Origin of the sequence: Paenibacillus cucumis (ex Kampfer et al. 2016), from assembly GCF_019748695.1 — a bacterium.
Taxonomy (GTDB): domain Bacteria; phylum Bacillota; class Bacilli; order Paenibacillales; family Paenibacillaceae; genus Paenibacillus; species Paenibacillus polysaccharolyticus.
On record NZ_JACLIC010000031.1, the window covers coordinates 1 to 52,875 of the forward strand.

Below are 52,875 nucleotides of genomic sequence, written 5' to 3' on the forward strand. Positions count from 1 at the left end.
TTTTTCAGGGATCTGAGATGCATTAAGATTTCTATCTCAATAACAATAGTGGCGTTAAAAAGGAATAATCTGTATCTCATCTTCACCCACTAATATTTCTTTCGCCACCATTCTAATGATGTTTTGCTTATCCTCGAACGTCAATTCATCTGGGTTCAGGTCCAGGTAATACTCCAGCGTTTCGGACATCAGGTTTCTGCTACTTTCGAAACGTTGTTCGTCCTCCTGTTTGTCCTGTAGTTCCGTTAAACGTTTGGACAAGGTCTCTTCCCGTTCAGACAACTCCCGAAGTTCCTCTCTGATTTCTTCTTCTCCAATACCCAAATCAGATGAGAATAACTTAATGACTCTTTTGCGTGCCGCTTTTGTTTTCTCGATGTCCTGTTCAACGCGTTCAATCTCATTGTCCATGTATGACACTTGTGTTTCTTCCATCGTTGATGCTATCTCTTCTGGGTTGTTGAGCCAATTCAAGATCGTGTCCCAAACCATATCGTCTATTTTAGCGCAGGCAATTTTCCGGCCACATCCCTTTTCTTTGGCACCGACAGAGTTCTTTTTGTCTGTGTATTCATAGATATATTTGCTCCAGTATTTTGACTTGCGCCCAGTCATGGTATTTCCGCATTTGGTACACCGCAGGAGGCCGGACAATAGATACTGGTGCATAGACTCCTTGGTGTGTCGTCTTCGTGTTTCTCCAAGCAGTTTCTGGACATGTTCAAACTTTTCAGGTGATATGATCTGCGGTACATCTACATAGATCCATTCTTCTTTGGGTCGCATAGTCATAGACACTTTAAATTCAGGAGCGCGGTATTTATTGCCAATCATACCTTCGGTATTCCACTTATTCTGCGGCATTCTGCCTGTGTATGATTCATTCATAAGGATTTGTCTTACAACATTCCTGTGCCAAACCTCAGCTCCGCGTTTAGTGGGTATGAGATTGTCCGTTAGGTATCTGGCGATACCGTTCATACCATTAGCGACATGATTCGGCTTCGTAAATAGTTCGAATATCAGCTGGACTACACGGGCTTCATCCTCATTTATCACATATTCACTGTTCTCTTTATCATAGTCGTAACCATAGGTAAACGTATTTTTGACAACCTTGCCTTTTCGAGCTTTTTCGCGGCGACCACTACTCATACGTTCATTAATTTTAGCTTTTTCAAACTCGGATATAGCACCGCGCATACTATAGAACAACTGACCTTCAGGGGTCTTTGCGAATTCAGTGCTTACAAATACAAGTTCTGCTCCGTTCTTTTCTAATTCATCTGTGATGATGAGTTGTAACATGAGCTTACGCGCGAGTCGGTCCGGGTCCAAGCAAATAACTTTGGTAATTAACCCCTCCTTGACATCTTTTCTAAGCTGAGTAAGGCCTGGTCGCTCCAGAAACTCTCCCGAGTACCCATCATCAACATACTTCTTGACATCACTTGTCCCAGCCTTCTTGATACCTTCCCGGATTTGGTTGTCGATGGAGTACCCTGTCCGTGCTTGTTCCTCTGTTGATACCCTCGCCAGTATTCCGATCATGCTGTATCCTCCCGTATTTTTGATAGAGATAATGATAACAGTCTGACCGGAGTCTGTCATTAGAATCTGAGACGTTAAACCTAACATGCATTGCGCATCACCTCAGCACATCATATGAGCCAAGGGATTGTCCTTATAACGCAAAAAAAGACCCTGCCGCGATAGCAGGGCCTCTCCGTTTAGCTGGCAATTCTGCCACCAGCCTTTTTCGCGTTGTAATCCACAACGGCTTTTTCGATGGATGCTCGAATCTCATCCCCGGATACATCAATCCCTACCGACTTCAATCGATCACTTGCGTATTCGTATGCTTTGTTCAGTTTGACGTCACCCTCAAGATCCTTATACAATGCCTCAGCCCACGCGAATGCTTCCTTACCGATCTTATGCAACAGTTCCCGATCCTTCTCATTGGTGTGTGCATTGTAGTAGATTTCTGCTTTCTTCTGCGCCTTCTTGATCGCCCCGGTAATGACTGTGGTTGCCCATGCGATTAGAGCAAGTACAATCGTTGCTAGATATGGCTGTGCTTGTTCCACAATATCTTTCATCATGTTAATCGCTCCTTATTAATGATATATTTCAACCTTGCTAGGCTCAGCTTTGTCCCAAAAGATACGTGCTCCAAGTAGTTTGGTCAGGTCTCGAGCTGTCACATACCCCACACCGTTAATGTTCTGCGTCTCCACCGGTTCGCCGTTGATGGTTACCTTAGACTTCACGTATCCGATCCGGCCGCCAAGCAGTTCACCAATCGGTCTGGATGGTATCCATGTAATCCCCTTGATGTTGTATCCTGTGTACGTTGATCCGGCATCTGTATGCACGGTTACGGTCATTTCAGGATATGGCGCTGGTACTGCCGACTTCTCAGTTTCAAACGGCACGCCCAAGTATTCGCAGATCCCCTTCGCTACCGCCAGTGCGACACGGTCCTGAAAGTCGTTGTCGAATAGTTTTTGTTCCTCTTCCGGATTAGAGATGAATCCAACCTCTAATAACACCGCGTCCATCTTGGTATCACGGATTACCGCAAAGTTACCATAGCGTGCACCGCGATCCTTAAATCCTGTAGCATCTTGCATATGGCGCTGAATCACTCCAGCCAGAGGTGCGCTGGTTGTGCGGTTGTAGAACGTCTCTGTGCCGTTTGCTGTGGTTGCTGTAGCAGAGTTAGCGTGGATGGAGATAAACAAGTCAGCCGGCTGCTCATTAGCAATCTTCACGCGCTGCCGCAGTTCCAAGAATACGTCTGTGCTGCGGGTTAAACTGAAGTCAATCATCGGATGATTCTTAAACAGTGCTTCCAGTTTTAGCGCCATTGTCAGGTTAAACTCCTTTTCCCGCTTACCTGTTGGTCCAATGGCTCCCGGATCTGTGGCGCCATGACCTGCATCGCCCTTAACCTTGATTTTTTTCGCCATCTTGTAGTACCTCCGTATGGTGTATTTGTTTGCAAGCTGGGCATAGGTAGTAATCGCCCATGATGATAAGTAATATCTTCTTGACAGCATCGCTGTAGCTTGCGGTTTTTCGTTTAAAATAGTCGCACTCCATGGCTCCAGTCCCATTCCTCTCATGATAATTTCCTGATTCCGCATAATGACGATCTGGTTCGCCATGTACGCCTTGATTTCGTTGTCATCCTGGAACATCCAGGGCAGGAACTTCCGCAGTTGCGCCTTCATTTTCCGCTGTTTGAGGATCAAAAAAACGACCGCACCCAATGAGCTGAGGGTCAGGCCGTTCTTGAATAACGTGTGCATGAGGTCTATCACAAAATCGTATAGCATCGTCCACTCTCCGATAGAGCAGTTTATCTCTTATTTCTGGTCCGCAAAATAAAGAAACGAGATGCAGGGTGTCGTCGGATACTGCCGACTCCTGATACTCGTCCTCGTCCATTTCAATCATATCGTCACCTCAATGACAAAAGGACCCGGGATGCTTTCCCAGAGTCCTTTTTAGGGTGTATGCGGTGCTACCGCTATACTCTATCATTTTACCATTTACCTGAGTGGTACGCCAGCCTCTTCCATCATTTGATTGACTGTCATATAGATGTCGTTCATTTGATATTGTATCTCGCGTAGCCGTTCTGTTTTTAGCTTTGGAGTAATAGTTTTGTCAGCCTGTATTTCACGTTTTTGTTGACTCAAATCTGAAAGGCGCTTGTTGAACGATCCCTTTTTAGTCGTTGAGATTGTCTCTTTCAACGTGTCGCTGAACCAACTTGGCAGATTCGCTTTCCCATCTTTGAAATCCTTCGCAGTCTGTTCCATGCGCTCTTTGTACAAATAGTAGTCAGTTGACAGCGTGTTGGTATACTGCGGATCGACAATAAAGTTCTTCAGTAACGTTCCTTTTACGTCGCCCTGTCCAACTTCTGAGGTCAGAGGTAACAACAACCTAGCCGGGTCACCACCATATGAGCGGATCAAGTAATCGATTTTCTTCGGTGACATATTGGTATATTTAGCAATTTCAATCGCCACTTTAGATGTACGTTCGTCATACCGATTAACTGGCGAATTACCTTCGAGTGCTCGTGATTCAATTGGACGCCCAGCGTAGTCAATGTTTGCAGCAGTTGCTACGAATGGTGCGGCTACCGTTGAGTTAAGGCCACCAACAATCATCTGTTCCAATCCTTCTCCCCTTGCAAGTGGTGCTAGTGGGCCTGAAAGTTGTGGTGGTAGGAATGCATTCACTAGCGCTTCTGCAGAACCTTTAAATGCTTGAGGATCATCCAGGTAAACAGATTCCAAGATGTCGGCAAACAGGCCGCCCATCGCTCCGTATTCCATTGGGATAGGAACCTTGTTGAACTTACCATCCTCTGTTTTTCCCAAGATCAAATTACGGTATTTTTCTCGAGCCGGTATGTTTTGGTAATCTGGATCATCATAGTGTGACATCAATTCGAGTGCTTTTGGTAGCAGAATTGTACCTCCGACCAAAGCCATTGTCTTCACAGGGTTTTGTTTCCACTGTACTACAAAACGGCGCAACCCCTGCATGGCTGCATTGGAGTATGGAACGAATTTTTCTACCTGTGTGGCAAGGCTACCGCGACGACTAAAATTTGTTGTGATTTCACGAGATTCATTTAGTGCGGCTGTAATGTTTTCAGGCGTTCGTTCAAACCCTCTACGACGTAGCTCCCCCTGATAAGCCGCAATTCGATTTAGGTTTTCTCCTATATCTCCGAATTTGGCTAATCCTTTGAATGGAGCGGCGATGGCTTTACCTGTTGTTTTGGCAACATTCTGTGGCGATAATATCGGATCTCGGTTTAGTTGCGATATTCCTTTTTTAAGCCCTCTATCACCACGAAGAATTGCCGAGTATCCCCCGCCAACACGACGATAATCCTGAGCTAGTGAGCGAATTTTTTCAACACCAGGAGTTCCTTTTGGTAGAGTATCTGCAATCGAACTAATCAATGCATGTCCTAAATCAACCATATGCATCGCAGGGTTTTTCGATTGGATCAATGCTTGCGGTGTATCCATGAAGAAACCCTTTATTGCAAACATTGGGGCAAACGGACCTGTTGCTGAATATTTAGTTGCAGTACTTAATTTTCCAATTGTATCTAGAACGACGCTAGTCATTTCGTTTCCCATACCGGCCAAAGCTTTGACTGCTTCTGGATCATGAATTTTTAGGTATACGGGCTCCCCTTTGTACATCGCCCTTACAATGTTATCTTGATCCAATCTAGTGCGGCTGAACAACTTATTAAAGTCATCGTTAATCATGTTGACGAAGTCCATTTGATCTCCATCAGATAATACCTGTTTAAGGTTAGGTTGCCCTTTTGGAGACTGTACAATTTCAGCAACACCTCTTAAAGCTCCTGGATTTTTACGCACTTCATCAATCAAAGACTGCATAGAACGATTTCTGAACGATGCATTCACCCATGCTCCAGTAGATTCAATAATTGTTCTCCGAGGATCAACTATATTTCTTACTGAACCAGTAGGGCTAACCTCTTTTATTGGAGCTTTTTGTCCGCTGAATGCATTATTTTGTTTCATTGTAAATGGTTGCGAAAATTTTTCTGACAAATTAAATTGACGTTGCATTGGAGCGTAATTCGGGTTATTTTCACGCAAAGTGTTAAATAATTGCGGTGAAATAAGTCCTTCATCTACACCATAAACTTTGAGTAAGTTTTCATTGTACCGATTCCAGTCATCTGCTATGTTTTTGAATTCTGGATTTCGGATTTCCGTTTCTCTAAGTTGTCTCTCGAGTTTTTCTGTAGTCATATTTAGGTTTTTAGCATACACTCGCTCGCTTCTACTCATACGTGTAACTGCATGACGTTGAATAAGGTAATCTACGAAGCGTTTAGATTGTCCGCGCGGCACCTTATCGAATATTTCTTTCAAACTTTCACCAATGATACGTCCCTGTGGATCAACAAATTTATCATTGATTATAGTATTTGCCACGTTATTTGCTCTGTTGGCATCCATAGATTGATTATATGCCTTCATACTTATTTTTTTAATTGGGTTTAAGAAGTCAACTGAACTGTGATAAGCAGCCCGAGCCGCCGCCTTACCTTCTGCAATTGTACCTTCTGTATCACGTCTAATTCGATTACCAACAATTTGATCCTCTGTGCTGATTGGATTTACACCTTGTCTGCGATTGCTACCAAATGGCGAGATCCCTACGCCCTGATTACCAAACAGGTTGGTGAACCAGTTTTGTTTTGCCGCGTTGGCTGCAGGTTGATAATCCTCCTGATAATTAAGCGGTGCTTCCGGTTCTGGTGCAGGTGTCGTTTCAGGCGCACGTTGAGTGGCCGATGGTGATTCGAATTCACGTCCAGGTCGGCTATTCAAGAAACCTTCTGATGGAGTAGTATTCTCGGGCACTGGTGTAGATTGTTCCGTCTGATACCTACGTACCGCCTCAGTTCTTGGATTTACCGAACCGCTGCCACCGGGATTAATAACCTCTGCTTCGCTACTGCGCGTTGGACGGTCGAATGTAAGTCTCTCTTGTGTAACCTTCGCATCATCAGCAATAGTCGGACGTGCCATACGATCTTCAAGACTCTTGACTGGCAGGGGTACGCCATATACATCACGTTGAGCTTGGTTAGACCGTGCACGTTGCATCAAGTCAGGTGTGATCTCACGCCGAGTACTTGCGTATGCTCGATCAATCAACTCCGATAAGCCCGGATCAGTGCGATCTGCCATTGAGGCCCAAAGCCCCTCAAGTTCCTCTGCCTCTCTACCTGGGGTAAATGGTGTCTCGTTGGCTACACGCATCAAGTTCTCAAACTTCTGGCGGTATACATTTGGCGTTCGTGCGATACGCCCCATTGTAGGGCCACTCATTTGTCCAGCAGGAAGCCCCAAAGGTTCAGGCGTCCAATCTGTAGGTTTGATAATCGGATCACGTCCAGCGGCTGTCTGGCCACGTCTGGATGCGGCGTTTAATCGTTCGTCCCCTCGTCCAAGTGGTAATGCCAGTATTTCCTCGGCCTGACGCACACCATTGTTACCCTTAAGTTTGGTCAGTGCATTACGTAGACCAGCGCCTATCCCGGCAATGAGCAAGTCACCACCAGCACCCAAGCCAGCACCTAAAGCGGCGTTTCTCACGATATCGCTATTGCTGTTCTGGCCTTGGATCAATCCCATAGCTGTATTGCTCAGTGCGCCTGTTCCTGCGCCGCGTAAGGCCGTTTCTGCTACTCTGGTTGCTGTTGTAGGGCTTAACCGTGGCAATACCTTGTTAATACCTCCACCGACCATATTCGCCACAGCATTACCGCTACGAGTTGCCAGCATACCATTTGCCGCTCTCCATGGGGCTGTGATCAAGTTACCTCCACCAGATGGGTTAAACCCTGCGCCCAGAACACCACCAGCAATACCTGTTATATCTGCTACTCTATCAGCTGTTGCGTTGCCCGTAGATCCTGGAGCCATGGACGGTGTGCCAAGCAACATACCACCACCTGTACCAACTGCACGAGTGACAAACCCACCCACGGGGTTGCCGTAGGTGAGGTCATTCATGAAGTTGGAGAATGGAGCAACGAAATTGGCTACGAATTTATTTTTCGCCGCACTGTCAGCAATTTTTTGTTTATTTATCTCGTATTGAGATGGCGGTTCAGGATCTGGAAACTTGATCTCAGTTCCAGATGCCCTCTGATAGGTATCCAGGTCATACGGATCTCCAGCAAGAGCACGTCCCAAGGTAGAATTCATGTATCTGTCTGGCCCTTGTTGTGTGAGGGCTGGTGGCAAAGATGACTTTAGCCTGTTCATGTCTGTCTTGTATCCCTTAGCCATCCGATATTGATCGTATATACTGGTCTTTTCCGTTTCTTTTTCCCCGGTTGATGCCGGGAACTTGCTGCTCAGATTCCTGTTCTTTCGATATTCATCGTAGAGAGACATGCCCACACCTCCGTCATCTTAATACCACTTGTTTTTATCCCAGAATTGCAACGCCTTGACCGGATCTCCATATCGATCCTTCACGTATTTCAGGCCTTTTACAGCTTGCTGGTATGGATCGTTCCAGTTTACTGAGCTACCGCCATAGTTCTTGCGCGTGCTGTCCAGAAACTGAAATAACCCGGCTGCAGAAGATTTAGCATTCTTCGCATTCGGGTTAAAGCTTGATTCGCGCGCCACCAGTTCAAGCGCGGGCTGTAGCCAACTTTCAGGATACCCAGCTTCCTTAATCGCTTTGGATACCGCATTGCTGGCAACCGAGTAATTCTGAGGATTTGATTTCGCATCCTTCTGAGCTTTGTAATAGTTGTTGTAAGCCCCACCGTTCCCGTTACTGAAGGATGTGGGGCTTAGAGGTTTCCCGGACCACTCATGTATTCCTGGATCATCGCATCGGTAATACCGTATTTTTTCAATAAGGCTTTCGTGTCTTCGTCAGAAAGGTTCTGAGATAAAATCATATCTGCAAGCTCACTTTTATATGCTGATTCCATATCCTTCTTGGATTGCTTGTTCGTTTCTTTCTCATAATCAAATTGTTCTTTGCGAAGATTCTGAGCTTGTTCATCAATGGCATGATTAAGTCCATATTGGCGTTTATCTTCTTCAAACCTAGCTGAATCAAACGAGTTTTGCCAAGCTTGCTGACCTTCTGCGAAATCTTGTTTCCTTGTATTGAAACTATTTTCCCAAGATGTTTGTCCCTCATTGAAGGTTTGTTGACGATCACGGAATTGATTATCAAGACCTGTTTGTTTCTCGTTGAAGTTCTGTTGGCGTGTCTGCATTCCCTGATTGAATTGCTGACCTTGACGATCCATATCAACCTGCTGGCCTTGGAGTGTGCGTCCAATTCCTGCCTTGCTTGCGTTGGAATATGAAGTATTCGCGCCCAGTTGGGATGTATCTACACCCAACACACTCAATTGATCACGGATGCCGTCAGCCTGTTTGCTGAGTCCAGCGCGAGCATCCTTCGTGATTCCCTTCGCTTCTGCTTGCTGTTTCAGACCAAGCAAGTTGTTGAGTAGATCTCGTGCCTCTGGTGTGAGGTAGTTCCCCGTCAATCCAGCATCTGCCCGAGCGTTGTCCAGTCCACGTTGATTCTGGTCAGCCAGATAGCCGAGTACATTAAATGAGTTGTTAAACTGGTTCTGGTCACGGGCATCATAGAGTCCTTGCTGATTGGACATTAAGCCCATCAGGTTAGCGAGGTTGCCTATCTTCTGCTGTTCCGCTGCTTGATTTGCTGCAATTAGCTGAGGTATAACCTGTAATTGCATGTACTCGTTGGCATCGTTCTGGATACCTTGTGCGCGATCTGACAAAATAGATGAACGTCCAAGACCAGACGCGCCAAGCGCCTCCTGTGCAGTCCGTATGCCCTGCTGTGTGTTACGTTGCGCCTGTGCTTGATAAGCGGCATATTCTGGAGAGGCATACGGGTCATATGCCGCAGGGTTGTTTATACCTTGTGTCAGCTGTGCCAATACATCGTTGATCTGTGTGTCATATGGATTTACCGTTGCTTGTGGATTCGTCACCCGATTCATGATGGTGTTGGCTTGATTGAGCTGGTTCACCTGTCCTTGGATGGAGTTCAGGTTACCTTGTGAGGTGTATGAAGTACCACCAGCGTTTACTTGTGGTCTGATCACATTTTGTCCATCAATAGTGACGTATCCGTTGTTGTATCCGATACGTTTGTTATCTACGCCCATACCGTTGAGTGCTTGGCGTACACCGATGTTGTACAAACTGGACGGACTGGCCGGAACCGGGTTCTGCACTTGCTGTGACTGCTGAACGATATTCTGCGTAGATGTTGGAGTAGTGGTCTTCGGTGTCGTAACAGCACCAGCACCCACCGCGCCGGGTTGTACCACTGTTCCTGTTGTTTCGTATACCGCCATGTTATCACTCCTTTGCAATAGAAAAAGGACCCCGTATGGAGTCCCTATCTGTATGGATTATTTATTTCAGTGATGCCAGTTGTGCTTCAAGATCAGCAAGTTCTTTTTTTTGCTGTTCTTTGAACGATTTAGCTGACTCTATATCTTCTTCATGCGCTTTGATGATCGGGTCCATACCAATTGCACCTGCGGCTTTTCCGGACTTAGCGTATTCTAACAATGTTGAAGAATTAGCAATGCTGTTATCAGCATTAGTTATTTTCCGTTTCGCTGTTTCGATAGCATCTTCAACTTTCTTTTTTTCTTCATTTCTTTTATTTTCAATCTCTGCTGCTTTTTCGGCTTCTTCCTGTTGCTGTTTGGCGATTGCGGCCATTTCCTCGTTAGACAATACGTCTTCTGGAGAACTCAACTTTATCTCATTACCTTCCACAGTTACCCCCAGTCCCAGCGAATTTGCCGCGGTTCTAACAGGCACATAACTTGTGCCGCCAATCACTGGAGCCTCGCCGATACTTTTATTATTAAATGTCACTGCCATGACCTTACCTACTTTATTGCCTAGCAGTTTTGATGTTGCTGCACTGATATCTCCTGAGAATGAGATTGCTATGCCAAGCACCACGCCGCTCGTTACTAGACTTAAATTCTTAATCCACTTTTTCATCACGCACACACCCCTGTGTTAGATTTTGCCAACATCATAGCACAATCTACTAGATTTGGGTATGTGTATGTGTCGGAGCCACTTGCCATGTTACCGTACCGCCTCCAGAAACCATCAGTTGTGTGCCAGCTGCAATACCGTGGTTGTGACTTCCGCTTGATCCTGTAGACACCCCAGCAGAAGCTTTTCCGAGAAGCATAGAATACAGAGTCTGATTGGTTGAAGAATCTTTGAACTGGTCAAATGGTGTGATCACATCATAAACATTTGCTCCTGGAGAGAGATAAACGTTTCTATTAGAACTGATTCTAATATCCGCGCTTGTTGCTCCTAAAATTGCGGATGATCCAGATACGAACATAAACATGTTTGAACTTGGAGCAGAAAATAAAAGTTGTGGCGACATCGAAGAACCTAATGCTAGCACAGCCAGATAATTCGTAGCCGATGCATATGCACCGAATAAATTTTCATCAGGATTCATCTCTACCCTTGGGTATCCATTCGAACTTTGAATCACTGCACCCGTGGTATACATCTTTCCGCCCTTCGTTACTCGCCAAGGCGCTGTGTTAGGATCAGTTGATCCAGCCCACAATCGGATATCCGTTGCTGCACTTCCGGATGTGGTCATGCCCACGTCTCCGTCTTTGGATGCCAGCGTGTCGTTTTGTACACGCCAGCCGCCAACCTCGAACATATTCTCGCTATCCAGTCCGTTCTCCAACAGGAAGTTCAACGTTCGTTCCAGACGAATCACATACGTCTTCACTTGCTCCAGATCAGCGTCCTGATTAAGCGGTGGTATCTGTGGTATCGGCACGTTGGATCATCCCCTCGACGGCTCTGTATGCCTTTTTGAGACCTTCTGCAGATTGTTGCAGTTCATGATGTGCATCATGATCATCAGCCGCCTCAGCCGCCACCATGTCCATTTCAATGTTAAAGAGGCGGCCTCGGTATTCCAGCAGGCGCGCCTCGATCATTATATTTTTTTGTTCCTGGGTGAGTTCCATGTTTATCCTCCTTAGTGTTGAACCCGGCAGACTCGGAAATAACGTTGCCAATTGTAAATCGTGATACGACCCGTACCGGATATTCTGAACCGCATCCAGTGTGTCAGTGGAGTCGTGTCTAGTGGGATGATGGCATTTTTGTTCAATGCGACCAGATCCGCATTTAATGGATTGTAGGAGACGGGTACAAATGTTTCACCGCGATCATCCACCGAAAAAGAGATTGTATATTGTGTCGCTGGGTAAAACACTCCCTGCAAGTGGATTTCTTTGTACTCCTTTTCCGCTTCCGGCATACCCTCGTCAAATGGTTTCGTTGTGATACTCCACGCTCCAGCAGATGTATTCGCATTGATCTGGTAGGTTTGTCCAGCATCGTTCCCTGCGTACGTTTCGTTGTTGAACCTCACACCATATCTAAAGTTTTCGTTTTGGCCAGGCACTCTCCAAATCTTATACCTCAGATCATAAACGAGCCTTATATTGGGCTGAGATGCACTATCAATCACAAGGTTTAGATAATATCTATTTCCATCGTGAAATGCGCTGCAACGATCCAAATAACTTGGATTAATGCGGTCTATATACTTTCGAACGGGCTCACCGATAGGCACGGGAAAACCGCCCTGGAATAGATATACATCGGATTCTCCAAGCCACATCAATGTATCGCCAACCTCTTGAACCGTTTTGAACGATACACAACCCACATCATTGGATATCTCCTTGACCTTGTAGTTGAAGTAATTTGTTCCCTGCACGACTGCCATGGAGTCACGTTTCCATACATACTTATCACCATAGAAGTTTTTCAGTGCTGTAATATTGCCGCCGCGCTCTGTGTAGTACTGCAAGAACCCACTGTTCTCGGTGGACGTCCAATCGGCGGCATTTTGGAACCCTGAAAAGAATAAAGTGTCATCTACCGCCATCCAAACACGCACCGTGTCGTTTGTAATATATTTTCCTTTTGGTGGAGTCCCGCCCAAAGTTCCGAGTGCTGAACCTGTCCAGTACTGTGGATTGTCTATTCCATTCGTCAATATCAGAGCCGGTGAACCAGCTACTTCAAAGTTCGTCGCATCCCAGTCAGTTGCACTAAAAGTCCCTGATATAGAAAACCACGATGTACCTCCAGCGTTGTACTGTAGTGCAGTACCTACAGCCCTAATTATCTGGCTCGTGCCGAAATTGGTTAACAGATACGTAGTTGATCCACCGCTTGAACCTAACACTGAATGACTGCGTGATGTGGAGAGGTAAGGATAATCATCCGTGTCAAATCCAACCTCGTCGACACTCTGTGTGTCTGGCAAACCAAAAGGTTCGATACCTTGATTAATCCCTCCACTAAAATTACTCTCTGCCCTCTTTTTGGATTGTCGTCCTCGCGTGATTGTCATCTACTCACCCCACGGATACACTGCATTACGCCGACCATATCCATACTTGGTAGCCACATGTCCACGTCTGCGAGGCATCTTGTCCTGCGGCTTGGTGTATTCAGGGTAAGGTGTGCGGTATAGGCTCTTGTAGTCCCTAAGAAGGGCCAGGTAATCGGCTGCGAACGCGTTCTTGTCGTCGTACTCCCCACGAGCCCGAGCGATACGCTCAAGGCAACCAAGCACCAGCAGTTCTTGAAAGTCCTCTTCGAGATCCGGAATGCGGTCCAGTTGAGACGCGGTTAGTTCGGCCGGACGACGGTTGTAGTATACGAATACCTTGCGGCCCTCATCTTCTAGCTTCGGTAATGGATTGATGAAGATGTTTTGGTTCGCTCCGATGCTGTAGAACCTTGAAGAATCTCCTACATCTTCATTCGATTCTATGGATACAAACCGCAGATCATCGTATCGGTCACGACCTGCCTTGGTTTCTATCACCACCTGTTTGATTCCCATTGGGTCACAATCAGGCGGCAAAGGATAAAATGCAAAGTTTGCACTCAGAGAAATCGAATACGGCAACGCCTCATGTCTTACCGTTTGGAATATTTGTTTTTGTGTTGTATCCATCCATTCTACTTTTTGGGTAATAGAATACGAATTTCGGTAAGATGTATCAATTGTGGTCAATAATTCTTGTACTGTAGGCATTCCCCTACACCTCACTCATTTGTTTGGCTATCTTCCTTGTGGAGATTAAGTAACTTTCTTTCTTCTTCGTCCAGCCTGTTAAATTCCAATTGACATAGTTTAGAATGTTCTACCAAATATGCCTTTCTTGATCTGATCAGCTCCAGTTTCAATGATTCAATAGATTCCACAAGCGAACCTCCTATACATTGTAAAATGGTATTCTTCGTTCTGCCCCACCAATAAAGCATTTAATATAACCAGCCACCTGAGAAGGCGTTGCGCCGCTTGTTCCGGCTGTGGCTGTTGTAGCCGCAGTATGGTTAAGAAGCGATAGCTTTCCGCTTGATATCGTTACGGCCCCTGCTACAGAATCATAAAATATACCTTCCGCGCCACCTGCGTTGTTTAGCTTTATGAATTTATCAGGAGGAACCGACATCGCGATGGAATAGTTAGGATTGATGTTGATTCCGACTGATCCAGGCTGTAATGAAGAACTTTCAAGGTCAATACCGTAGACTTGAGATTTACCTGTAATTCTTATTCCAACAGAATGATCAGATTGAATCAAAATACCCGTCCCTTGGGTGTTGTCTATACTTCCAGTGCGCATAATTAGTCCATACAGCCAGTCTCCAGACTGATAAGAGCCATCCCCGTTTTTGTATCCTGCAGAATATATACCAATAGCCTCGTGGTTCGTAGCCCCACCCCAAGCTACTACAGACATTCCTGTCTTTCTGGTTAATGGGTCGTCAGTACCGTCATATTCATATTTGTTTACTAAGTCGATTTCCAGACCCACCAGTGCTTGGTTGCTTGTGGTACCACTACCGTCTGGCTGAGTGTTTTTTATTTCGATGCATTGTCCATACAAGAAACTGGTATCTGCCCCGAAACCATTGACTTGACTGTACATCCCAACATGATGTTGTGAATTCCCAAACACATTCAGGACGCTGAAAATACCAACCTCTTCGTTTTTTACCGACGCAGATATGCTGTTTCTGACCAAGAGTGCTGACTTTTGAGTTCCGCCAGCTGCTGAAAAGTTGTCCTTAGTTATCGAGAAACTGTTATGTTGTGTCGACGCTAATGGTCTGTAATCAAGGATTTCAACGCTTTGAGGAACTGGTTCTGAGTCGAACAAAATTTCTCTTAGTTCACTATCTGTCCCTGCGTCACCAATCTGAGATATGGCCTTCGTATACCCACCAACAAAAGTAGCATTGTCACCAAATAAATAAATATTTTCATCATTATTGATGTACGTAACAAAATACTCACCAGCCGGGAAAAATATTGCCGTTCTCCCCTGGATGTTTGCCAGATTAACAAGAGCCTGGAGTTTGTTTGTTACGTCAGTACCATCTGGAAAAATGTCGTACGCTGTAACCACATATACCAGTTCTCCCCATAGACGATAGTTCATCATGGCATTTGTATTATTCTGACTCATTAACTCTGATACAGTTGGCATTGTTTCACCTCCATACATAAAAAGGGGAGGGCTAACCCTCCCGCCTTACTTCTGCTGCATTTCTCCCAACTCTAGCAACCGCTCTCGCATTTGGTTAAACGTCTCTGAGAATCGCTTCTGAGAGTCCGTATAGTCCTGCTGAATCTTTGCCTCCGGCACATATGGGAGTGGCTTACGGCGCGATTTGGACGGTTTAGAAGCGCTATCTGCAACAGACCGCGATCTGACTTCTCTCATCCTGATCAGCCCCTAACCACTTTGATATTGTACTGAGCACTGGCAAGGTCAACATCAGCTCCCGTGTTGTTCACGACCCGAATCTTCACCTTGTCTGCTTCAGTGACCCAGCCGAATAGTTGCAGTCCTTGCGTATCAATCAACGGTGCCACAAATACAAAATCCCCAAGAATTGCGCCGGGGACTGTAATGTTATTGGAGGTAGCACCTGCACCTGTAACAACACTCGAAAAATCCACTGTAGCCCGGATGTCATCAACCATCTTCGAGAATAGCGTTTTTCCGTCACTCAGAATTAACTTAGGCATATGAACCCTCCTTATGCTCCTGTACTGCCGACCAGACCGCGCCAGTCTACGTGTGTGCAGTCCCAACGTGCGAAGCCAAACATGAAGAAGTCTACGGTCTTCGGAAGCTTCATAGAGTCGTAGAACGTGCGGTCACGCCAGCCGAATACGAGGTTGTCAATCGATGGATCTCGCAGAATCCATGTCGGACCATCGATGTAGTCCATTACGATAGCAGATATACCCTCAATGGAGTTGATGGTATTTGACATCTCGAACGCTTGGTTTGTTGATCTGAGAATATCGCGTGACGTGTATTCGTTATCCGGACCAACAATAATTTGTTTTGCACGGGACTGAATTTTCACACCAGCTTCATTGACTTGGTTACGTACTTTGGTAAGGCCAAGTTTGACGTTTTCTGGTGTCAGTTCACCAGTAATGAGGTTGTCACCCAACAGTGATGAGTCAGCCAACGGGTGGCTGCTGGAGAACAGTGATACGCCATCGTAACCCACCTGAGTAAATCCGTTGTTAATGACGTTTGCCGCATCAGTTTCGATCGTTGTACGTAATCCACGTGCCAGCATACGAGCCGATCCGTCTTTACCACGTCCGTCCAATACACCGTACAGATCGTCTCGCGTCAGTTCCCACGTTACAGAGTAACCTTTGTCAAACCGACGAGCTTCCAGACGAGCTGTCTCACCTTGATTGATCTCGTCTTCGTTGATCGTGTTACCCTCAGTGTTCTCAGCCCATAGGCCAAATGCACCGATATGCGGGTACGACTCATCTTTCTTCTTCATGTCGTGTACTTTGAATACTTTCTCATACTGCGGTTCAAGTTTCCCGTATTCATCCGCGATGATCTTTTTATGGATTGGCGTCAGTAGTTCTTGAAAGTTATCTCTTGTTAGTTTCATTGTCTATTTCCCCCTTATACCACTTGGATGCGGTTCTTGATTAAAAAGTCGCCGCGAGACGGCTTGTTTGTTACGGTGTTCACCAGTTCGAAGTAACCACCTGTGGTGTCGTCCAGGTTGACTGTGTAGGCGTTAGCGCCCAAGTCAAACACCTTGCCGACATCTGCTTTATCCAGGCTCGTTTTTGTGCCCGTGGTGTTGTGCGGAAATTCGTAGACGCTCATTGGGTTAACATCAATCTTGATCAGGTCGGCAGCAGTTACGCTTGACCCTGTTGTCAGATCCTGAGCTGCTACGCCCCACACTGTTCCTGCGGAGGCCGCGGCGGCGGCTACAGAGGCTTTTCCTGTCGCTTTAACAACCACAGAACCTTTCACAATTGTTTGGCTTGCATTTACGGGTACTTCCTTGTAAATCGGTGCGCTACCATCGAGCGAACCTTTGTATACTCCATGTTGTGCCATGGGTTATCCCTCACTTTTTGGTGTATTTGTAGTACTCTTCTGGCCTAATACCAGCTACCTTGGCGATTGCCAATTGATCTGGAGTAAGTTTCGGACCGGTTGGTTTCTTCGGCGTTCCTCCACCAGATGTGGTATCCACCTTGGCTTTGTTCTTCTTAGTGCGATTGGCAATCATGCGCTGTTCGACCTCACGCTCAACCTCTTTCATGCGCTCACGACCGCGTTGGATCATGTACACATCTTTAAGTGATTGACCTGTGCTTATTGCAATTGGCTCAAACTCATCACGCCAGTCGTCGATGTCCGCGTAAAACGGGTCAGATTTGAGCGTCATCACCTCGGCGTCGAAACTCTTTTGCCTCATGTCACGCTCCATCTGGTCCATACGCCGTTGTTGCGCCGCCAACATGGTGGCTGTCTGTTCGTCGTATCCACGATCCATGTAGTTTTGAGCAACAATGTTGTCCATCTGGCGCTCTAAATCTTCTATCGAGGCGACACCAGATGTCTTCATGATCTTGTCAGCCAGTCCAGCCTTCTTCTCCAGTGCCTTCATGCGTTCTTGCCACTTACGGCGCTCAGCGATTACGGCGTTTGCTGTGGATGATGATTTACCTTTAGCGACAGGATCATCTTGCTCCTGACCGTCTAGGTCATCGTCTGATTCTTCATGACCTTCGTCCGAATCGGCATCATCTACTTCGGGCTGTTCTTCCTCTTCATCCGGGATGGTTATCCCTTCACTGTCTGCTTCAAACTCGCCTTCCAGCGATGCGTAGTCAGACTCTCTATCGTCTTCGATGGTCCATTCTTGTCCATCTACCGTAGCGGACTGCTCAGCAAACAATTGCAAGTCCAGTGTGTAACGCTTTTTCATGTTCGTTCCTCCTACGTTTTAAGCGTGTCGCCCACGAGTATGCGGTTTTTCGTGTGAACCGATAACACAAGTTTTTTGGGCGGTGTGCTCTCACCGAATCCTGTAGCTATCCTACAGATGGGCATAAGAAAAGCCCTACCTATTTGGCAGAGCTTCGTTTTGATTTGGTTGATAAATCCAATTCCATTTGTGATTTACTGATCGTCAGCACCTTGTAATTCGGTGACTGCGGCTTCATCCAGAGGATGTATGGTTCATTGCACTCTGGACACTCAGCTGTAGCAAACGTTTTGGCATTGCCGCCGTATAAATGCGGGTCGTTTGTACCTAACGCCTGTTGTTGCTTCATGAGTGGTGGTTTGATGTCTTTAGCAGTAAATATATGATTACAGCACTTTGTTGTTCCCATGTGTTCCATGTTGTCACCCCCTGTACATTTGGCCTTCAATGTATTCGTTCAGTAGCATTGTTGCCTGTCCAGTCCAACCACAAGCTGGGCAACGCGCCTTGCGATTTTGTTGCCATCCTCTATCCCTTAGCGCAATCTTCTCGCACCTTGGGCACACCGGATGCTGTATGTGCGACTTGGCACCGCCGTGATTGCCAATCATCGGGTGAGATGCGGCATGTCGCTTAAACTGGTCTACTCCTACACTACGTATGATCATACTGCCATCCCTCCTGTTGGTATGCTGTTACCCGGTTGCATCGGTGATCCGCCCGGGCTGAGTCCTTGGATTAACGGATTGCCCATGGGTTGTCCTCCATCTGCCATTCCTGGTGGTTGTGGCGGTGGCTGGAGCGCTTGAATGTCCTCATCTGAGATTGGCAAACCTGCATACTCACGAAGCAACTTCGCATATGATGCATTGGACAGTACACCAGCACGGTGTGCTTCATTGATCAGCGTGTACACGAATCCTTTGTTGCTCGGCAATCCAGCTCCTACTGTGATGGACACATCAAAAGCGGCCTTCTTCGTTTGTGGATTCTGTCCAGTCTCATCCATTAATGGCATGTATCTCGGAGCAGACTCAGTCGGTAACCCTATACCTTCCAACTTTTTCATGAAATTCGTTTGATACTCTGTCGTTGCTGGCATCATGACTGGTACTTCTCGCAGTTCGGATGGACGGAAGAACTCAAAATCATCCTCGCGCTCGGTCACCCGAAAAGCCTGTTCTTCGTCCCAATACTCCATGCATAGATCCAAGATGTACTCGAACATGTCACTCAGTGTCTCTTCGAGTAGCATCTTTTTGTGTGTGACTCCGGCATTCGCTCCCTGCTGGATGGCAAGGGCTTCGGTAGCCGTGTCTACCCCTTGTTGCTTAACACCCGTCTGCTGGTCACCAAAGCGTGTCACAAGCTGTCGTTCGGTGGTGAGTGACAGGTTACGACGATCAATGATGTAGTTAGGCATCGTTGGTGGCTGGAAGAATCCCATTGCCTCGTTACCTGGATTGTCTGTCGGTATGACCAAACCACCCTCATTCGTCACCTTGTCCGGATCTACTCCGCTTGATGTATTAACCCAGCGTTGCGGGTTGCCTGTCAGACGTGCGTTGATACGGATCTGGTCGTCGATGTCGTTCACCAAGTCCTGTGTGTCAATCAGCATCTCGGCTGTTCCCTTGGCCCATACAGTTCCTTCACGGTACATGTCCGGGGTAAAGAAGTACGGGTAACGATTGCCTGGGATAATAAAGTCGTCGTCTTCTTTCGTATCACGCAAAATGACGCCGCAACCGGACATCTCTACCAGTCGCATGCGCCATTCATATTCCTTGCTATCCTCTTCCTCATCTTCTGTATCCTCAGACTTCACCTTGACCTTGTCACGGAACCACACCAACATGTGCAGGTAATGGTCGTGACTCACATTGTCTGTGTCGCCCTCATCCTCGCCAAAGATCATGCCTGTTTCCATCGGCTCGTACCCCGGGTCAATGGCATCTACACGTTTCTCATCGTACATACCAGACTCTCGCGCCCAACTGATGGACTTGTTCATGACCTCAATCATAAACCTGCCCTCATTGGTCTTGTAGATGTCCGTGATGTTCGGGTCAGGGAACACATAGGCAGGGTTACAAGGCTCCACGCACGGTAGTCCCATCCCGTCTAACTTGTCAGGATCGAACAGCACCCGGAAGATACCTGTACCAAACTTCTGTCGTCTACGCTCGTGCACGTCCAGCTTGCGGCGCATCTTGTTCTGATCCTTCACGAACTCCAACACAATTCGTGCCATGTCTGCAAACGGTACATCACTCGGCCCACGTCCCTTGGTCTGTACAGATATGTTCTGCTCGATCAGGTAGGCAACCTGCCCCTCAACGTTTGGGTTGATGATGTTCGTATTGCTCGCTGGGTCTGTGTCACTCTCAGGCTCGTTAGCGTCACCTTCCCAGTAGAGATCAATCGTTTCCCACTTATCGAACAGCCCGCGGTTGTCCTTGTCGTTCCAGGCACTACGGTACCATCTAAGTAGCTTGTCAGCCAACTTACACTCGTCGTCGGTCATTACATCACTTCGACGATCTTCCTTGTCCTCGTTGAGCTTAAACGCTCCATCCTTTAATTCTGCCAATGGTGTCACCCCCCAACCTCGAATTCATCCTTGCGACTTACCTTCGGCTTAACCGGTGCATATAGTCCGGTGTCACGCGTCTTGTACTTGTCATACTTGACCTGCGTCGTGCGTAGCGGGCTCCTCAGGCTCGGTTTGTTACGCTTGACCATAATCTCTTTATCCTCGTGTTGTGATCGTTCCGGAGGACGTGGACGCTGTGCCATATAACACATCAGGTATCCGCACACCATGCCGACCAGTAATACAGCTGCATACATCATTTCACTTCCTCCTTCGCATAGGATGCTATGAACCCACATGTGTCACAGCGATAATCGTACATGCGTACCGGCTTCATACCAGATGTCTTGAAGAATCCACTGTCGTTACGCGCACGCTTAATGGATGTTCCCTTGCACATTGGACATTTTTCCATCGTCCTCACCCTTTCTGCCTATCATGAATGTCATAATCGCAGCACCAATAAGCGTCCCGAGTAGCACGCCTGATATGAACATGATCATCACTTCACCTTCCGTATCCCGGTAGATTTGTATCCCATGTCTTCCAGCTCCGAGCCATAGTAGTGACCCTGCGGTTTCTCGTTCTTGCCGTGTACCGTCCGCAGTACCCATCTGTTCAGCGCTTGGCTCATGGCATCAACCATGTCGTCATTCGCCCCTTTCGGGAATGATGCACACTCTTCGACGAAGTCTTGCACCCACGGCTTGTTGGCTGGCAGATACACGTTACCTGCTTCAATGTCTGGAGCGATCGTAGATACACGCGCTGGCTTGCTATCCTTCGGGCTGATCGGCACCATTCCACCTATCTTCTTGTTCAGCATCTGTATGATTGCGGGGCCATTCGCCTTGTCCTCGATCAGTTTCAGCCGCGCTTTAGGCCACTTGTTCGTCATATTGCGTATGGAATCCATCGTTTGTTTAATGTCCATCCGGTCACGGATCTGATCCAGCAGGTACTTGTCTGCTCCTCTACGACCCCACACCTGACCAACCACATAGTCACTACCGTCAGAGTCCTTGAATGTGCAGTCCCAAGACTGGATGGTCTCATCGAACTGCATGTACTCTGGATCGGTTTCGTAGTACTGCCACCAAGCACGTTGTATCATGTTTCCCTGCTGGCTTGTTGGCCTGCCTTGGAATAATGCGTTGAATGACGAAGGATATTTCTTTCTATCCTCGATAAACTTAGTCCCGTAACGCTCAGGCCACAATGGCTCACCGGGATCGCGCCCCAATACATCTCCTTCCTCTGCTTCCAAAGGTAAGTTGATCATGTCCATCGGCAGTGGTTGTCCGTGCTCAGGATTTCTCAGGCGACCAATCAGGTCATCTTCGTGCCATCGGGTCATGATGAAAATACAAATAGCACCCGGATGTAAACGTGTAGAGAATGAATCAATCCACTCACTCCACATCTTATCCCGGTACACTTGTGAATCTGCTTCCTCACGGTTCTTGATCGGGTCGTCAATGATCATAAGATCCGCACCCTCACCTGTCACCCCGGCAAGAATACCACGTGAGATCATACCACCTCGCGTTCCGTCTATATCCCAGTCAGAAGATGATTTAGCTGTCGGGCTCACTCGCAACCCAAACAGTTCTTCGCCATACCTGTTCATCTTCTGCAAGTTCTTCTTACCAAACTTAGACGCGAACGTGGTGTTGTATGATCCCTCGATGACTCTGTCATTAGGGAAATGTCCCAAGTAAAAGCTGGGTAACGTTTCGGTAATTGTCATCGACTTGCCGTGTCGCGGTGGAATAGACAGCCCTATGTACTGGTTTTCCATCGGGATCAGTCCATCCAACATGTCTTTCTTACGTTCAATTGCTTCCTGAATGATCTCAGCAATAAACATGCCGTGACGACTGTCCTTGTACAACCCATCATGAACGTACTTGATGTAGTCATAGTAGTTATTCTTCGCCTGCTCTTTGTTCTCTACCTCAAGCAGTGCTATGAGTTCCATTTCCTCGGCGGCGGTTAAGCTCATCTATCCTCGCCCTCCGTTCTTCTGCCGATAGGTCAGTCAGGTTCTGTGTTGTGTTGTGCATGTTTCCCGTTACCTCAACCTTATCCTTGAACATGCCCAAATGTTTAGCCACACTATCTAACGCGCTACGAGCCACAGCAGGGTCTTCAACCTTCGTGTTGAGGATTATATCCTTGTACTGTTGTAGAACCCATTCAGCGGTCATTTCAGACTTCTCAGCGTGTTTCTGCTGTCTTTTCTTGATCTCCTTCTCTATTTCAGGTTTCTTCAGGTTCTCCTGCCCAATGCTATACGACGTTTTCTCACTGTAACCAGCACGAATCGCCGCTTGCGTGGCATTGCCGTCGATCATGAACTCATCACAAAACTTTTGTTGTTTTGGCGTCAATGCCATGGGTATCACCTTCCTCTCTACTCTTGAATAATCAACACTGTTGCCTTGCCTTTTCTATCGTGTCTGAGCGATCCAGATATCAACGAGAACTCTACTTCTTTGCCCATACCATGTACTTCTACACCTGTGCGCCCCTTAAGCGCACTCACTAAGTCTTTGGTGAGGTACGCTCTCAAGTTTGCTACTGGTTGTCCTTGCTTGATCTCACCAATCTCTTTGTACACGCCTTCTATTGCAGATTGTTCTTTCAAAGACTCCATCCTGTTTCGCAACTCATCTGCCTCGCGTATAATCGCATCACGCTGTTGTTTACTTGGCGCTTCGATCGCGCGTCGGTTCAGTGCATTCAACGCACCCACTAGTGTGCAATCAAGACTCTTTAAGGTCGCATCACCTAATTGGCTATACTCCGCTATCTCCTGTGGTGTACCTTCTACTGTTCCGTCTTTGTGTAGTTTCAACTCTATTCCTCCTCTCTACTCCTCGATAGTTACTTTTCTCTCAGTCATCTGAGCTAATATATATTTCCACTTCAGGATAACTGCTGATAGCGACAGTGCATTTCCTGCTATTACAAGCACGCCGCTTGGTAGATACATCTCATTGAGTCCACACACTATTGCTCCAACCGTGCTTGAGACACCCAGTACAAACAACAACTTGTGATACCGACTCTTCACTCTGTGTTATCCCTCCTCTTAATAACCCAACCCTATACGGCCCCCGCTGTCGCTGGGTGATTCGGTCGGACTCGATGGCCTTCGGCAAAAACAAAAAGAGCAACGGCGCTTAACCGTCACTCTCTTTTTTTTATTTTCTTTCCAGCACCATCGTAGGCAGTGGGCCGCTTAATACTTTCTTGACCTTCATGTCCATGAGTTGATTGTATTCTTGTTGAAGCAGTACTTTATTTTTCTCCGGGATGCTTCGGTCTTGCATTATTGGATATATTTGATCCATCCTATCATCCAATGCATCTCGTTCAATTTCTGGTTGTATAACCTCTTTGACTTGGTATTGACTTAAATCAATGTTTTCCATCGCATTCCCTCCTTTGGGGTTATTATACACGATGTTATTGTTGATGTGGGCAAAGGACTCGCACCCTTGCACGACCCAGACCCTTAATGATACACACTATCGACGGGTCATTTCGCTTGTATCACGGGCTCACGTCTATCTTCCGCCACCACATCACAGTTTTGAATGCAGGAAGGAACGTTGTAAACGACGACTGCGCATACAGCTATCGGCGCTTATCATCCGTTCCCTATGTTAGTATCATAGCAACTTCTGCGTTGCATTTGGATGAGAATTTCTGCGACTTTTATTGCATAAACATTGCATTTGCTATGCTGGCTGTTGGAACATGAAGTCCAAGTTGTGTATTTCCATCTCTTCCTCACTCAGTGGTTGTAATGCAATCGCCAACTGCTCTAGCGCTTCGGCATGCCACCTACTCACTGTCGACTTGTCCTTATGCAGTGCGTTTGCTATCTCGTAGAGAGCCATTGGATTACGATCCAGGTACTTACGCTTGATCACAATCTGCTGGTCATCACTTAATACCTCGTTCACCGCACCTGTTATGAGTGTGACTATACGGTTGTATCGTGCTCGATCCCATATATTTTTGTCTCCAACCATTCGCTCAGAGTAAATTTTAGGCAGCCTTATGTTGTCTTCTACTGGCCCGCAGTTCTTCACAGCGTACTGGTATGACCTATACTTCTTCAGCAACTCCGTCACCTGATTGTTGTCCATGTTCTCCCTCCTCTTCCCAGTTAATGTACCCCTTCCCCCAAGGCGGAATTCTGAACATATCTCCTGCATCTATCCAGTATAGGTTTGCTTGCGGAACGTCCTCGGGAATAACCTCAACCTTGAATATTCTGTATCCATGCTTAGGTTCTTCCCAAATTTTGCTCATACCACATATCTTAAGCAACGCTTCTGCCACAGCAAGAGAATGTTCTTTATGCTTCTCTTCCAATCGCGAGAAGTCAAGGCGAACGAAAATGTCATCCATGCGCACCCTCCTCATACCTTTGTTTAAACTCATAATCCCTATATTTACACCAACCTGTTAACTCCGATCGTACAAGCCAGTCACCACGATACAAATTAATGTGTCCACATACACCTCGTATCTTCACCTGAATTGCATCTTGCCCAGCCATGATATGTCTTCGATGCTCCACACGCTCACTGCCCGTAAACGACTCTACTGCGGAAACAGTAGCCGGAGAGTAATCCTTGATCTGGATCGCTCTCACGGTTTCTGCTTTGCGGTGGTAGATCACGCTACATCGGTTTGAGGCTGTTCCAACTGGGCTACGCGTTGTTTGAGCGCTTCAAATTCTGCTCTCGTAACTTCTCCCGTTCTCTCCTCAGCCACACTTCCTGCCAGCTGTTCTTGAGCCAACTCGTGTCCTGCGCTTTCCTCTGCGGCTTCTTCTGGATAACCCCAGGGAGGCGGCGCTAGTTGGTCGCCCTCTTCCACGTTGTTATGTTGTGCCAGATCCGCATCAACACGTTCGGGTTCTTGGGTGATTCGAAATTGCGGCGCCTCTTCGGCGCTCACCTCCCGGTATGAACCTTTGGTGAGGTAAGGGATTTTAATTTCTTCGTCTGTTGCAGCCAGTTTCGCAATGTAGAATGACTTTTTATTGTCTCCCCATTGCACATCATAGATTGCTGGCTTCGCAACTTCCTCACGTTCTTTCTGCGCTCTCCAAGTCGCCATTGCATCCCCGGTATCAATCACCTTCACTGCATTTGCAGCACCTACCGCTAATTGCTGACGCAGGTCGTCTACATGACTGTTCAGGCGTGCAATCTCTGCTTTAGCCTCTTCCAGCTGAGTAACAGCAGAGTCCCGTTTTTTCGCCGTGTCCTCTAACTCAAAACGCACATCATTGATTTCCGCCACCAGTTTAGCATTTGCTTCTCCGGCTTCGTCCGCTGCTGCCTGAGCCGCGTCTTTGGATGCCGTTTCCGCTGCCAGACGTTCACGTAGATCCTTAACCTCAGTCATCCAGTGCTCATCACGTTGCAGTAATGCATTCTGCACAGCAATCCGCACGACCTGATACGCCGCTTCCGCTGACTCTTTTGATTCGTTGTGGAACATCTCACGCATCGTTACGCCTTCCAGGTCGAGGTTGTCCATGATGTAGGCTACCTCTTGTTGAGCCTCTTCCACATTTTGTTGCTCCAAGAAGTCGATTTCTGCCTGTAGATCAGCCAACTTACCCGCATCTGCCATTGCTCCACGTTGCTTTTCGACATTCAATTCATACCGCAATTGTTCAATACGTTGTTGCTTTTCCACCTACATACACCCCGTTTTCCGATAGTAATAGTTATATATTCTATTATAGCACATTTAGTGGTTATAAAGTATATTTTTCTGCGTTTTACACAATATTTTGTGGTTTATCTGTATCATGTCACATTTGACATTTTGGATCATGCAATATCTCGTCTTCCTACTTTCCAACCATCCATTTTAAACCACCCTGTTGGCTCATAGAGACGTTTTTGAGTTGATCCTATCAATCTACCGTCAAACTCTATCAAACGCCCTCTACACGCCCCAGAATCGTCCAGAAGCACCCATCCGTCTCCTACGTGTACATACCGTCCAATCATTTCACTTTCCACCCTCCACCGGTCATAGTTACTAATCGCAAAATGATATCTGGGTTTCTCACATCGAATAACGTCTTTCTCAGCGAAAAGTCCCGTGCCGCAAATCCCTTTACATCCTCCACGATGACTTGTCCATTCTCCTTGTACATGAAATCTGCAGTGTATTTGATTCCACGCTTCTTTTTTCCCATCTTGGTGAATGGTTCTACCAACACGAATGCTGGCTGTAAGGTCAGCTCACTTATCTCCCCAGCACGTTCAAGCAACATCAGCATCCGATATCTCTCAGCCTCCATCTTGCTTGCAAATTCTATTCCATCCTTAACCGTCTTCTTGGCTCCATACTTGTTGCCCCTCAAGCTGCACCACCTCCCTTCCGTTTCACCAGTTCATGATTCACCCGCGTTTTTGGTATGCCCAGTTCCTTTGCTATGTCCGACCGCAGCCAACCATACTCTGCCAGCTCGAAGATCCGATTTGACTGTTCTGTGGTAAGTGGCACATCCAAGCTTTGTATGATCAAGTCCGGCCCCGGTTCCACCTTTGTCTTCACGTACATCTTGTATTGCTCTCCCTTCTGCCGCCCCTTACGTGTGGATTTACGCTCCTTGATCTGTCCTCCGGCTGCCCAGTGCTTTTTTCTCATGTCGTCGTCCTTCTTTCGTCTGTAGTGGCTTTCCCGTTCTTCTGCGATCTCGTCAATCAACTGAACTACCTTGTTGGCAATGAACTGTTTACGTTGTGCTGCCGGTATCCCAAACATCGCAGCTTCGGAATCAACTCGCGATACGATCCGGTCGGCATCCTCCAACTTCTCGCGCAGCAGATACTCCCATGGTGCGTATATGTCGTGCATCTCTTTGTGATTCATCCCCAGTCCCTCCTTCCATGCCAAAGGCCTCTCGGCCTCGGCGCAGGAATTCGTCGTAGTCTTGGTCTATCAGGTCGTAATCGTCTATTGGTTGTTTCATGCAAACCCTCTCCCGTTCGCTATTAATATCCATTCATTCTTTTCCTGATCCCATTCATAAAGCGAATCCCAAAGTGGTGCATTGAAAAACAAGGTCACTCTTTTTGCTTTCCTGAACTTATTGCTGAACACGTCTTCCAAATCCTTAACTTTTGTACACTCATCATCATGGTCAGATAATCCGTTGGTGTAAGTTCGTTTCAGCGACAGACCTCGGTGGTAGTGTATCGTCATTACAACCTCACCGAATCCCACATCCAACCAAGTCTCTTTGTTCAAAAATTTATCGTCTACCGAGAGCATTCATATCCTCTCCCTATCTAAATCTTTGGTTTAACTCCATGCCGCCTTCAATGATCACCATATAGTCCTTGCACATCTCATGTATCCGGCCGCCTAGAGCTTCGTCTATGTCGCACAGAGCAGCGATATCCCGTTCCGAACTGATCAGCGTTGGTTTTTGCTCCAGATACCTGTGGTTGATGACCTCGATCATTTTCTCCACTTCCCAGTCACTCGGCATTTTGATGCCCGTTTGCTTGTCCTTCTTGCCGCCCTTGAACAAGTCGTCGATGAACAATACCTCGGCCGTTTTTAGTTTTTGGAGCCTTGTACCTGCTGTGTCCAAGTTGTCTTTTAATTCGCTGAATCCCTCGATGTACGGAAAATAGAATACCGCTACACCCTTTTTTAACAGGTGGTTACTCACTCCCATAAGCAAATGTGTCTTACCAGCTCCCGATTGTCCGAGCAGTGCCGCGCTGTTCTGAGGCAAATCCTTGATCTTTTCAAACGACTCTGCATATTCAACCGCTGCTTGGTATGCCTCTTTGACAATAGCGGCCGCCCCATCCGTTACAAAGTTGCTCAGCGTCTTCTTCCGGAACCGGTCTGAAATCTGGCTAGACTTCATGAGTCGTTCAATCGCTCGCTCTTTCGTACAAGGGCAGTCCTCCCATTGGTCTCTGTAGTCAAATGGCTTGTCGCTGAGTTGCACACGTTTGAGCCATCCCAGTTCATCCTTACATTGGTTGCATCGGTAGCGCTTAGGTTCCGCTGCGGCGGCGACTTCGTTGGTTGAGGAAAGCAAATTTGCTCTCTGGCGGATTTTGTCCAGGTCTAACTTCTTCAGTTCGCCCTTTATGCTCTGCATGTTTAGCCCTCCTGTCCTTTGATTCTTGTCTGCTGCTTATACCAGCTTCGACCCACCTGTCGCTGATCGATTGCAAATACCTCAGGTTAACGCTCCCGTTCTCTGCTGACTCATAAGCCTCTTGGAGCAGTTCCTTACAAAATGATTCGTCATAACCGTTCTCTCTCAATCTTCCAAAGAATCCGAGTAGGTTTGATGGCATTACGATTTTGTTTGTCAGTCTTAACCAAACATCTTGGAGCGGTTCGCTAGTAGTAGATGTAGTAGATATATTTATTAAGTTCTTTACATTCTTGTTTGTGTTCACTGGTTGTTCATCCGTTGTTCGCTGGTTGTTCAATGGTTGTTCGTTTTGTTGTTCGCCTGATTGGTAATCAGACCATGAAAGTATTGATATCAAGCGTTTATTATTGCTTGTTCGTTGTTCAAGTTGTTGTTCGTTTTCGAATCTTTTTAAGATGCGTTGCACTTTACTTTCGTGAATACTAAATTTCTCTCCAATCGACTTTCTACCCGTGATTAATTGACCTGGCTGGAGGATGATCTTTTCCCCGGCGAACACTGCCGGATGTTCTTTATGTGTCGCGTTCATAAGTAAATATATCCACACCGCCAGATGGTCAGCATCCTTGCACACCACAGGGTTGTCCAATGTCTTCCGGTGGAGTTTGATCCATCCGTCCATAAGTCCACCACCTAAGCTCCTTTTTGATTAGCGAAGTACTCCTCGATCTCCGCTATCCTGATCTTTGACCACCTGATAAGTTCCTCGTTGAACTCCATTGCGCCGCGATCATCGAACCTCTCTGCATGTTCAAAATCAATACCAGCACGTTCCAATGTGTCTTCCCACACCACTAATTCAAGTCGCATCAATTCGTTGTTATCCGTCACTTGATGTATCCTCCTTGGGTATAGACTCCCTACCCTGACCTCCGTAATCCTCCCACGCTGTCTGTATCACGGCTTGCAATACCTGTCTGCATAATGAGCTGTCCAAGGTGTTGACCCACTCTCTCAACTCACGTGATGTAAAACTTCCGTCACTCTTGATGAATGACCACGCCTCGCCGATGGCTTTAATGAACTGCCTGTCACGTTCATTCATGCTTCATCCCTACCCTCTCCCTTTGCCCATTTAGCAAATCCGACGAGTGTCATCGTAAGCCAGTAGTCTTTATTGTCTGGCTGGTAATACAGGTCTGCATCGTCTTTGTGTCGATTGCCGATCAGTACAACCTTGCGAAACTTACCTTTGCCGTTGTGATAGGTTCGGCCTTCTTGGATATCTTGGGGTTTCATGCTTCTTCCTCCCCAGGTAGGATAAGGCTGTACCAGCCTCCGTATATTTGTTTGCGTGCCCATGCGATGTGTTTGTCTAGCAACATGTCCTCGATTTCTTTTTCCGTCTTGCCTTCAAACTCTTCATCTGGGATATCGATTACCTCATTCTTTTTATCCAACCTTGCCCAAAATTCGTATTGTGCCATTTATGTGTCCTCCCCAGGTAGGTTGATAGGCACCCAATGAGTTATATCTTTTACCAAGTAACCACCGCGTCTGTGCCAACTATATCCATCGCCTTCTAATCGTTTTGCATGTACAGCAACCATTACTCGCTCTCCGTCCGTTACTAGATGAGGTACATGGCTTTCGATGCTGCGGTCTGTTGGATCGTATTTACGCCACTCTATCATTCTGTATCCGCTCCTTCCCCACCCAATTTCACCATGCGGCCTGTGGAATCTATTACCGTATCAGGTGTTCCATAACCGCGTTCTGCCGCTATTAAGGCACGTTTTTGCAAGTCCTCCTTGGACAATGGTTCGTACCACTCCGAGAACCACACCCGCTGTTCACCGACATAGAAATAGTGCGTAACTCTTTTACTCATTCTTATCCGCTCCTTCCTTGGGAGCCAACACAACTCTTTCAAGCGGGATCGTGTACAATTCGTCTTCATATCTCAAGTGAGCGTAGGTACCAAATCTAAAGTGCTCAATGCTGTATAACAACACTCCTTTGAGGAATGGGTATTGAGTTTCATTTATCGCGTCCACGATGTCACCTGGTTTAAGTGCTGTTTGTTGATCATCCATCTTGTATATCCTCCTATTTGGGGAGACCGACCAAAATATCTTGATACGGCCCCCGTTTCACTGGGTTTATTCGTTCGACTCGATGGCCTATCGGCCGTTAACCAACATTTTCCGGCACTGAAATTGGCGTCCAATGCGTGTGATAATCCGGCCAATCTGTATCTAAAGGCGATCCGCAATACGGAGATTCTTCAACCGGGAACTTCCACCAGAGCACATCTCCAAAATCTTCATGCCATTCGTCCAAAGTGCGCGCTTCTTTCAGTTTCTTGACTTGTTCCTCCGCTGCTGTTAATCGTTCGATGAGTGGGTCAAGCCATGCATCTACCATCCACGCTGGTCCGGGCATTGCTGATTTTAATAACTTCTTAGTCTCCTGAAATGCTTCATTCATCCGTCTATCCCTCCTATATGTCCAGTACAGCCAATAGAGCTGCCTTACAGATTGCTTCAGGTGCAGTTTCCGCTTGTTCGCACCAGTTTGTCCCACGGTAGTCCAACGCACAATCCCATTTCTCATAGAATCCAACGTTTACCTCCATTCCGAAATAAATCATTTTATTCAATACATCCCATGCTGCGGATATATCCGTTGAATAGTTTGGTAAAGGAGTATCAAGTGAATCTATGAAATGATACTTGCCGACAATAGTGACCTCTTTAACCCCCATGACAATCAAAGCCACATGTGAATCAAGTTCCCGTCCCTTTTTGAGTTCCGGCACTTGCTCCCGGGTCAACGCTGTTTGTGTCATCTATATATCCTCCCTAACCTATTTTCGTTTGAATCCAAAGCTTGCTATTGAAATGCACATTGCCATCCACATCAACAACGTATATCCCGGGTGTGCGTTCATCCAATCAACCAGTGTCATGTGTTATATCCTCCTTGGTAGGGAGAGTCCTCAAAGGACCTCGCTCCCAAATATTTGTATTTTGCAGGAATTTACGTCCACTCCGCCGAAACAGGATGTTCAGAGGAGGGGTGTAAATGTTTGATAATTTATCTCGCGAGGATGCAGTGAAACTCTTAGAGCGCATTCAACATTGGATCAATAGCAGCGAAGAAGATGAGTTCAGCAAGGCCATATCATTTAATCTAATAAAAATCGAATTTGATAAAGTCTTACATAAGCCGCAAGAAGAAAGAATGCTTGCATTTGAAGTAATAACCGATTTGGGAAAAAGTGAAATTGTTTTTGCTGCATCAAAATCTAGAGCTAAAAATGAATCTGATGCACATAGTGCTGGCAATACTTTCTTTTCGCTGAGAGTTAAACGTCGTCCCGATTTGGATCAATATGTTGAATCAGGTCTACCAGATAATTTTGATATCACTAAGCGTCCTGAGTAGGCGCTTTTTTTATATCTTGGTTCCCCTCTCCTTCCTGACCCAAATAGGCCCTAGCAAGCTCTGCACAGCTTGCACCGCGTATATTGACTCCGCCATGTTCGGCTATTTCTTTTAGTACTTTTCGCGCCTCTTCAAGTTCCTTGTACTGCTTTTTTTCTGACTGTAGCAAACGTGCAATTTGTTCCCCCTGCCGAATGCCCACTGTTGCTATTTCTTCGTTTTGTTCTTTTAGTCGATTTATGGTGTACTTCCTACCTGTGAGAATTATTTCTTTCTCTTCAAGCTCCTTTCCCTGTTTGTTTACCAACTGCTGCAGCCGGTTCATTTCTGCGGACTGCTGTTCAATGAGTGTTCGGTATTCTTCAAGCTCCTTGCGGAGCCGATCAACAGTTTCATCGGCTTCAATTCGCTCTTGTCTGGTAAATGCGTGTATAGCAGACAAATCTTCCAGCATCGTGAGCAGATAAGCGATATATTCAGGAGCCTTGGCGATCAAGTCAGCGTCCGCTTCACGAATGTAGGTATATTCAACACCAACTCCAAAAGCATGCCCTACAATGCTGTCTGGTGCTTTGAGTTGAGGGTGGTCATACTCCGTTCCGATCAGAGTTTCTTCATGTTTCCCTAGTTTGGAGCGATACACTTTCCACGGACCCGGTGTAGCTGCCGCCAACGCTTGTTTGATTTCTTCCTGCTTACTCATGACTGTTCTTCCTCCCCTAAAACCCATTTTTTATATTCTGCCAACTGCTGCCGAAGCAACTTATTTTCCAATCGCACTTCGCTGATTGAGCGACACGTTTTATGCTTCATCAGGTTGTCGTTCCAGCCCAGCTCATCCTCGTATATTTGACCATCGCAGATATAACAGATTCCGAGGATACAACCGCTTGCCATCTGTATATACCTCCCTAATCTCGTATTCTTTCAAAATCCCCGTAAAACTCGCGCACAGGCTGCCACTCCAACTCTCCCCATCCATCCGTATGCTGGTAGTAGACATTGCCATCGGCGCATTCCGCAAACGCGAATATCACTATGTCAGGACGGCCTACCAGATGATAAAAGTGTTCCAACCGCATCGTTATTCTCTCTTTTACCATCTGTAAGCACCTCCGCTAAATCACTTTTTACGAAACTGTTTCCTCAAGCACTTGTCACACACGACATATGACTGTTTACCGTGGACGCTGACCGTTCGTGAGCATTGCATACACTTGGATTTATGTGGGATTAGAAATTTGTAATCCATCTGTATATCCCTCCTTGGTTAGAGGCCCTAAGCCCCTTATTTATTGCCGTACTGTTCAAGCAGCTTCGTGATTAAAACATGGTTTATATCCTCCCATATACATCCGCTGTTCTTGAGTTGGATGATCTTCTGATTTCCAGCTTTGATTGCATTGTTCCAGGCCGTTTCTATTTGCTCACGTGTAAATCCGTTATCAAAGCACCAAGCTTTAGCTCTGTTCCTACGTCCTTCGAACTGGTGCATGTTATCTCTCCTTTGGTGGGCCTAGCCCGGATATGTGGTATGTGGTGGGAAGAGGCTATGCCCCTTCCTCTCAAAATAGTGTTAATTGCTCTATTGCCTCTTTCTCGATAACCGGTACAGGTTCCGCTGCCTGCTCGATCTGCCTATCTTCTCTTTTCCACGTGTGACCTTTATCTTTCCACTTTTCCTTTGTCCAGCCGTAGAAATGATCAGCATGCCATTCCATGAATTCTTTCTTTACCTCGTCATTTTTCCAGATCCATGGACGCCATTGACTGTGCGGGTCTTTTAATGGTTTATTAATCATCCACCAACCAGGGTTTCCTAACTGATATTCACGTTCAATGGCATCATAGAGCCCACCAGTTAAGGTGTGATGAATGTTCCCATAGTGATAAGGGTTTTTCTTTTTCCCCCGATCCTTGCTGATGCAGTCGTACACCAATACTTTGGTTGAATCATATATGGATGGGACTACCTTATATGAGATCAGCTCACCGACTGCAAAATTTGGATGTTTCTGCATTGCCAACACTTTGTCATCTGCTCCGATCCAGTCCGTGGATGGTTTGGAAATGATCGATTTATCTATTAGCTCCAGTTGACTCAATGCGTTCACCGTCCTTTAATTGGATCAGTCTTGCATTCGTTCCACCGCAATACGGACAAGCAGGTTCTTCGATTTCGTTGTCTACCTCCTGTCGGATCGCATAGCCCAGTCCGCACTCACACTCGTAAATATCCCAACGTGTATTCATGTCTCTGCCCCTTCCTCTTTGGTATGGTCGGGAGTGTGTCTTGTCTCCCTTCCTCTGTTATCCCCGGTGGGGTATCCGTGTTGGCTTTAAATTGTCACCTTTGACTCAATGTACTGCCTGATCCCTTTGACCTCTTCCAGAAGCTCTGAGAGAGTCGTGGCAGTGCTGTCCATGACCTTCATCTTCACGATCTTGTTCAAGCAGCTTTGTAAGTCCGGATAGTAACCGTGAGTTTTGTAGTTCTCCGTTACCTTGCCGCCTTCGCCTACCGTTTGTTTGCCTGAGTATTCCTTGATGATGAATTGCATGCTGTCCGATTCGATGTACAAGTTTTCTTCGATCTGAATTTTCATGTGGGTGTATCCTCCCTTAGATGGTTTATTGGGCAAAACGAACCTTAATCAACTCAATTACTGCCTGATACTCTTTACCATACTCATTGTCTCCATGACGTGTCCGTACTGCCTCTTCAAACTCCTGCAAAGTCCCACTAAAACATCCGCGCTTAACCTCTATTCCATCATCTTTAGAGCGATATGCAGTTAATGTCCCATCCTCTGATCCAATGGGAGTAATCACCATCACCTGTCTGATTTTTTCCACCCGAGCATTGCCGTACACCCAAGCATTGCCGGACACCCGAGCATTGCCGTACACCCAAGCATCGCCGGACACCTGAGCATTGCCGTACACCCAAGCATCGCCGGACACCTGAGCATTGCCGGACACCTGAGCATTGCCGGACACCCGAGCATTGCCGTACACCCAAGCATCGCCGGACACCTGAGCATTGCCGGACACCTGAGCATTGCCGGACACCCGAGCATTGCCGTACACCCAAGCATTGCCGCACACCTGAGCATTGCCGGACACCCGAGCATTGCCGGACACCCAAGCATTGCCGCACACCCAAGCATTGCCGTACACCCAAGCATCGCCGTACACCCAAGCATCGCCGGACTGATTCAGGTTTTCTTCTTTTTCAATCCAGCCACCCTCTTCTCCGACCTCAACACCACCAAACTCCATAACTGCTCTGATTTGGTGCAGTGTACGTCCAAAGTATTCTTTCGTAACTCCAGTAAATTCGTATTTTTTCATGCTTGTCTCTCCCTTAGTTTTGGTGGGTTATGCGTTGTATTGGTGATAACTCCGGACCTCACCAGTTGTCGTAAGCTTCATTGTCCTCAGTTTCTTCCTCTTCTTCTGCATCAAATTGTCCGAATTACACTAACACCGCGAACTCCTTTATCAACCGATCCTTGTCCGAGTGGGTGTCTTCAAAATGTTTAAAAAAGTAATCCAAGACCTTTTCTTTATCTAACATAGTCATCCATCCTTTTAGGTTCTCTTTGTATAGGTGATTTCTCAGGTATGCCTAGCTTCATGCAACGTACATGGTCCTGTAATATGGGCATCCATGTTTTCTTGCTGCTGTGTACCTTTTGGTGCATTTCAACGCTCAGTAGGATGCAATTATCTACCTCGTACTTTCCTCCTTGCGATCCGTACACAATACGGTGCAACTCCAGCCTTGTTCCTGTCACGCCCGTTATGGCGCACCAGTTGCCTCCGTCACGCTCGATTACCGCCTTGCGTACCTTTTCCTTGGTCATGTATTCGGGATCGTCCAGAGCGTGGTTACGGCGTTTCTTCGGCGCTTTTTCCTTGCGGTTGTGGTTGTTGAACAGGTTCATGCGCCACGGCATGATGCTCTTTTCCTTTTTGCGTGCCAGTGCCATGCATATCTTCCTCCTTCGTAAATGGGCCGATACTCGGCTCTCCTAGTGGGCTTCCGTCGTCGTAGAATAGGGTATCTTCGTATCTCATTAGAATGGAAGGTCATCATCGCTGATATCGATTGGCTTACCATTGTCGTTAAACGGATCACTGTCATTTCTGTTACCACCCTGCTGTTCTCCGCGCTCCAGAAACCGCACATTGTCCGCGATAACCTCAGTCACGTACACACGATTGCCTTCGTTGTTCTCGTAGTTCCGTACCTGAATGCGTCCTTCGACTGCAGCCAGACGTCCTTTGCGTAGATAGTTAGCGCACGCCTCGGCAGTTTGTCTCCATGTCACTATTGGTATGAAGTCGGTTTCCTTATCGCCGAATGGTCGATCCACCGCAAGATTAAATGATGCGGTAGCAGTTCCGTTTGGCGTATATCTCAGCTCGGGGTCTCGGGTTAGTCTTCCGATCAAAATCACGCGATTCAACATATTAAGCAGTCTCCTTTGTGTCCTTCATGGACTTTAAATTTTCAATGAATTCTTGTGCGATTTTCTCTGTTAGCTGAACTAATGACTTTTTATATAGCTTGGCAGTCTGTTTATTGAGGTCTGGTTCTTTATATCCAAGGCCAGTCCATAGCTCTTTGATTTCAGTAATTTGTTTTTGGTTAATCATTTCGACCAAATCATGCTTGGCTTGGAATGCGTCTGGATCATCTTTATCCGTAGCAATATTGAAGAATTTCAACATGAAGTATTTCTCTCCATAGGTAAGTGCCTTCCCTACGCCCTTTTCCCCAGCTATGTCCACACCCTGTGCATACCACGGGCATTCGATCGTATCGTCTGGATTGTCAGCGTCTACCCATGTCATGGTCATGGTTAATTCCGTGAAATATGTTGTTGTTTTCTTCGGATTGTTGTACTTATCTGTGCTATCTACTGTTTCTGCAAGGATATTAGTATCAACGATCCGCGGTATGAGTAGTAGATTGAGCTCGTCCAGCTTCTTGCGTACAGCAGCCAGCACTTGCGAACTGCCAGTATATTTATATTGATGTCCTTCACTTTCTTTCTGGAGATAAGGAACTTCCTTCCGGACTTCAATTAGCTTCTGGTAAATGTTCAAGTACCTCAGCCTCCAATTCATAGTCCACGCGAACGCGGCGTATTACGAATCTATGCGGTGCATCTGGACAGTGACGAGTTGTTAACCAATGCTCCAGATCATCTTGTCTACTGAATCTCATTGCGTGCATGTAGTCCTCAGTAGGCTGAGCGACACGATCCAAGTAATGTCCATCTTTATGCTGTGGGATGTATCTGTATTGTGTAGGCATTCCATTCTTCCTTTCGTTGTGGTATAGTGGGTGTAATCTAATTTGCAAAGCGATTTTCTAAGGCTGCCGATGCTACGGCGGCCTTTTCTCGTCTAAGGGCAATGGCGCTGTTCATTTGATACACTCGTTTCAACGTCTCCGTCAGTGTCCCTCTCTGGCTTGCGATCTGCTCCAGCTGTTCGAAGTGTTTTCGATCTGTTGGCGGTACTTTCATCCTTCCTCACCTCCACTAACTTAATTGGTCTGCCCCATCCATAGTGTTCTAAGATGTCATCCACGTTTCTAAAAGTTTCGTCTTTACTCACGCTGTACGTCTGTCCTCCCGATCCTCTGGATGGAATAGCTTGTCCAACTCCACCGCTCTCGCTTCATATATAACGTCCGGACGTTTTAGCTCAAAATCTACTGCCCAAGCGTTACCTTCTCCACCTTGTTCCATTTCATCAGCAAGCTGATTCAGCCAGTAGGACTGGTCTCGTAGATACTGGATGTAATCAGATCTGCTCATGTTAGCTGGCATCGTCATAGCCACCGCCTCCAATCTTCCGTACATTCACGGCAAACTTGTTATCTACCGCCTCCAGCATGCAGTTCAGGCAATGTCCTTGCTTGCTGTTTCCGCTGTATACTTCGTACTCTGCTGGCTTGTTGCATCCGCATGTTGTTGCAGGGTTAACGATGGGAATCAAGTTGTTACTGTTCTTGCGGATCAGTTTCAGGTTAGGCATCTTTTTTCAGCTCCTTCATCTTATTGAGGTAGTCCAGCTTTTTGAGCTTGCCCAGTGCCGCGAGCACTTCCCTCCGGCGCGCTTCCGTCTCTGCTGTTGTGACCATAGTTACTCGCATATACTCGCCACCTTTCGATAAATTGTGTACAATATATTGAGTTTGTTGTTTTATACATATCTGCATGTTGTGTTATGCGCCTGGATTCTCTCGATCCATGTACGGGATGATTCCGCGTTTACCAAGTATCTCGTGAATGAATAGTCTTCCTTTTTGAGTCCATCGTGTGTTCATCTTTACTGTCCGTTCGCCGCTGTTATGAAGAATGTCTAGCGTTTGGGACTTCGTGTATCCCTTGTCTTGGTGTTTGGCATACAGTAACCATTGATTGTTTTGTTTGTACTGGATCTTCTCTTCATGGAGGATTTGGTTCAGTGCTGCTCCAGAAAGTCCGTAGTCTTTTGCAATTTGTGTGACCGTCACAGCGTCTTTACTGTGTAGGATCTGATCCAGGTAAGTGAGTTTAGGTTCGTATTCCTTCACTCGTTGTTCAAGCATCAGGTTTTCCGTTTGAAGTTGCTCATTCTTGTCAACTTGTTCCACCAGAGCAACTAAAGCTTCTTTGTAATTTTGAGGCAGGTTAGGCAATGCAAGTTTGCGTTCCATTTCAGCGAATCGTGATACATATGTGGCTGTGAAGAGCACGCCTTTTTGACCAGTCATTTTGTTGGCTACCATGTCGCAGCCGAGACGAGTTAAAAGGAAGCAATCATAGGTTTTGTTGTTACCTTCAACTTTGTAGGTGCTGGGAGTAAAAAAATCCTGAGAACGGAAATCTCCGTTTTCTAAATGTTGAATGTATCCTTTGATTCTTTCTAATAAGTCTGAATGTCTGATACTGATCATTTCAGCTACTTCTCTGCTGTCTGCCAGCAATGTTCCGTTGTTGTTCACTATATTTAATTGGCTCACTTCGATTCGCTCCTTGTTAAGCTAATTTTTTATTACACATTTCGTGTAAGTTTTTCTCAAAAAAAAGTTCCTCTTCTTCTAAATCAGAAACATCAACACCGAATAACTTGGCAATAATAACTGCTTGATCGTAACCTAGTTTGTTTCGCCCTGCTTCAATGTTGCCGTATCCGCTGGGGTAACGATAACCTAGTGCTTTAGAAAGGAATGTTTGGCTGATGCCGCGTTCCATTCGAAGTTGTCGAAGTTTTTTTCTCATTTTCTCACCTCATTTACTCATATTGTGTAACTCATGTCTTTATAATACATACACATTTCGTGTAAGTCAACACTTTTCGTGTAAATAATTATTTTTATTGTGTAAGAGTGGTAAGATTAAATATTAGGAGGTGTGCAAATGTCTACTTTAGGAGAGCGTCTGCGAAGGGAACGAGAGAAATTCGGATGGTCTCAAGTATACGTTTCAAAACAATTAGGATTAAAAAGGAGCAGTACATATGCAAACTGGGAGTACGACCTGAGAGAACCGGATTTGGATATGATAAATAAATTAGCTACCTTATTCGAGCTTTCGCCATCTGAGTTAACTGGTTTTGAGGAAACAGAACCGACCATGATTCGTGAAACGAGGGAACAATACTTAACAGAAGAAACAAGAAAACTTGCTGAGGAAATTAACAACTTACCGGATCATAAAAGAAAGATACTGCTTGATATGTTGGAAGCATTAAAAGAAGAAAACAAAAAATGAAGCAACCAGCCTCACTCTTTTAATAGAGAGATCAGCTGGTTCAAACGATTTTCAATGCGTTCCAAATTAAGAGTCTGGGCAACGGTTTTTAATCTAGTTATTTGATCGATATCACAACTCTGTAGTATTTCAAAAATTTCTTCCGTGTCCATCTGATCATCTCCCGTGTCATAGTTGCCATTTGGTAATACTCATTTTAAGGGAACGTTTGTTCTGTTACAAGATAAAAAAATATATAGCGAGGCCAGATCATGGTGTACAAACCTGGTCGTTGCCTGCTGACAGTAAGATTACGCGAGATCAAACGTACTCAACAATGGTTAAGTGACGTAACTGGCATTCCTAAGTCTTCTATATCAGAATACGCCACTAACAGAAGAACCATGTCTTTAGCAACCGCTATGACCATTGCCGCGGCGATTGGTTGCTATATTGATGATCTGTACGAGCGAATCGAAGTCAGCAGCATTGAGTGACGTTTCTGTCACTCCGACCGGGGCGAGAGTTCGCTATGTAGCGAACTTGGGTACAACAAAAACCGAGTAGTCATAAGATTATGTACTTCGATTTAGTTGGTACACATACTATATCAGACCTTACATGTCACATGCTGTCGAATCGTGCAAAAAAATAGCACCTTTAATGGTGTTAAACCCCACTTGACAGTGTTAATTCGTGAACTTTTTTCGAACATGTACGCGAGATCCGTCAGAAAAGTATATCCATGTACCTTTATCAGTTGATTCTTTGCTCTTGATTTTAATTGTATTAACAATCGTAGACCTATCCATAGACTCAAATCCATACGGCTTGTAGGCCGCGTCTGCGTCTTTCATTAAATGGATGGCAATAAACGATCCCTTCTCTGTGTGGAAGGCCAGTGTACGACCAGCATTACCACTAATCTGCCAGGGTTCGATGAAATTAACATCCTGTTCCAACGAAAATAGAACGAAATCGGAATCATCGTCCTGTCTTCCATGCATTTTGATGCCAATAATATCCACGATGTCACTCCTAATATAGTATGTAACTATATTAAAACAAGAAAGTGATGGAAGCATCGGACAAAATATACCAAGGAAATAACGGGAAATGATATAATAAGCTGGCATACATAATAGTAAACTACCGCAACCGATGCGGAACTAATGAGGAGAATATGAGATATGAATTGGAACTGGGATTGGCTTTATCTTATTTATTCAATTGCAGCAGTGATTTTAGTGTTTTCATTTTTGTGGAAGATTATTGAAAAAGCAGTGATTATATTAGTGATTCTACTGTTAAATGATAGAGCGGGTGTATTTGTGGTTAACATCTTATCTTTATTGCCACATTATTTATTCGCTTCTTTCACAGCGTTTACTGTTATCGGGATAAGCGGAAACGAAAAGAATTGGGTTCTAATAACAATAGGTGGATTATTCTTGTTTTTTAATGAAGTATGGGGAGTTACATTGGCTAAGCAAGAAGCTGCAAAAAATTATGATTTCAATACATACAAAACATTAAACTTTAAATACTGGGTCATTTTAATTGAAATGATTTTCTATATATATGTTATATTTGACCCAAGACCAGCCATTAACAAACTTACTCAGGGTACAGCAAATATAATAGATTGGGTGCAAGACATTCCGTTTCTTAACTGGATTATAGCAGCGGCGGCATTTATATATGCTGTCTACATTTCTTTAATAGCCTTAGCGTCTATTTTAGGTTCTTTTGCATCATTGTTTACGAGAAACGATAACTTAAACCAATAACCTGCACCCTTCGGGGTGCTTTTTCATCTTCACTAGCACCCCTAATGCAATTAAGATTTCGTTTTCAATACATCGCGCTGCAAATGTCGCCAGCTTTGTGCCTTTGCCTTGCTGAAAGCTTTCAATGGCTTTGATCAAACCAATCGTTCCAATGGAAATCAGGTCCTCCTGATCTTCGCCGGTATTATCAAACTTCTTGACGATATGCGCCACAAGACGCAGATTGTGTTCAATGAGCAGATTGCGCGAGTGGGCATTGCCTTCAGCCATGAGGCGCAGGTGTTTGGCTTCGTCATCCTCAGCGAGCGGCTGAGGAAACGCATTGTTTTTGACATATGAAACGAGTAACGTTAATTCTTTGATGAACAGAGCTATTGCGGTAAACAATCCGGGCACAGATGACACCTCCTGCAGTTTTACAACGATCTGGCCTGAGCACATAAGGGAACAGGGTCGATCTATTGTATGTGGGCAGAGGCCTAGAAGTGCACGTACCAATAAATCCGCATCAAAATAAACACGTTACACACTCACCGTAACAATTGAACCCACTCTCTCCAGCAACAAAAACTCTTTCTCCACACTTTCAATAAAGTATGTTCTCTCCCCAAACAAAATCACATCATGCTGTACCAGCGGAACTTCGCTTTTGAAATAGATAAAGTTATCCGTTTCCCGAAATGCCCCTTTATAATAAAACATCGTTATCCAGTCCCTCACTTTCACGAAAATACCTATGTACGCCTCATATTATACTATTTACCCTTCTGATTTGAATCTGCTTCACCGAGAAAAATACATAAAGCCTCAGGCGCTGTATAATACAAGCCTGAGGCTGATGCTCATCCCAATACTCCCTCTTAACGCTACCCTCTTCTTAGAGAATAGTGTGGATGGAACGTTCAGATGATTACTTTTGGATGGAAGCTGGTGTACTATTTAAAAATGCGTTGCGAGAACTGATACAGGCCACTATTCCAAACTTTTGGTTCATGTCCACCTACATCCTGATACCAAATGTGTGGAACGTTCATACTGCTGAGGCCATTTTTAAAATTCTGACTCACCCACAGCAGACCATCACTTCCTCCACAGGAAATCCAGAGCAATTTCAGTTTGCTGGCCGCCTGTCCAGGATTCGTGATCAACTGGTTCACAGGCTTCGTATTCGGAGCTGCCGAGAAGGCACCTACATAAGCGAACGTATCCAGATTCTTCAATCCAAAGTTGAGAGATTGTCCGCCACCCATGGACAGGCCAGCAAGTGCACGATTGTTTTTATCCTTATACACGGGATAAGTTCTCTCAATATGCGGGATGAGATCCTTGAGCAGATCTTGCTCGAACCGTTCAAAAGCGGCAACCTTATCCGGTGCGTAAATATCACCTACCGGGCGGTCATCCTTCATCGCACGGCCATTCGGCATAACCACGATCATCTGGGACAGTTTTCCTTCCGAATACAGGTTGTCCAGAATGTTCTTCGGTTTCATCGCGTTAGCCCACTCGTGCTCATCCCCGCCAATCCCGTGCAGCAGGTACAGCACGCTATACTTTTTATTAGGTGAATATCCAGGCGGCGTGTACACCATCGCTTTCCGTGCATTGCCAACTGTCGTAGAATTATAGGTAATGAGGTTCATATTCCCATGCGGAATGTTATTCCGATAGCCATCATACCCTGCTGGTGCCGGTACAACCGGCGTAGAATTTAGAGTATTGTTAATCTCATTGGTGGGAGCATTGGTGGATTCATATGCAGTGTTCTGAGCAGAAATTTCGCTAGATTCCGTGGCAGACGCCATCGTTGGAGCAAGCATAGCAACAACCATAGAAAGACTTAAAAGGATAGAAACACGTTTCTTCATTCACTTTTCTCCTCTCAATTGGGTTAATCACAAGCAACACTTCTGTCATGAAAGCCCTTACAAATAAATCCACCACCTCCCTTCCGTCACACGCACTGAGGATAGAATACGTTGAAATTTGTAGATTTGACTTGAATTATCTCTCAAAATTACTTATATAGTATATTTAAACTTATTTATCCAATTTTTGCAACTATATTCGACACATTGTATCTATACGTAATCTTTCTTAACATCAAGCAAAGAATTCACTCTTCTCTTTTCTAACAAAACTACACTATAAAAAAATGTAAAATACTGTTGTTAAATTGAATATTTTACCTTATTATAATCTCAAACAAGGAGGTGTCTATACCAAATTACAATATTTTTTCGTTTTTTCCTGTCTACAGGCATTTAATTCACCAAGTCAGGCGGCATGATTGATTGTTCTGCAAACCAACTATTTCTTGGGAGGGAAATGATTGTGAACAAACTTCGCTCATCTATTCAAAAGACATGGGCCTCATTTTTGGTTTTCACGTTATTGCTGCCTTTACTTGTCGGTCTTTGGCCTACCAATGCCTACTCTGCTTCTAACAACGAGGGAAAACTATACATAACAGCCGACAATGAATTCTCGCTTTTTGTTAACGGTAAACAAGCAGGTAAAGGGGATGACTGGACCAAAGCCTATACGTTCCCTGTCCCCATTCAACCTGGCACCAATGTTATTGCGGTTCAAGCCAAGGACTGGGGTTCGTATGCCGGACTGCTGGCAGATCTCAGTTATGAAGATGAAAATCTGGTTACTGACTTCAACTGGAAAGTATCTGAACGATACGTTGAGGGTTGGGAACAACCAAGATTCGATGATACATCCTGGGCGCGCGCTTCAGATTTTGGACGTTACGGCAGTGATCCATGGAAACAAATCCAAGGCATGCCGGAAGAGACAAGTGCACGTTGGATCTGGGCAGGCAAAACAAATGTGGATGCCCCGATTGCGGAAGCTTATTTCCGCATTACGTTTACCATTTCGGAAGACGGCCTGGGGGTCAGCAATCCGATTACATCCTCCGGGCAGTTTGAGCAGGTGGATTATCAATTAAAACCGACACAACCTATGCCATCTTCCATCGTGCAAAAACTACCCGTCGTTAATTCCGTCTTCGAAACGGTGGAAGATAAAGGTTCAATCGAACTGAATTCCCGAGAAGCCGCTCAGATTGGAAACCTGCTTTCCCCTGGTCAGATTTTTCTGGATGAGTCTTCCGCCAGGGCAATTAAAGTGGCTAGCACCAGCAAAAGTAAAGATGGATTACTGGTGGATTACACCACACCTGGTGTAGATGAACTGTTTGATTACTATGATATTCCTGAGCAGGAAGTTTCTTTGGAAGAGCGAAATATCGTCATGCCTGATCTGGACATGGTGCTGGAAAGCAATGAGCGGCTTGGCGCTTTGTCTGTATCCGATGAGCAGATCAATGCGAATCAAGAAATAAAACATTTCAACATCGACAACACGCTCCAGCAAGACGCTAATATCTCAAATCCAGATCATCCTGACGAGCAAGCCTTCACATCTATCGATCCTATGGGTCTAAGTAACGAAACCTTGATTCAACAGGGTGACGAAACTACGATCCATCAGAGTGAAGATGCTTCCGTTGATTTGAATCAGGCAAACTCCGCAGACATCACTGAGGCAAACGCCATAGATATGAATGAGCTAATTCGCACTGCCGGGGCAGGGGATTTTGCTACTTGTAAAAAATCGGGCAACGAGTTTGTCTGTGATTTCAAAAAAGTACTTGTAAATCAACAAAATGCAAACGGCAACAAAGTTTACGTTGAAGCGGGCGGCAAACTTACATTGATCGCACCCAAGGTAACGGGAAAATACGGTTTCTGGGGAAAATACGATCTTAAATTCACAGCAGGTGAGAAAGCGAACGTCTACATTAAAGGCGACGCCAAATTCAAAAAAGAAGTTAAAGTGCCGATTATGGGCTTCAATATCGGTGCAGGTAGCCTGGGATCCGTATCCGTTGGAGTATTCCTTGTCATCGGTATTGATGGCAATGTCACATTTGAATTCCAAGTGGATCAGGGGTATACCGTCACTCTAGGTGTAAAAGGTAAAACACGGGCCTATATTCCTGTACAAATCAAGCCTTACAGCAATGTGAGCCGTTATCTTACCGTGACACATAAAATTGAAGGACAAGTTACGGCTTGGGCAGGAGCCAAAGCTGAAGTGAGTTTGAAAATTGCAGGCAAGAAAATATTAGAGGTCAGTGTGTTCGCAGGCATTGAGGCCACAGGAAAGTGGACAAGTAGCAACAGTGTTCCAAGCACCATGTCCCTTACCATCGATGCGCTCGTGAAGGGGGAAGGCGCTGTATTTAATAAATCCTTCAAACTCTTTGAGCTACGCTGGAATCTCGTAAGATTGGTAAAAAATCCTACCAATCCGGGAACCGGGCAGAACCTGGCGAGAAATGCAACCATAACCGCATCCTCCACCTATCCGGGGTACTCAACAGCCCGAATCAATGACGGCGACCGTAACACGGCACTTGGGGAAAGTTATAGCTGGGCAAATAATCGTAATTCCTCATTACCGCAATATGTCATTCTTGATCTGCCTGCATCCAGTTCCATTCAGCGGATTGATCTATATACAACCAAGGGTTATGTCCTTGCCAACTACGACCTGCAATACTGGAATGGTTCAAACTGGGTAAACCTGGTTCAAGTCACAGGCAACCAGGAGACGACACGATCACATACTTTTGCAGCAGTAAACACCTCCAAGGTACGTGTCGTTGCTAGCAGAGGGCCTTCACATCAGCCAACCTATGTTCGAATTAACGAGCTTGAAATCTATTAAATACAGTAGAAAAAACCTCAGTTTTCTTGTTTATAACAAGAGGCTGAGGTTTTCTTCATTATCATTAGGCTATAGTTTTTAATTTAATGCACCGATACGGGATGAATACCATCTGCACCTTCAGGCGAAGATTCCTTATCCTGCTTAAACAAACTGAGTAACAATCCAAGCAAGCCAAGTGCTGCAATTACTGCGGCGTAGATTGGCACTGATATCAGTCCTGTGTGTGTAATGGCAAATCCGCCGAGATAAGCCCCGGCCGCATTCCCCAGATTAAATGCAGAGTGGCTGGATGTCGTCGCCAGCAGCGGAGCTTCACGCGTCATATTCATAATGCGAAGCTGAAGTCCCGGCATAATGCCAAAAGCTGCGACACCCCAAAAGAAGATCGTGATTACCGCCAACACGGGATTGTGTAGTGTCAGCGTTAATGCAGCGAGTAGTACAGCAAGAATACCGAAGTTCACAATCAGTGAAGGCATAAGCTTCCAGTCCGCCAGACGACCACCAACCATATTCCCGAGCGTAACACCGAAGCCAAACAGCACCAGAATCCAGGTTACACTTTGCTCTGCAAAACCACTAATATCAACCAGCATCGGTGTAATGTAAGTGAAAACTGCAAACAAACTTCCGCAGCCCATTGCTCCGATTAGAAGCACAAGCAATACCTGTGGGCGGATCAGGTTACGGAACTGCTGTCCCAGGTTAGCTGGTGTACCTTGCGGAATAACCGGGATAAAACGAATAATACCAAGCAGTGAAACAATGCCCAGAATGGTAATCGCCCCAAAAGAGGAACGCCAGCCAAGCTGTTGACCGATAAATGTACCAAACGGAACACCGATAATATTGGCGATGGTCAGTCCCGCAAGCACTACCGACACCGCACCAGCTCTCCGATCTGGTGTTACAAGCTTGGTAGCCATGATTGAACCTACGCCAAGGAACGTGCCGTGAGCAAATGCCGTCAGGATACGTGCCGAGATGAGTAGCCCATACGTAGGCGCAATGACAGACAAGGCGTTACCTATTATGAAAATGCACATCAGCAGCACCAATAGTTTTTTCTGTGGAATCTTGTGCGTGAAAACGGTTAGAATGGGAGCGCCTACGGCTACGCCGAGTGCATATCCCGTAATTAGTTGTCCCGCCTGTGGAATGCTAACGTTCAGATCCGTTGCCACATTAGGCAGCAAACCCATAATGATGAATTCAGTCATGCCAATGGCGAATGCCCCAATCGTCAAGCACAGCAGCGACAAAGGAAACGGTTTTCTTTTACCGGATGTTGTGGTCTGTGATGTACTCGTTGATTCCTCCCGTTCACCCGCAACAGGTTCTAATGAATGTTCTGTCTTACTCATGATGTTTTCTCTTCTCCTGTCCTTCATATATCATAATGTTACGCCTAGCTCGTTCTCTTCATGTTCTATGATTTTTTCTGCGCGGCATTGCCCGATGCTTTTAACCATAAAGCCTCATTTAATTGAGCAAACGTATCTCTCATTGCCAGCTTGTCCTGCCAATGGGATGGAATCCCGCTTCGCCCGTAATACGCACCCGCAATCTGTCCATAGACAGCACCGGTTGTATCTGCATCATCTCCCAGATTAACGGCAAGCAACACCCCATCCGAAAAACTGGATGACTTGTTGAACGCCCAAAGCGCTGCTTCCAGAGAACGAACCACATACCCGCTGCCTTGGATTTCGGGCGGTTCTTTACGCTCGTATGACCCCATAACCACTTCTTCGATGGCAGGTGAAAAAGAACTCCCTTTCTCCGTCCGCCAGCGCTTCATCGTCTCTGGAGATAACATCGTAGCCTTGTCTGCTCCATGGAATCCCGCCACAAGAATGGCTGCCAGCACTTCGCAAGCCTCTACACTTTCCGTCGCTGCATGTGTTGTCCGCGAACTCAGCCCTGCGTAACGAACCGCCTCTGACGGTTGAAGCGCATAAGCCATGGCAACTGGAGCAAGCCTCATGATGGAGCCATTCCCGGCAGTCATGGGGTCAGTTGATCCACTGTAAGCTTCACCGGTTCGAGCAAATCGTTCCAGCGCGCTTCGCGTAGCTCCACCAATATCAAAACAATCTCCGGTACTGCTCATATAACCGATCTTATACCAATTCGTATAGCGGCGCATCTGATCAGCGGGATCGAAATTTTCCTGACGCACCAGACTTTCCGCCAGACACAGAGCCATAGAGGTATCGTCCGTCCATTCTCCCGCTTTTAATCCAAACACTCCGCCGCCTATCATATCTGTGACAGGTTCAAAAGTACCCGGACTGCTGAATTCAACAGTTGTTCCTAGCGCATCTCCTACTGCGAGCCCAATCAAACCGCCCTCAAAACGATCTCTTTGCAGCATGTTCTCTTCCTCCTTCACATCACTTATCCAACAGGCAACTCGTGGCCTTATTGTCCCACATGCGCTGATCTGGCGTAAAGCAAATTAAACTAAAGTTGCCGATTCATTTCTTCTATTATAAACGTGTCGAAAGCTGTTGAATGGTCCAATACGATTCATTTTCAACAATTTTTTTTATTTTTTTCGTGTTGAAAAAACCGTTCATCCATTACACCGCTTACATGCAAAGGGCTTAACGGTTTGCAAGGTTTCACATTTTCTGAAAGTAAGTCACACATGTGAAAATTTTCAATGTAAACATTCATGACACACTTGACCCTATTCTTTGTCCTGTGGTACGGTTTTATTAGATTCAACGCATATTTTTTCCCAAATTAATATCCCTATCCCGCTTTTTGCGTTAACTAACATTCCGCGAGTTAATGAATGTACGGGAATTAATTTGCAGAGAATTCACGAAAGTTAGTGTTTCATTTTCCAACCCAAAAACAAATTCTGAAAACAGGAGGAACAAATTGATGATTAAGGCACTGATTTTTGACTTCGACGGAACGATTATTGACACAGAGACAGCTTGGTATATCGCATTTCGGGATGCGTACAAAGAACATGGTGTTGATCTAACACTGGAGATGTATTCCAAGTGCATTGGTACCAGTCTCAAAACCTTCAATCCGTATGAGTACCTCATCACAGATTTGAACCTTCCGATTGATCGGGATGCGTTCAGGGAATCGGTCCAATTGCAGCATGCTGCATTGATGAACAAAGAAAAGGTTCGCCCAGGTATACAGGAATATTTGGAACAAGCAAGCAAAGCCGGTATAAAGCTCGCTGTAGCTTCCAGCTCAAAACGTGAATGGGTAGAGCAACACCTGGAGCAACTGAAATTAAAAGACTATTTCGAAGTGATCCGCACGGCAGATGATGTTGCCAATGTAAAGCCTGATCCGGAACTGTACAATCAAGCACTCGAAGCCCTTGGAGTAACTGCAGACGAGGCCGTAGCCATTGAGGATTCACCTAACGGCGCGCGTGCAGCATCTTCTGCTGGTATGCATTGCGTTGTCATCTCGAATACCATCACCGGAACGTTGGCATTCGATATGCCTCACCAGCGACTATCCTGCCTGACCGACCTGCCATTTAACGATTTGATCTCGAAGCCACTCGTCACCACCGCCTAAGGTCTGCACGAATTTCGTCATCCAATCTTAAAGGGGGAGTTCACACATGAAAGCTGTACATTTTGGTGCGGGCAATATAGGCCGTGGGTTTATTGGTCATATGTTGTCCGCTTCCGACTATGACGTCTGCTTTGTCGCACGTAACCCAAAGAAAATATCATTGCTTCAGAAGAGGCAAGAGTATCCGATCACCCTTGCCAATAACGAACAGGACACAACCATTGTGAATAACGTAACCGCGATTAACGTAAACGAGCAACATCGTGTCGCGGAAGAGATTGCATCCGCTGATCTCATTACGACAGCGGTAGGTGTATCTGCCCTCGGGGATATCGCCGAACCGATTGCAAAAGGCATCTATCTGCGCATGAAAGCTAATAATTACAATCCTCTGCACATTATCGCTTGTGAAAATGCGATCGGCGGTAGCACCCGGCTGAAAAAGCGTATCTATCCTTTTCTGGATGAGCCCACCCGGGCCAAAGCCGAACGTTATATTTCATTCCCCAATGCAGCTGTGGACCGGATTGTTCCGGCTCAGAACCACGAAGACCCGCTGCAGGTCACGGTTGAACCTTTTTATGAATGGGTTGTTCACCGCCCGGCCCTGCTGGATGGGTTTAAAGAAATCGAAGGCGTTCACTATGTTGATTCACTGGAACCTTATATTGAGCGCAAAATGTTTACGGTCAACACGGGTCATTGTGTCGCCGCATACTTCGGTTATCTCGCAGGCTTGAAGACCATCCGGCAGGTCATGAGCAATACGGCCCTTCGCGCCAAGGTGCGTCATGTCATGGAAGAGACGGGAGCCATGCTGATCTGTAAACACGATTTCAACGCGGAAACACACCAAAAATATATCGATACTATATTGGGACGATTCGCTAACCCCAATCTCACCGACCAAGTGACTCGGGTTGCACGTTCTCCACTTCGCAAGCTTTCACCTCATGATCGGCTTGTTCGCCCAGCTATGCAGGCCAGTGAATTCGGAATCGAGATTCCCCACTTAACCTCTGCGATGGCGGCCGCAATGCTGTTTGATGACAAACGCGATGAGGAAGCCATGAAGCTGCAACATTTTATTCATGAAGATGGACTCTCTCCTTTTATCCGCGAACGCATGGGCATTCCCGAGAAACATGTCCTTCATCAGCACATTATCACCTGTTATGAAGAGCTTCAAGAGCATAAGGTATCGAAGGTACTTACCTGAACTTGAGTTCAGCCTGTGGATCGACCATGTCCGTTGACCAACAGCAACATCATGAACAAGGCAAACAGCCGGGAGGAACGTGTGCTTGCTCTTGTTCCTTCCGGCTCAACAAAACAGCGTATCCCCTCTTTTCAGGAGACACGCTGCCCACGGTTATCGCTTTATTCATTCATAATCGAGTTCACTGATGCATACACCATAGGCAGGAAACCTTCGGAAGGTTCACCAACCGGCGCATCAATGTGGAAAATGAATCCATTCTCGTCCAGTTCCTTGACGATGAAATATTGCGTTTTCTTCCCATTCTGAGACATCATAAACAGTCTTGCATCTTTCATCGGCCCATTACTAAGCTGTTCAGGAGTTAATTCTTTGACTTCCCCCACCTCGGACAACTCTTCCTTCGCGTCCATCTTCAAATAATCCAGATTAAAGTCCGAAGGCAACTTTTCGATCTCTACCTTGTACCTAGGATCAATCTTCATCGTTAACTCATGGTCTTTTGCATCAAAAGCCATCGGCTCAAAGATATATAACGAATACCCTTTGGCCTGTGCCAGAGTTACTGGCCGCTTCTCCGTGATCCCTTCCACTGTCACTTCCAGTTCTGACGTTTTGGCGCGATCAGATGTAACGATATTTCCTGCCACAGTACCCGTTTTATCGCCATCCTCAGATGCAATTTTGGTAATCCCGGTGAGTACCAGTTGTTTGGTTGATGCATCCACTTCTTTTTCTACATATTTGAAACGAACCGAATCCTCATCATCGAAATCGTCCAGTAATTTCTGCATATCCTCCCCCACCTGGAAAGACATCGCTTTATCCTTTACACGAATCTCAACCGTGTGCGGGTCAGCCCAACCCGTCAGAATGCCCTCTGCTTCAATGGCATCACTTTCCTCCGGCTTCTGTTCCGGGGCTGGGGACGTTTCCTTTGTATTGTTCACAGATGGTTGAAGTGCAGGTGTACTGCTCCCACAAGCCACGAGTGAGAATCCCATAAGTAGAACCACTAATGTAGTGCTGACCTTTACCCTATTCCTTTTTCGCATATGAACACCTCCGTTAGCTTAAACGCAATGCTGCTTGTCCATGTTGCTACATCCATTGAACCAACGATGCTTCACACGATCACTCCGGGTAGCAGCGGGATCTTGCAATCGCTGTTTTGTGCAAAGACTGTTTGTTCTATTTATATAGCTTCGTATAATATTTACTTACACGGGAATCAGACAGCTCAATCACGCATAAACGGTATTCAAAGGCCAACTCTCCAGTCTAGCCCGCCTGATCAAGCTTAACCAATTGCGCATGCGCCGCGTTGAAAGCTTGCGTCTGCAAGTTGAATTGTTTACGTACTTCCGCAAGCTTGGCGTATTCTTCATTACGTGTGCGGATGGCACGTTTAATTTTAACAAGATTCGGCTTAGCGCTTGCTCGCATAAGCCCATACAGTTGTTCTTCAGCATTCAGGCTATGTTCATATGAAACTACAAATAGCTCATAGGTTTTGGCTCTTGCCTCATATTGATCCAGCACTTTACCTGCGTGAGCAAGCGTCTCTTCCTT

At 46.0% G+C, this 52,875-nt stretch carries 78 protein-coding genes and 1 pseudogene (1 of these 79 only partly in view); 7 read left to right on the forward strand and 72 right to left on the reverse strand.

The window, feature by feature from the left end; genetic code table 11:
- Window positions 1–54 precede the first annotated feature (54 nt).
- The 45 genes from H7T88_RS18630 to H7T88_RS18845 all read right to left on the reverse strand — a co-directional run bounded on the left by H7T88_RS18630 (window position 55) and on the right by H7T88_RS18845 (window position 31,625).
- Complete coding sequence (locus tag H7T88_RS18630) at window positions 55–1,551, reverse strand: recombinase family protein (protein ID WP_221789856.1); 1,497 nt, start codon at window positions 1,549–1,551, stop codon at window positions 55–57.
- 179 nt (window positions 1,552–1,730) lie between these two features.
- Complete coding sequence (locus H7T88_RS18635) at window positions 1,731–2,105, reverse strand: phage holin (RefSeq protein WP_221789751.1); 375 nt, start codon at window positions 2,103–2,105, stop codon at window positions 1,731–1,733.
- Window positions 2,106–2,120: 15 nt separating this feature from the next.
- Complete coding sequence (locus tag H7T88_RS18640) at window positions 2,121–3,344, reverse strand: N-acetylmuramoyl-L-alanine amidase (RefSeq protein WP_221789752.1); 1,224 nt, start codon at window positions 3,342–3,344, stop codon at window positions 2,121–2,123.
- Window positions 3,345–3,560: 216 nt separating this feature from the next.
- Window positions 3,561–7,994 (reverse strand): LPD38 domain-containing protein, encoded by a 4,434-nt coding sequence (locus H7T88_RS18645; RefSeq protein ID WP_221789753.1) that lies wholly within the window; start codon window positions 7,992–7,994, stop codon window positions 3,561–3,563.
- Window positions 7,995–8,012: 18 nt separating this feature from the next.
- Window positions 8,013–8,471, reverse strand: coding sequence for an aggregation-promoting factor C-terminal-like domain-containing protein (locus H7T88_RS29055; protein WP_221789858.1), 459 nt, complete (start codon window positions 8,469–8,471; stop codon window positions 8,013–8,015).
- A complete protein-coding gene (locus H7T88_RS18655) occupies window positions 8,405–9,967 on the reverse strand; it encodes a hypothetical protein (RefSeq protein ID WP_221789754.1) in 1,563 nt (520 codons plus the stop codon). The genes H7T88_RS29055 and H7T88_RS18655 overlap by 67 nt, the downstream gene beginning before the upstream one ends.
- A 61-nt stretch (window positions 9,968–10,028) precedes the next feature.
- On the reverse strand, window positions 10,029–10,634 hold the full coding sequence (locus H7T88_RS18660; protein ID WP_221789755.1) for a hypothetical protein: 606 nt from the start codon (window positions 10,632–10,634) through the stop codon (window positions 10,029–10,031).
- A gap of 49 nt (window positions 10,635–10,683) precedes the next feature.
- Window positions 10,684–11,457, reverse strand: a complete 774-nt coding sequence (locus tag H7T88_RS18665) for a hypothetical protein (RefSeq protein WP_221789756.1) — start codon at window positions 11,455–11,457, stop codon at window positions 10,684–10,686.
- The gene (locus H7T88_RS18670; protein WP_221789757.1) at window positions 11,429–11,650 is read right to left on the reverse strand and encodes a hypothetical protein; all 222 of its coding nucleotides are present in this window, start codon (window positions 11,648–11,650) and stop codon (window positions 11,429–11,431) included. Before H7T88_RS18670 ends, H7T88_RS18665 begins: the two co-directional genes overlap by 29 nt.
- Before the next feature lie 11 nt (window positions 11,651–11,661).
- The gene (locus H7T88_RS18675; protein WP_221789758.1) at window positions 11,662–13,053 is read right to left on the reverse strand and encodes a hypothetical protein; all 1,392 of its coding nucleotides are present in this window, start codon (window positions 13,051–13,053) and stop codon (window positions 11,662–11,664) included.
- A complete protein-coding gene (locus H7T88_RS18680) occupies window positions 13,054–13,746 on the reverse strand; it encodes a phage adaptor protein (protein WP_221789759.1) in 693 nt (230 codons plus the stop codon).
- 11 nt (window positions 13,747–13,757) lie between these two features.
- Window positions 13,758–13,916, reverse strand: a complete 159-nt coding sequence (locus tag H7T88_RS18685) for a hypothetical protein (RefSeq protein ID WP_221789760.1) — start codon at window positions 13,914–13,916, stop codon at window positions 13,758–13,760.
- Window positions 13,917–13,927: 11 nt separating this feature from the next.
- Entirely contained in the window at window positions 13,928–15,208 is a 1,281-nt protein-coding gene (locus tag H7T88_RS18690) for a hypothetical protein (RefSeq protein ID WP_221789761.1), read from the reverse strand.
- A gap of 45 nt (window positions 15,209–15,253) precedes the next feature.
- Window positions 15,254–15,445, reverse strand: coding sequence for a hypothetical protein (locus H7T88_RS18695; RefSeq protein WP_221789762.1), 192 nt, complete (start codon window positions 15,443–15,445; stop codon window positions 15,254–15,256).
- 5 nt (window positions 15,446–15,450) lie between these two features.
- Entirely contained in the window at window positions 15,451–15,753 is a 303-nt protein-coding gene (locus H7T88_RS18700) for a hypothetical protein (RefSeq protein ID WP_221789763.1), read from the reverse strand.
- Window positions 15,754–15,764: 11 nt separating this feature from the next.
- Window positions 15,765–16,658, reverse strand: coding sequence for a Mu-like prophage major head subunit gpT family protein (locus tag H7T88_RS18705; RefSeq protein ID WP_221789764.1), 894 nt, complete (start codon window positions 16,656–16,658; stop codon window positions 15,765–15,767).
- Window positions 16,659–16,672: 14 nt separating this feature from the next.
- Window positions 16,673–17,122, reverse strand: coding sequence for a hypothetical protein (locus H7T88_RS18710; protein WP_221789765.1), 450 nt, complete (start codon window positions 17,120–17,122; stop codon window positions 16,673–16,675).
- Between the two features lie 10 nt (window positions 17,123–17,132).
- Entirely contained in the window at window positions 17,133–17,999 is an 867-nt protein-coding gene (locus H7T88_RS18715) for a hypothetical protein (RefSeq protein ID WP_221789766.1), read from the reverse strand.
- Between the two features lie 139 nt (window positions 18,000–18,138).
- Complete coding sequence (locus H7T88_RS18720) at window positions 18,139–18,417, reverse strand: hypothetical protein (protein ID WP_221789767.1); 279 nt, start codon at window positions 18,415–18,417, stop codon at window positions 18,139–18,141.
- Between the two features lie 4 nt (window positions 18,418–18,421).
- Window positions 18,422–18,667 carry a hypothetical protein gene (locus H7T88_RS18725; RefSeq protein WP_221789769.1) on the reverse strand — a complete coding sequence of 82 codons (246 nt, stop codon included), beginning with the start codon at window positions 18,665–18,667 and terminating at the stop codon, window positions 18,422–18,424.
- Window positions 18,664–20,592, reverse strand: a complete 1,929-nt coding sequence (locus H7T88_RS18730) for a portal protein (RefSeq protein WP_221789771.1) — start codon at window positions 20,590–20,592, stop codon at window positions 18,664–18,666. Before H7T88_RS18730 ends, H7T88_RS18725 begins: the two co-directional genes overlap by 4 nt.
- A gap of 5 nt (window positions 20,593–20,597) precedes the next feature.
- The gene (locus tag H7T88_RS18735; RefSeq protein ID WP_221789772.1) at window positions 20,598–20,855 is read right to left on the reverse strand and encodes a hypothetical protein; all 258 of its coding nucleotides are present in this window, start codon (window positions 20,853–20,855) and stop codon (window positions 20,598–20,600) included.
- A 117-nt stretch (window positions 20,856–20,972) separates the two neighbouring features.
- The gene (locus tag H7T88_RS28815; protein WP_260511006.1) at window positions 20,973–21,098 is read right to left on the reverse strand and encodes a hypothetical protein; all 126 of its coding nucleotides are present in this window, start codon (window positions 21,096–21,098) and stop codon (window positions 20,973–20,975) included.
- Entirely contained in the window at window positions 21,098–22,600 is a 1,503-nt protein-coding gene (gene terL, locus H7T88_RS18740) for a phage terminase large subunit (protein ID WP_260511007.1), read from the reverse strand. Before terL ends, H7T88_RS28815 begins: the two co-directional genes overlap by 1 nt.
- On the reverse strand, window positions 22,554–22,994 hold the full coding sequence (locus tag H7T88_RS18745; RefSeq protein WP_091016013.1) for a terminase small subunit: 441 nt from the start codon (window positions 22,992–22,994) through the stop codon (window positions 22,554–22,556). Before H7T88_RS18745 ends, terL begins: the two co-directional genes overlap by 47 nt.
- Window positions 22,995–23,011: 17 nt before the next feature.
- Complete coding sequence (locus H7T88_RS18750; RefSeq protein ID WP_221789773.1) at window positions 23,012–23,455, reverse strand: hypothetical protein; 444 nt, start codon at window positions 23,453–23,455, stop codon at window positions 23,012–23,014.
- A 349-nt stretch (window positions 23,456–23,804) separates the two neighbouring features.
- Window positions 23,805–24,035, reverse strand: coding sequence for a hypothetical protein (locus H7T88_RS18755; protein WP_221789774.1), 231 nt, complete (start codon window positions 24,033–24,035; stop codon window positions 23,805–23,807).
- A gap of 309 nt (window positions 24,036–24,344) precedes the next feature.
- A complete protein-coding gene (locus tag H7T88_RS18760) occupies window positions 24,345–24,758 on the reverse strand; it encodes an RNA polymerase sigma factor sigma-70 region 4 domain-containing protein (protein ID WP_221789775.1) in 414 nt (137 codons plus the stop codon).
- The gene (locus tag H7T88_RS18765; RefSeq protein WP_221789776.1) at window positions 24,718–25,023 is read right to left on the reverse strand and encodes a hypothetical protein; all 306 of its coding nucleotides are present in this window, start codon (window positions 25,021–25,023) and stop codon (window positions 24,718–24,720) included. Before H7T88_RS18765 ends, H7T88_RS18760 begins: the two co-directional genes overlap by 41 nt.
- Window positions 25,016–25,297: a hypothetical protein gene (locus H7T88_RS18770; RefSeq protein ID WP_221789777.1), complete on the reverse strand. Its 282-nt coding sequence runs from the start codon at window positions 25,295–25,297 to the stop codon at window positions 25,016–25,018. Before H7T88_RS18770 ends, H7T88_RS18765 begins: the two co-directional genes overlap by 8 nt.
- Window positions 25,294–26,328 (reverse strand): hypothetical protein, encoded by a 1,035-nt coding sequence (locus H7T88_RS18775; RefSeq protein WP_221789778.1) that lies wholly within the window; start codon window positions 26,326–26,328, stop codon window positions 25,294–25,296. Before H7T88_RS18775 ends, H7T88_RS18770 begins: the two co-directional genes overlap by 4 nt.
- A 316-nt stretch (window positions 26,329–26,644) precedes the next feature.
- Window positions 26,645–27,007, reverse strand: a complete 363-nt coding sequence (locus tag H7T88_RS18780) for a DUF1064 domain-containing protein (protein WP_221789779.1) — start codon at window positions 27,005–27,007, stop codon at window positions 26,645–26,647.
- On the reverse strand, window positions 27,004–27,519 hold the full coding sequence (locus H7T88_RS18785; protein WP_221789781.1) for a hypothetical protein: 516 nt from the start codon (window positions 27,517–27,519) through the stop codon (window positions 27,004–27,006). Before H7T88_RS18785 ends, H7T88_RS18780 begins: the two co-directional genes overlap by 4 nt.
- A gap of 96 nt (window positions 27,520–27,615) precedes the next feature.
- Window positions 27,616–27,921 carry a hypothetical protein gene (locus tag H7T88_RS18790; RefSeq protein ID WP_221789782.1) on the reverse strand — a complete coding sequence of 102 codons (306 nt, stop codon included), beginning with the start codon at window positions 27,919–27,921 and terminating at the stop codon, window positions 27,616–27,618.
- Window positions 27,922–27,934: 13 nt separating this feature from the next.
- A complete protein-coding gene (locus H7T88_RS18795; RefSeq protein WP_221789784.1) occupies window positions 27,935–28,771 on the reverse strand; it encodes an ATP-binding protein in 837 nt (278 codons plus the stop codon).
- Window positions 28,665–29,456: a hypothetical protein gene (locus tag H7T88_RS18800; RefSeq protein ID WP_221789786.1), complete on the reverse strand. Its 792-nt coding sequence runs from the start codon at window positions 29,454–29,456 to the stop codon at window positions 28,665–28,667. The genes H7T88_RS18795 and H7T88_RS18800 overlap by 107 nt, the downstream gene beginning before the upstream one ends.
- Window positions 29,457–29,467: 11 nt before the next feature.
- Entirely contained in the window at window positions 29,468–29,665 is a 198-nt protein-coding gene (locus H7T88_RS18805; RefSeq protein ID WP_221789788.1) for a hypothetical protein, read from the reverse strand.
- The gene (locus H7T88_RS18810) at window positions 29,655–29,879 is read right to left on the reverse strand and encodes a hypothetical protein (RefSeq protein WP_221789790.1); all 225 of its coding nucleotides are present in this window, start codon (window positions 29,877–29,879) and stop codon (window positions 29,655–29,657) included. The genes H7T88_RS18805 and H7T88_RS18810 overlap by 11 nt, the downstream gene beginning before the upstream one ends.
- Window positions 29,876–30,073: a hypothetical protein gene (locus H7T88_RS18815; protein ID WP_221789791.1), complete on the reverse strand. Its 198-nt coding sequence runs from the start codon at window positions 30,071–30,073 to the stop codon at window positions 29,876–29,878. The genes H7T88_RS18810 and H7T88_RS18815 overlap by 4 nt, the downstream gene beginning before the upstream one ends.
- The gene (locus H7T88_RS18820) at window positions 30,070–30,261 is read right to left on the reverse strand and encodes a DUF7167 family protein (protein ID WP_221789792.1); all 192 of its coding nucleotides are present in this window, start codon (window positions 30,259–30,261) and stop codon (window positions 30,070–30,072) included. Before H7T88_RS18820 ends, H7T88_RS18815 begins: the two co-directional genes overlap by 4 nt.
- Window positions 30,262–30,468 (reverse strand): hypothetical protein, encoded by a 207-nt coding sequence (locus H7T88_RS18825; protein ID WP_221789793.1) that lies wholly within the window; start codon window positions 30,466–30,468, stop codon window positions 30,262–30,264.
- Window positions 30,465–30,665, reverse strand: a complete 201-nt coding sequence (locus tag H7T88_RS18830) for a hypothetical protein (RefSeq protein WP_221789794.1) — start codon at window positions 30,663–30,665, stop codon at window positions 30,465–30,467. Before H7T88_RS18830 ends, H7T88_RS18825 begins: the two co-directional genes overlap by 4 nt.
- Window positions 30,658–30,870, reverse strand: a complete 213-nt coding sequence (locus tag H7T88_RS18835) for a hypothetical protein (RefSeq protein ID WP_221789795.1) — start codon at window positions 30,868–30,870, stop codon at window positions 30,658–30,660. The genes H7T88_RS18830 and H7T88_RS18835 overlap by 8 nt, the downstream gene beginning before the upstream one ends.
- Window positions 30,871–30,967: 97 nt before the next feature.
- On the reverse strand, window positions 30,968–31,264 hold the full coding sequence (locus H7T88_RS18840) for a hypothetical protein (protein WP_221789796.1): 297 nt from the start codon (window positions 31,262–31,264) through the stop codon (window positions 30,968–30,970).
- A 13-nt stretch (window positions 31,265–31,277) separates the two neighbouring features.
- Complete coding sequence (locus H7T88_RS18845) at window positions 31,278–31,625, reverse strand: BC1872 family protein (protein WP_221789797.1); 348 nt, start codon at window positions 31,623–31,625, stop codon at window positions 31,278–31,280.
- A 236-nt stretch (window positions 31,626–31,861) separates the two neighbouring features.
- Between H7T88_RS18845 and H7T88_RS18850 the strand changes: the two genes are divergently transcribed.
- On the forward strand, window positions 31,862–32,224 hold the full coding sequence (locus H7T88_RS18850; protein ID WP_221789798.1) for a hypothetical protein: 363 nt from the start codon (window positions 31,862–31,864) through the stop codon (window positions 32,222–32,224).
- Here H7T88_RS18850 and H7T88_RS18855 read toward each other — a convergent pair.
- From H7T88_RS18855 to H7T88_RS18935, 18 genes are all read right to left on the reverse strand, one after another.
- Window positions 32,208–32,927 (reverse strand): hypothetical protein, encoded by a 720-nt coding sequence (locus tag H7T88_RS18855; RefSeq protein WP_221789800.1) that lies wholly within the window; start codon window positions 32,925–32,927, stop codon window positions 32,208–32,210. The two genes, H7T88_RS18850 and H7T88_RS18855, sit on opposite strands and share 17 nt — an antisense overlap.
- Window positions 32,924–33,121 carry a hypothetical protein gene (locus H7T88_RS18860; protein ID WP_221789802.1) on the reverse strand — a complete coding sequence of 66 codons (198 nt, stop codon included), beginning with the start codon at window positions 33,119–33,121 and terminating at the stop codon, window positions 32,924–32,926. The genes H7T88_RS18855 and H7T88_RS18860 overlap by 4 nt, the downstream gene beginning before the upstream one ends.
- 14 nt (window positions 33,122–33,135) lie before the next feature.
- Window positions 33,136–33,327: a hypothetical protein gene (locus tag H7T88_RS18865; protein WP_221789804.1), complete on the reverse strand. Its 192-nt coding sequence runs from the start codon at window positions 33,325–33,327 to the stop codon at window positions 33,136–33,138.
- Between the two features lie 185 nt (window positions 33,328–33,512).
- Entirely contained in the window at window positions 33,513–33,719 is a 207-nt protein-coding gene (locus H7T88_RS18870; protein ID WP_221789806.1) for a hypothetical protein, read from the reverse strand.
- Between the two features lie 70 nt (window positions 33,720–33,789).
- Entirely contained in the window at window positions 33,790–34,329 is a 540-nt protein-coding gene (locus H7T88_RS18875; protein WP_221789807.1) for a hypothetical protein, read from the reverse strand.
- Window positions 34,304–34,477, reverse strand: a complete 174-nt coding sequence (locus tag H7T88_RS18880) for a hypothetical protein (RefSeq protein WP_221789809.1) — start codon at window positions 34,475–34,477, stop codon at window positions 34,304–34,306. Before H7T88_RS18880 ends, H7T88_RS18875 begins: the two co-directional genes overlap by 26 nt.
- An 86-nt stretch (window positions 34,478–34,563) precedes the next feature.
- Window positions 34,564–34,830 (reverse strand): hypothetical protein, encoded by a 267-nt coding sequence (locus tag H7T88_RS18885; protein ID WP_221789811.1) that lies wholly within the window; start codon window positions 34,828–34,830, stop codon window positions 34,564–34,566.
- 25 nt (window positions 34,831–34,855) lie between these two features.
- On the reverse strand, window positions 34,856–35,578 hold the full coding sequence (locus H7T88_RS18890) for an LbetaH domain-containing protein (RefSeq protein ID WP_221789813.1): 723 nt from the start codon (window positions 35,576–35,578) through the stop codon (window positions 34,856–34,858).
- A 215-nt stretch (window positions 35,579–35,793) separates the two neighbouring features.
- Window positions 35,794–36,219: an HNH endonuclease family protein gene (locus H7T88_RS18895; protein ID WP_221789815.1), complete on the reverse strand. Its 426-nt coding sequence runs from the start codon at window positions 36,217–36,219 to the stop codon at window positions 35,794–35,796.
- A gap of 87 nt (window positions 36,220–36,306) precedes the next feature.
- On the reverse strand, window positions 36,307–36,702 hold the full coding sequence (locus tag H7T88_RS18900; protein ID WP_221789817.1) for a single-stranded DNA-binding protein: 396 nt from the start codon (window positions 36,700–36,702) through the stop codon (window positions 36,307–36,309).
- Window position 36,703: 1 nt separating this feature from the next.
- Window positions 36,704–37,342 carry an ERF family protein gene (locus H7T88_RS18905; protein WP_221789819.1) on the reverse strand — a complete coding sequence of 213 codons (639 nt, stop codon included), beginning with the start codon at window positions 37,340–37,342 and terminating at the stop codon, window positions 36,704–36,706.
- Window positions 37,317–37,553, reverse strand: coding sequence for a hypothetical protein (locus H7T88_RS18910; RefSeq protein WP_221789821.1), 237 nt, complete (start codon window positions 37,551–37,553; stop codon window positions 37,317–37,319). The genes H7T88_RS18905 and H7T88_RS18910 overlap by 26 nt, the downstream gene beginning before the upstream one ends.
- Window positions 37,554–37,590: 37 nt before the next feature.
- Window positions 37,591–37,767: a hypothetical protein gene (locus H7T88_RS18915; protein WP_221789822.1), complete on the reverse strand. Its 177-nt coding sequence runs from the start codon at window positions 37,765–37,767 to the stop codon at window positions 37,591–37,593.
- Between the two features lie 87 nt (window positions 37,768–37,854).
- Window positions 37,855–38,079, reverse strand: coding sequence for a hypothetical protein (locus H7T88_RS18920; protein WP_221789823.1), 225 nt, complete (start codon window positions 38,077–38,079; stop codon window positions 37,855–37,857).
- Window positions 38,063–38,281, reverse strand: coding sequence for a hypothetical protein (locus H7T88_RS18925; RefSeq protein WP_221789824.1), 219 nt, complete (start codon window positions 38,279–38,281; stop codon window positions 38,063–38,065). The genes H7T88_RS18920 and H7T88_RS18925 overlap by 17 nt, the downstream gene beginning before the upstream one ends.
- Window positions 38,274–38,399: a hypothetical protein gene (locus H7T88_RS28820; protein ID WP_260511008.1), complete on the reverse strand. Its 126-nt coding sequence runs from the start codon at window positions 38,397–38,399 to the stop codon at window positions 38,274–38,276. The genes H7T88_RS18925 and H7T88_RS28820 overlap by 8 nt, the downstream gene beginning before the upstream one ends.
- A gap of 72 nt (window positions 38,400–38,471) precedes the next feature.
- Window positions 38,472–39,251, reverse strand: coding sequence for a Rha family transcriptional regulator (locus H7T88_RS18930; protein WP_312027637.1), 780 nt, complete (start codon window positions 39,249–39,251; stop codon window positions 38,472–38,474).
- Between the two features lie 16 nt (window positions 39,252–39,267).
- The gene (locus H7T88_RS18935; RefSeq protein WP_221789825.1) at window positions 39,268–39,510 is read right to left on the reverse strand and encodes a helix-turn-helix transcriptional regulator; all 243 of its coding nucleotides are present in this window, start codon (window positions 39,508–39,510) and stop codon (window positions 39,268–39,270) included.
- A 138-nt stretch (window positions 39,511–39,648) separates the two neighbouring features.
- Here H7T88_RS18935 and H7T88_RS18940 point away from each other — a divergent pair, with 138 nt between their 5' ends.
- Window positions 39,649–40,002 (forward strand): helix-turn-helix domain-containing protein, encoded by a 354-nt coding sequence (locus tag H7T88_RS18940; protein ID WP_221789826.1) that lies wholly within the window; start codon window positions 39,649–39,651, stop codon window positions 40,000–40,002.
- Window positions 40,003–40,013: 11 nt separating this feature from the next.
- Here H7T88_RS18940 and H7T88_RS18945 read toward each other — a convergent pair whose 3' ends face one another.
- Window positions 40,014–40,154 (reverse strand): hypothetical protein, encoded by a 141-nt coding sequence (locus tag H7T88_RS18945; RefSeq protein WP_221789827.1) that lies wholly within the window; start codon window positions 40,152–40,154, stop codon window positions 40,014–40,016.
- A gap of 99 nt (window positions 40,155–40,253) precedes the next feature.
- On the opposite strand from H7T88_RS18945, the gene H7T88_RS18950 reads away from it, so the two are divergent.
- Window positions 40,254–40,478 (forward strand): helix-turn-helix domain-containing protein, encoded by a 225-nt coding sequence (locus tag H7T88_RS18950; protein ID WP_221789828.1) that lies wholly within the window; start codon window positions 40,254–40,256, stop codon window positions 40,476–40,478.
- A gap of 192 nt (window positions 40,479–40,670) precedes the next feature.
- On the opposite strand, the gene H7T88_RS18955 is transcribed toward H7T88_RS18950, so the two are convergent.
- Entirely contained in the window at window positions 40,671–41,009 is a 339-nt protein-coding gene (locus H7T88_RS18955; protein ID WP_221789830.1) for a LytTR family transcriptional regulator DNA-binding domain-containing protein, read from the reverse strand.
- A 162-nt stretch (window positions 41,010–41,171) separates the two neighbouring features.
- Between H7T88_RS18955 and H7T88_RS18960 the strand changes: the two genes are divergently transcribed.
- Complete coding sequence (locus H7T88_RS18960; protein ID WP_221789832.1) at window positions 41,172–41,771, forward strand: hypothetical protein; 600 nt, start codon at window positions 41,172–41,174, stop codon at window positions 41,769–41,771.
- Between the two features lie 18 nt (window positions 41,772–41,789).
- Here the strand turns inward: H7T88_RS18960 and H7T88_RS18965 are convergent.
- The 3 genes and pseudogenes from H7T88_RS18965 to H7T88_RS18975 all read right to left on the reverse strand — a co-directional run.
- Window positions 41,790–42,167: pseudogene (locus H7T88_RS18965) on the reverse strand (sigma-70 family RNA polymerase sigma factor); the annotation flags it as partial.
- A gap of 126 nt (window positions 42,168–42,293) precedes the next feature.
- A complete protein-coding gene (locus H7T88_RS18970; protein ID WP_221789833.1) occupies window positions 42,294–42,473 on the reverse strand; it encodes a hypothetical protein in 180 nt (59 codons plus the stop codon).
- A 233-nt stretch (window positions 42,474–42,706) separates the two neighbouring features.
- Window positions 42,707–43,639: an alpha/beta hydrolase gene (locus H7T88_RS18975; protein WP_221789834.1), complete on the reverse strand. Its 933-nt coding sequence runs from the start codon at window positions 43,637–43,639 to the stop codon at window positions 42,707–42,709.
- A 466-nt stretch (window positions 43,640–44,105) separates the two neighbouring features.
- Here H7T88_RS18975 and H7T88_RS18980 point away from each other — a divergent pair, with 466 nt between their 5' ends.
- A complete protein-coding gene (locus H7T88_RS18980) occupies window positions 44,106–46,517 on the forward strand; it encodes a galactose-binding domain-containing protein (RefSeq protein ID WP_221789835.1) in 2,412 nt (803 codons plus the stop codon).
- Window positions 46,518–46,600: 83 nt separating this feature from the next.
- On the opposite strand, the gene H7T88_RS18985 is transcribed toward H7T88_RS18980, so the two are convergent.
- Window positions 46,601–47,884 (reverse strand): MFS transporter, encoded by a 1,284-nt coding sequence (locus tag H7T88_RS18985; protein ID WP_260511009.1) that lies wholly within the window; start codon window positions 47,882–47,884, stop codon window positions 46,601–46,603.
- A 65-nt stretch (window positions 47,885–47,949) separates the two neighbouring features.
- Window positions 47,950–48,897, reverse strand: coding sequence for an ADP-ribosylglycohydrolase family protein (locus tag H7T88_RS18990; protein ID WP_221789836.1), 948 nt, complete (start codon window positions 48,895–48,897; stop codon window positions 47,950–47,952).
- Between the two features lie 518 nt (window positions 48,898–49,415).
- On the opposite strand from H7T88_RS18990, the gene H7T88_RS18995 reads away from it, so the two are divergent.
- Together H7T88_RS18995 and H7T88_RS19000 are read left to right on the forward strand one after the other, a co-directional pair.
- Window positions 49,416–50,084, forward strand: coding sequence for an HAD family hydrolase (locus H7T88_RS18995; RefSeq protein ID WP_221789837.1), 669 nt, complete (start codon window positions 49,416–49,418; stop codon window positions 50,082–50,084).
- A 46-nt stretch (window positions 50,085–50,130) separates the two neighbouring features.
- A complete protein-coding gene (locus H7T88_RS19000) occupies window positions 50,131–51,303 on the forward strand; it encodes a mannitol-1-phosphate 5-dehydrogenase (RefSeq protein ID WP_221789839.1) in 1,173 nt (390 codons plus the stop codon).
- A 161-nt stretch (window positions 51,304–51,464) separates the two neighbouring features.
- On the opposite strand, the gene H7T88_RS19005 is transcribed toward H7T88_RS19000, so the two are convergent.
- On the reverse strand, window positions 51,465–52,358 hold the full coding sequence (locus H7T88_RS19005) for a DUF8580 domain-containing lipoprotein (RefSeq protein ID WP_221789841.1): 894 nt from the start codon (window positions 52,356–52,358) through the stop codon (window positions 51,465–51,467).
- A 226-nt stretch (window positions 52,359–52,584) separates the two neighbouring features.
- Window positions 52,585–52,875: the end of a YkyA family protein gene (locus tag H7T88_RS19010; RefSeq protein ID WP_167375606.1), read on the reverse strand. 366 nt of this gene lie beyond the right edge of the window; only the last 291 of its 657 coding nucleotides appear in the window; its start codon lies off the right edge, out of view; the stop codon is at window positions 52,585–52,587.

What these genes read in the sequence shown, in the direction of transcription:
- H7T88_RS18910 (WP_221789821.1), bottom strand. Translation starts at nt 37,553, where the DNA reads ATGCCTACACAATACAGATACATCCCACAGCATAAAGATGGACATTAC.
- H7T88_RS18635 (WP_221789751.1), bottom strand. Translation starts at nt 2,105, where the DNA reads ATGATGAAAGATATTGTGGAACAAGCACAGCCATATCTAGCAACGATT.
- H7T88_RS19005 (WP_221789841.1), bottom strand. Translation starts at nt 52,358, where the DNA reads ATGCGAAAAAGGAATAGGGTAAAGGTCAGCACTACATTAGTGGTTCTA.
- H7T88_RS18880 (WP_221789809.1), bottom strand. Translation starts at nt 34,477, where the DNA reads ATGAATACACGTTGGGATATTTACGAGTGTGAGTGCGGACTGGGCTAT.
- H7T88_RS18760 (WP_221789775.1), bottom strand. Translation starts at nt 24,758, where the DNA reads ATGGACAACAATCAGGTGACGGAGTTGCTGAAGAAGTATAGGTCATAC.
- H7T88_RS18735 (WP_221789772.1), bottom strand. Translation starts at nt 20,855, where the DNA reads ATGATGTATGCAGCTGTATTACTGGTCGGCATGGTGTGCGGATACCTG.
- H7T88_RS18660 (WP_221789755.1), bottom strand. Translation starts at nt 10,634, where the DNA reads ATGAAAAAGTGGATTAAGAATTTAAGTCTAGTAACGAGCGGCGTGGTG.
- H7T88_RS18755 (WP_221789774.1), bottom strand. Translation starts at nt 24,035, where the DNA reads ATGGAAAACATTGATTTAAGTCAATACCAAGTCAAAGAGGTTATACAA.
- H7T88_RS18840 (WP_221789796.1), bottom strand. Translation starts at nt 31,264, where the DNA reads ATGAATGAAGCATTTCAGGAGACTAAGAAGTTATTAAAATCAGCAATG.
- H7T88_RS19000 (WP_221789839.1), top strand. Translation starts at nt 50,131, where the DNA reads ATGAAAGCTGTACATTTTGGTGCGGGCAATATAGGCCGTGGGTTTATT.
- H7T88_RS18865 (WP_221789804.1), bottom strand. Translation starts at nt 33,327, where the DNA reads ATGGTAAAAGAGAGAATAACGATGCGGTTGGAACACTTTTATCATCTG.
- H7T88_RS18810 (WP_221789790.1), bottom strand. Translation starts at nt 29,879, where the DNA reads ATGAATGAACGTGACAGGCAGTTCATTAAAGCCATCGGCGAGGCGTGG.
- H7T88_RS18745 (WP_091016013.1), bottom strand. Translation starts at nt 22,994, where the DNA reads ATGGCATTGACGCCAAAACAACAAAAGTTTTGTGATGAGTTCATGATC.
- H7T88_RS18825 (WP_221789793.1), bottom strand. Translation starts at nt 30,468, where the DNA reads ATGATAGAGTGGCGTAAATACGATCCAACAGACCGCAGCATCGAAAGC.
- H7T88_RS18725 (WP_221789769.1), bottom strand. Translation starts at nt 18,667, where the DNA reads ATGATCATACGTAGTGTAGGAGTAGACCAGTTTAAGCGACATGCCGCA.
- H7T88_RS18690 (WP_221789761.1), bottom strand. Translation starts at nt 15,208, where the DNA reads ATGCCAACTGTATCAGAGTTAATGAGTCAGAATAATACAAATGCCATG.
- H7T88_RS18995 (WP_221789837.1), top strand. Translation starts at nt 49,416, where the DNA reads ATGATTAAGGCACTGATTTTTGACTTCGACGGAACGATTATTGACACA.
- H7T88_RS18885 (WP_221789811.1), bottom strand. Translation starts at nt 34,830, where the DNA reads ATGAAAATTCAGATCGAAGAAAACTTGTACATCGAATCGGACAGCATG.
- H7T88_RS18975 (WP_221789834.1), bottom strand. Translation starts at nt 43,639, where the DNA reads ATGAAGAAACGTGTTTCTATCCTTTTAAGTCTTTCTATGGTTGTTGCT.
- H7T88_RS18680 (WP_221789759.1), bottom strand. Translation starts at nt 13,746, where the DNA reads ATGCCTACAGTACAAGAATTATTGACCACAATTGATACATCTTACCGA.
- terL (WP_260511007.1), bottom strand. Translation starts at nt 22,600, where the DNA reads ATGAGCTTAACCGCCGCCGAGGAAATGGAACTCATAGCACTGCTTGAG.
- H7T88_RS18855 (WP_221789800.1), bottom strand. Translation starts at nt 32,927, where the DNA reads ATGAGTAAGCAGGAAGAAATCAAACAAGCGTTGGCGGCAGCTACACCG.
- H7T88_RS18950 (WP_221789828.1), top strand. Translation starts at nt 40,254, where the DNA reads ATGGTGTACAAACCTGGTCGTTGCCTGCTGACAGTAAGATTACGCGAG.
- H7T88_RS18675 (WP_221789758.1), bottom strand. Translation starts at nt 13,053, where the DNA reads ATGACAATCACGCGAGGACGACAATCCAAAAAGAGGGCAGAGAGTAAT.
- H7T88_RS18835 (WP_221789795.1), bottom strand. Translation starts at nt 30,870, where the DNA reads ATGGATGATCAACAAACAGCACTTAAACCAGGTGACATCGTGGACGCG.
- H7T88_RS18945 (WP_221789827.1), bottom strand. Translation starts at nt 40,154, where the DNA reads ATGGACACGGAAGAAATTTTTGAAATACTACAGAGTTGTGATATCGAT.
- H7T88_RS18860 (WP_221789802.1), bottom strand. Translation starts at nt 33,121, where the DNA reads ATGGCAAGCGGTTGTATCCTCGGAATCTGTTATATCTGCGATGGTCAA.
- H7T88_RS18815 (WP_221789791.1), bottom strand. Translation starts at nt 30,073, where the DNA reads ATGAAACCCCAAGATATCCAAGAAGGCCGAACCTATCACAACGGCAAA.
- H7T88_RS18850 (WP_221789798.1), top strand. Translation starts at nt 31,862, where the DNA reads ATGTTTGATAATTTATCTCGCGAGGATGCAGTGAAACTCTTAGAGCGC.
- H7T88_RS18695 (WP_221789762.1), bottom strand. Translation starts at nt 15,445, where the DNA reads ATGAGAGAAGTCAGATCGCGGTCTGTTGCAGATAGCGCTTCTAAACCG.
- H7T88_RS18715 (WP_221789766.1), bottom strand. Translation starts at nt 17,999, where the DNA reads ATGAAAAAGCGTTACACACTGGACTTGCAATTGTTTGCTGAGCAGTCC.
- H7T88_RS18790 (WP_221789782.1), bottom strand. Translation starts at nt 27,921, where the DNA reads ATGCTCTCGGTAGACGATAAATTTTTGAACAAAGAGACTTGGTTGGAT.
- H7T88_RS18720 (WP_221789767.1), bottom strand. Translation starts at nt 18,417, where the DNA reads ATGGAACACATGGGAACAACAAAGTGCTGTAATCATATATTTACTGCT.
- H7T88_RS18870 (WP_221789806.1), bottom strand. Translation starts at nt 33,719, where the DNA reads ATGCACCAGTTCGAAGGACGTAGGAACAGAGCTAAAGCTTGGTGCTTT.
- H7T88_RS18830 (WP_221789794.1), bottom strand. Translation starts at nt 30,665, where the DNA reads ATGAGTAAAAGAGTTACGCACTATTTCTATGTCGGTGAACAGCGGGTG.
- H7T88_RS18630 (WP_221789856.1), bottom strand. Translation starts at nt 1,551, where the DNA reads ATGATCGGAATACTGGCGAGGGTATCAACAGAGGAACAAGCACGGACA.
- H7T88_RS18990 (WP_221789836.1), bottom strand. Translation starts at nt 48,897, where the DNA reads ATGCTGCAAAGAGATCGTTTTGAGGGCGGTTTGATTGGGCTCGCAGTA.
- H7T88_RS18800 (WP_221789786.1), bottom strand. Translation starts at nt 29,456, where the DNA reads ATGGACGGATGGATCAAACTCCACCGGAAGACATTGGACAACCCTGTG.
- H7T88_RS18640 (WP_221789752.1), bottom strand. Translation starts at nt 3,344, where the DNA reads ATGCTATACGATTTTGTGATAGACCTCATGCACACGTTATTCAAGAAC.
- H7T88_RS18960 (WP_221789832.1), top strand. Translation starts at nt 41,172, where the DNA reads ATGAATTGGAACTGGGATTGGCTTTATCTTATTTATTCAATTGCAGCA.
- H7T88_RS18895 (WP_221789815.1), bottom strand. Translation starts at nt 36,219, where the DNA reads ATGGCACTGGCACGCAAAAAGGAAAAGAGCATCATGCCGTGGCGCATG.
- H7T88_RS18670 (WP_221789757.1), bottom strand. Translation starts at nt 11,650, where the DNA reads ATGGAACTCACCCAGGAACAAAAAAATATAATGATCGAGGCGCGCCTG.
- H7T88_RS18890 (WP_221789813.1), bottom strand. Translation starts at nt 35,578, where the DNA reads ATGAAAAAATACGAATTTACTGGAGTTACGAAAGAATACTTTGGACGT.
- H7T88_RS18655 (WP_221789754.1), bottom strand. Translation starts at nt 9,967, where the DNA reads ATGGCGGTATACGAAACAACAGGAACAGTGGTACAACCCGGCGCGGTG.
- H7T88_RS18785 (WP_221789781.1), bottom strand. Translation starts at nt 27,519, where the DNA reads ATGAATCACAAAGAGATGCACGACATATACGCACCATGGGAGTATCTG.
- H7T88_RS18915 (WP_221789822.1), bottom strand. Translation starts at nt 37,767, where the DNA reads ATGAAAGTACCGCCAACAGATCGAAAACACTTCGAACAGCTGGAGCAG.
- H7T88_RS18935 (WP_221789825.1), bottom strand. Translation starts at nt 39,510, where the DNA reads ATGAGAAAAAAACTTCGACAACTTCGAATGGAACGCGGCATCAGCCAA.
- H7T88_RS18645 (WP_221789753.1), bottom strand. Translation starts at nt 7,994, where the DNA reads ATGTCTCTCTACGATGAATATCGAAAGAACAGGAATCTGAGCAGCAAG.
- H7T88_RS18940 (WP_221789826.1), top strand. Translation starts at nt 39,649, where the DNA reads ATGTCTACTTTAGGAGAGCGTCTGCGAAGGGAACGAGAGAAATTCGGA.
- H7T88_RS18820 (WP_221789792.1), bottom strand. Translation starts at nt 30,261, where the DNA reads ATGGCACAATACGAATTTTGGGCAAGGTTGGATAAAAAGAATGAGGTA.
- H7T88_RS18795 (WP_221789784.1), bottom strand. Translation starts at nt 28,771, where the DNA reads ATGCAGAGCATAAAGGGCGAACTGAAGAAGTTAGACCTGGACAAAATC.
- H7T88_RS18985 (WP_260511009.1), bottom strand. Translation starts at nt 47,884, where the DNA reads ATGAGTAAGACAGAACATTCATTAGAACCTGTTGCGGGTGAACGGGAG.
- H7T88_RS18710 (WP_221789765.1), bottom strand. Translation starts at nt 17,122, where the DNA reads ATGGCACAACATGGAGTATACAAAGGTTCGCTCGATGGTAGCGCACCG.
- H7T88_RS18970 (WP_221789833.1), bottom strand. Translation starts at nt 42,473, where the DNA reads ATGTTTTATTATAAAGGGGCATTTCGGGAAACGGATAACTTTATCTAT.
- H7T88_RS18765 (WP_221789776.1), bottom strand. Translation starts at nt 25,023, where the DNA reads ATGGATGACATTTTCGTTCGCCTTGACTTCTCGCGATTGGAAGAGAAG.
- H7T88_RS18700 (WP_221789763.1), bottom strand. Translation starts at nt 15,753, where the DNA reads ATGCCTAAGTTAATTCTGAGTGACGGAAAAACGCTATTCTCGAAGATG.
- H7T88_RS18920 (WP_221789823.1), bottom strand. Translation starts at nt 38,079, where the DNA reads ATGACGATGCCAGCTAACATGAGCAGATCTGATTACATCCAGTATCTA.
- H7T88_RS18925 (WP_221789824.1), bottom strand. Translation starts at nt 38,281, where the DNA reads ATGCCTAACCTGAAACTGATCCGCAAGAACAGTAACAACTTGATTCCC.
- H7T88_RS18705 (WP_221789764.1), bottom strand. Translation starts at nt 16,658, where the DNA reads ATGAAACTAACAAGAGATAACTTTCAAGAACTACTGACGCCAATCCAT.
- H7T88_RS18900 (WP_221789817.1), bottom strand. Translation starts at nt 36,702, where the DNA reads ATGTTGAATCGCGTGATTTTGATCGGAAGACTAACCCGAGACCCCGAG.
- H7T88_RS28820 (WP_260511008.1), bottom strand. Translation starts at nt 38,399, where the DNA reads ATGCGAGTAACTATGGTCACAACAGCAGAGACGGAAGCGCGCCGGAGG.
- H7T88_RS18845 (WP_221789797.1), bottom strand. Translation starts at nt 31,625, where the DNA reads ATGACACAAACAGCGTTGACCCGGGAGCAAGTGCCGGAACTCAAAAAG.
- H7T88_RS28815 (WP_260511006.1), bottom strand. Translation starts at nt 21,098, where the DNA reads ATGATCATGTTCATATCAGGCGTGCTACTCGGGACGCTTATTGGTGCT.